Source organism: Pseudomonas danubii, from assembly GCF_042980055.1.
GTDB lineage: Bacteria > Pseudomonadota > Gammaproteobacteria > Pseudomonadales > Pseudomonadaceae > Aquipseudomonas > Aquipseudomonas danubii.
The window spans coordinates 5,300,484-5,358,154 of record NZ_CP116502.1 but is presented as its reverse complement, the minus strand read 5'-3'; the positions used below and the strand labels follow the sequence as shown (position 1 = coordinate 5,358,154).

The 57,671-nt window shown below is 64.0% G+C and carries 40 protein-coding genes and 2 riboswitches (2 of these 42 cut by a window edge); of the genes, 19 read left to right on the top strand and 21 right to left on the bottom strand.

From position 1 onward, the window contains the following. The 3 genes from PFZ56_RS24080 to PFZ56_RS24070 all read left to right on the top strand — a co-directional run. A protein-coding gene (locus PFZ56_RS24080; protein ID WP_170005090.1) for an ATP-binding protein crosses the window boundary here: on the top strand, positions 1-207 show its final stretch. It extends 1,512 nt beyond the left edge of the window; 207 of the gene's 1,719 nt are visible here — the last part of the coding sequence; the start codon falls outside the window, past its left edge; its stop codon occupies positions 205-207. Between the two features lie 110 nt (positions 208-317). Next, on the top strand, positions 318-2,984 hold the full coding sequence (locus PFZ56_RS24075) for an ATP-binding cassette domain-containing protein (RefSeq protein WP_394304483.1): 2,667 nt from the start codon (positions 318-320) through the stop codon (positions 2,982-2,984). Positions 2,985-3,119: 135 nt separating this feature from the next. Beyond that, the gene (locus PFZ56_RS24070) at positions 3,120-3,353 is read left to right on the top strand and encodes a DUF465 domain-containing protein (RefSeq protein ID WP_102881581.1); all 234 of its coding nucleotides are present in this window, start codon (positions 3,120-3,122) and stop codon (positions 3,351-3,353) included. A gap of 196 nt (positions 3,354-3,549) precedes the next feature. On the opposite strand, the gene PFZ56_RS24065 is transcribed toward PFZ56_RS24070, so the two are convergent. After that, positions 3,550-4,653 (bottom strand): SMP-30/gluconolactonase/LRE family protein, encoded by a 1,104-nt coding sequence (locus PFZ56_RS24065; RefSeq protein WP_170003533.1) that lies wholly within the window; start codon positions 4,651-4,653, stop codon positions 3,550-3,552. A 25-nt stretch (positions 4,654-4,678) separates the two neighbouring features. Then, a complete protein-coding gene (locus tag PFZ56_RS24060) occupies positions 4,679-5,854 on the bottom strand; it encodes an SRPBCC family protein (RefSeq protein WP_170003531.1) in 1,176 nt (391 codons plus the stop codon). Positions 5,855-6,222: 368 nt separating this feature from the next. On the opposite strand from PFZ56_RS24060, the gene PFZ56_RS24055 reads away from it, so the two are divergent. From PFZ56_RS24055 to PFZ56_RS24035, 5 genes are all read left to right on the top strand, one after another. Next, positions 6,223-17,289, top strand: coding sequence for a DUF637 domain-containing protein (locus tag PFZ56_RS24055; RefSeq protein WP_394304481.1), 11,067 nt, complete (start codon positions 6,223-6,225; stop codon positions 17,287-17,289). 14 nt (positions 17,290-17,303) lie between these two features. Beyond that, on the top strand, positions 17,304-17,654 hold the full coding sequence (locus tag PFZ56_RS24050) for a DUF3969 family protein (RefSeq protein ID WP_170003529.1): 351 nt from the start codon (positions 17,304-17,306) through the stop codon (positions 17,652-17,654). A gap of 93 nt (positions 17,655-17,747) precedes the next feature. Next, positions 17,748-17,870, top strand: a complete 123-nt coding sequence (locus PFZ56_RS24045) for a hypothetical protein (protein ID WP_258379770.1) — start codon at positions 17,748-17,750, stop codon at positions 17,868-17,870. Positions 17,871-18,316: 446 nt separating this feature from the next. Then, a complete protein-coding gene (locus PFZ56_RS24040) occupies positions 18,317-18,568 on the top strand; it encodes a fimbrial protein (protein ID WP_178128474.1) in 252 nt (83 codons plus the stop codon). Between the two features lie 151 nt (positions 18,569-18,719). After that, a complete protein-coding gene (locus PFZ56_RS24035) occupies positions 18,720-19,958 on the top strand; it encodes an EAL domain-containing protein (RefSeq protein ID WP_170003527.1) in 1,239 nt (412 codons plus the stop codon). Positions 19,959-19,980: 22 nt separating this feature from the next. Here PFZ56_RS24035 and PFZ56_RS24030 read toward each other — a convergent pair whose 3' ends face one another. Both PFZ56_RS24030 and PFZ56_RS24025 read right to left on the bottom strand, forming a co-directional pair. Continuing rightward, positions 19,981-20,607 carry a response regulator transcription factor gene (locus tag PFZ56_RS24030; RefSeq protein ID WP_102881568.1) on the bottom strand — a complete coding sequence of 209 codons (627 nt, stop codon included), beginning with the start codon at positions 20,605-20,607 and terminating at the stop codon, positions 19,981-19,983. Between the two features lie 379 nt (positions 20,608-20,986). Beyond that, positions 20,987-21,460: a hypothetical protein gene (locus tag PFZ56_RS24025; protein ID WP_102881567.1), complete on the bottom strand. Its 474-nt coding sequence runs from the start codon at positions 21,458-21,460 to the stop codon at positions 20,987-20,989. A gap of 194 nt (positions 21,461-21,654) precedes the next feature. Between PFZ56_RS24025 and PFZ56_RS24020 the strand changes: the two genes are divergently transcribed. After that, on the top strand, positions 21,655-22,560 hold the full coding sequence (locus tag PFZ56_RS24020) for a LysR family transcriptional regulator (protein ID WP_102881566.1): 906 nt from the start codon (positions 21,655-21,657) through the stop codon (positions 22,558-22,560). A 428-nt stretch (positions 22,561-22,988) separates the two neighbouring features. Here PFZ56_RS24020 and PFZ56_RS24015 read toward each other — a convergent pair whose 3' ends face one another. From PFZ56_RS24015 to PFZ56_RS23975, 9 genes are all read right to left on the bottom strand, one after another. Continuing rightward, complete coding sequence (locus tag PFZ56_RS24015) at positions 22,989-24,347, bottom strand: OprD family outer membrane porin (RefSeq protein ID WP_170003525.1); 1,359 nt, start codon at positions 24,345-24,347, stop codon at positions 22,989-22,991. 116 nt (positions 24,348-24,463) lie between these two features. Beyond that, complete coding sequence (locus PFZ56_RS24010; RefSeq protein WP_102881564.1) at positions 24,464-25,813, bottom strand: citrate-proton symporter; 1,350 nt, start codon at positions 25,811-25,813, stop codon at positions 24,464-24,466. An 87-nt stretch (positions 25,814-25,900) separates the two neighbouring features. After that, complete coding sequence (locus tag PFZ56_RS24005; protein WP_170003523.1) at positions 25,901-27,295, bottom strand: amidase; 1,395 nt, start codon at positions 27,293-27,295, stop codon at positions 25,901-25,903. A gap of 162 nt (positions 27,296-27,457) precedes the next feature. Next, positions 27,458-27,727 (bottom strand): hypothetical protein, encoded by a 270-nt coding sequence (locus PFZ56_RS24000; protein ID WP_102881562.1) that lies wholly within the window; start codon positions 27,725-27,727, stop codon positions 27,458-27,460. A gap of 389 nt (positions 27,728-28,116) precedes the next feature. Continuing rightward, positions 28,117-28,878, bottom strand: a complete 762-nt coding sequence (locus tag PFZ56_RS23995; protein WP_170003521.1) for a hypothetical protein — start codon at positions 28,876-28,878, stop codon at positions 28,117-28,119. A gap of 121 nt (positions 28,879-28,999) precedes the next feature. Further along, positions 29,000-29,890 carry an aminoglycoside phosphotransferase family protein gene (locus tag PFZ56_RS23990; protein WP_102881560.1) on the bottom strand — a complete coding sequence of 297 codons (891 nt, stop codon included), beginning with the start codon at positions 29,888-29,890 and terminating at the stop codon, positions 29,000-29,002. A gap of 106 nt (positions 29,891-29,996) precedes the next feature. Next, positions 29,997-31,715, bottom strand: coding sequence for a hydrogenase maturation protein (locus tag PFZ56_RS23985; protein WP_102881559.1), 1,719 nt, complete (start codon positions 31,713-31,715; stop codon positions 29,997-29,999). 258 nt (positions 31,716-31,973) lie between these two features. Then, the gene (locus tag PFZ56_RS23980; RefSeq protein ID WP_011061945.1) at positions 31,974-32,288 is read right to left on the bottom strand and encodes an SCP2 sterol-binding domain-containing protein; all 315 of its coding nucleotides are present in this window, start codon (positions 32,286-32,288) and stop codon (positions 31,974-31,976) included. Between the two features lie 50 nt (positions 32,289-32,338). Next, entirely contained in the window at positions 32,339-33,049 is a 711-nt protein-coding gene (locus PFZ56_RS23975; RefSeq protein ID WP_170003517.1) for a histidine phosphatase family protein, read from the bottom strand. Between the two features lie 203 nt (positions 33,050-33,252). On the opposite strand from PFZ56_RS23975, the gene sohB reads away from it, so the two are divergent. Beyond that, on the top strand, positions 33,253-34,278 hold the full coding sequence (gene sohB / locus PFZ56_RS23970; RefSeq protein ID WP_102864875.1) for a protease SohB: 1,026 nt from the start codon (positions 33,253-33,255) through the stop codon (positions 34,276-34,278). 109 nt (positions 34,279-34,387) lie between these two features. Here the strand turns inward: sohB and PFZ56_RS23965 are convergent, their stop codons facing one another. Then, entirely contained in the window at positions 34,388-34,882 is a 495-nt protein-coding gene (locus tag PFZ56_RS23965) for a DUF934 domain-containing protein (RefSeq protein WP_016966421.1), read from the bottom strand. After that, complete coding sequence (locus PFZ56_RS23960) at positions 34,866-36,524, bottom strand: nitrite/sulfite reductase (protein WP_102881556.1); 1,659 nt, start codon at positions 36,522-36,524, stop codon at positions 34,866-34,868. Before PFZ56_RS23960 ends, PFZ56_RS23965 begins: the two co-directional genes overlap by 17 nt. A gap of 596 nt (positions 36,525-37,120) precedes the next feature. Between PFZ56_RS23960 and PFZ56_RS23955 the strand changes: the two genes are divergently transcribed. After that, entirely contained in the window at positions 37,121-38,206 is a 1,086-nt protein-coding gene (locus PFZ56_RS23955; RefSeq protein ID WP_170003515.1) for an ABC transporter substrate-binding protein, read from the top strand. A gap of 7 nt (positions 38,207-38,213) precedes the next feature. On the opposite strand, the gene PFZ56_RS23950 is transcribed toward PFZ56_RS23955, so the two are convergent. Together PFZ56_RS23950 and metH are read right to left on the bottom strand one after the other, a co-directional pair. After that, the gene (locus tag PFZ56_RS23950; protein ID WP_102864877.1) at positions 38,214-38,435 is read right to left on the bottom strand and encodes a DUF2970 domain-containing protein; all 222 of its coding nucleotides are present in this window, start codon (positions 38,433-38,435) and stop codon (positions 38,214-38,216) included. 101 nt (positions 38,436-38,536) lie between these two features. Continuing rightward, positions 38,537-42,247, bottom strand: a complete 3,711-nt coding sequence (gene metH, locus PFZ56_RS23945) for a methionine synthase (RefSeq protein WP_102881554.1) — start codon at positions 42,245-42,247, stop codon at positions 38,537-38,539. A gap of 153 nt (positions 42,248-42,400) precedes the next feature. Here metH and PFZ56_RS23940 point away from each other — a divergent pair, with 153 nt between their 5' ends. Further along, on the top strand, positions 42,401-44,692 hold the full coding sequence (locus PFZ56_RS23940) for a fatty acid cis/trans isomerase (protein WP_170003513.1): 2,292 nt from the start codon (positions 42,401-42,403) through the stop codon (positions 44,690-44,692). Positions 44,693-44,835: 143 nt separating this feature from the next. Beyond that, entirely contained in the window at positions 44,836-45,420 is a 585-nt protein-coding gene (nfuA, locus tag PFZ56_RS23935; protein ID WP_102864880.1) for a Fe-S biogenesis protein NfuA, read from the top strand. Between the two features lie 173 nt (positions 45,421-45,593). Here nfuA and cobM read toward each other — a convergent pair whose 3' ends face one another. The 4 genes from cobM to PFZ56_RS23915 all read right to left on the bottom strand — a co-directional run bounded on the left by cobM (position 45,594) and on the right by PFZ56_RS23915 (position 47,733). Next, entirely contained in the window at positions 45,594-46,340 is a 747-nt protein-coding gene (gene cobM / locus PFZ56_RS23930) for a precorrin-4 C(11)-methyltransferase (protein ID WP_102864881.1), read from the bottom strand. Between the two features lie 81 nt (positions 46,341-46,421). Further along, complete coding sequence (locus PFZ56_RS23925) at positions 46,422-46,835, bottom strand: cobalamin biosynthesis protein (protein WP_102881552.1); 414 nt, start codon at positions 46,833-46,835, stop codon at positions 46,422-46,424. Then, positions 46,832-47,533: a CbtA family protein gene (locus tag PFZ56_RS23920; RefSeq protein ID WP_102881551.1), complete on the bottom strand. Its 702-nt coding sequence runs from the start codon at positions 47,531-47,533 to the stop codon at positions 46,832-46,834. Before PFZ56_RS23920 ends, PFZ56_RS23925 begins: the two co-directional genes overlap by 4 nt. A gap of 11 nt (positions 47,534-47,544) precedes the next feature. Further along, positions 47,545-47,733, bottom strand: coding sequence for a CbtB-domain containing protein (locus tag PFZ56_RS23915; RefSeq protein WP_060839964.1), 189 nt, complete (start codon positions 47,731-47,733; stop codon positions 47,545-47,547). Between the two features lie 96 nt (positions 47,734-47,829). After that, positions 47,830-48,056: riboswitch (cobalamin riboswitch) on the bottom strand. 73 nt (positions 48,057-48,129) lie between these two features. Then, positions 48,130-48,342: riboswitch (cobalamin riboswitch) on the top strand. A gap of 97 nt (positions 48,343-48,439) precedes the next feature. On the opposite strand from PFZ56_RS23915, the gene cobW reads away from it, so the two are divergent. The 6 genes from cobW to PFZ56_RS23885 all read left to right on the top strand — a co-directional run. Next, on the top strand, positions 48,440-49,510 hold the full coding sequence (gene cobW / locus PFZ56_RS23910) for a cobalamin biosynthesis protein CobW (protein ID WP_102881550.1): 1,071 nt from the start codon (positions 48,440-48,442) through the stop codon (positions 49,508-49,510). Between the two features lie 3 nt (positions 49,511-49,513). Further along, entirely contained in the window at positions 49,514-53,287 is a 3,774-nt protein-coding gene (gene cobN, locus PFZ56_RS23905) for a cobaltochelatase subunit CobN (protein WP_170003511.1), read from the top strand. 155 nt (positions 53,288-53,442) lie between these two features. After that, a complete protein-coding gene (locus PFZ56_RS23900) occupies positions 53,443-54,450 on the top strand; it encodes an ATP-binding protein (protein WP_170003509.1) in 1,008 nt (335 codons plus the stop codon). Positions 54,451-54,503: 53 nt separating this feature from the next. After that, positions 54,504-55,103, top strand: coding sequence for a VWA domain-containing protein (locus PFZ56_RS23895; RefSeq protein WP_110596696.1), 600 nt, complete (start codon positions 54,504-54,506; stop codon positions 55,101-55,103). A gap of 183 nt (positions 55,104-55,286) precedes the next feature. Then, a complete protein-coding gene (locus tag PFZ56_RS23890) occupies positions 55,287-56,933 on the top strand; it encodes a phospholipase D-like domain-containing protein (protein ID WP_170003507.1) in 1,647 nt (548 codons plus the stop codon). Positions 56,934-57,066: 133 nt separating this feature from the next. Then, positions 57,067-57,671: the start of a tyrosinase family protein gene (locus PFZ56_RS23885; protein ID WP_170003505.1), read on the top strand. Its footprint extends 970 nt past the window's final position; only the first 605 of its 1,575 coding nucleotides appear in the window; the start codon lies at positions 57,067-57,069; its stop codon lies beyond the right edge, outside the window.

Below are 57,671 nucleotides of genomic sequence, written 5' to 3'. Positions count from 1 at the left end.
GTGGTGATGCCCGGCCGGATCAAGAGCACCGATCTGGCCACCTGGGCCAGGACCCAGGCACCGCCGATTGCGGTGCTGTTCACCTCGGGGCACACCCGGGACATGATTTCGCGCAATCATCAGCTCAGCCCGGACACTCATCTGTTGAGCAAGCCTTACGGCCCCGAGGACCTGAGCGCCATGGTGCGCTCCTTGCTGGGGGCCTGAGTCCTTTCCGCGCCGCCGCTTCAGGGCTTGCCCCGGCACCTGCAGGTTGTGTGATGATCGCCGCTCGCGCCGTTTGCGACACTTCCCGAATTTCGACTCCAGGCAGGTCCATGACTTCTTCGCGCAACGCCCCCCGTGATCTCCTGACGAGCACGCTGCCCACCCACAGTTCCGGCTTTGTCCGGGTGCGTGGCGCCCGCGAACACAACCTGAAGAATGTCGACGTGGACATTCCCCGGGATGCCCTGGTGGTGTTCAGTGGGGTGTCCGGCTCGGGCAAGTCGTCCCTGGCCTTCTCGACCCTGTACGCCGAGGCCCAGCGCCGCTACTTCGAATCGGTGGCGCCCTATGCCCGACGGCTGATCGATCAGGTGGGGGTGCCGGATGTGGACCGGATCGACGGCCTGCCGCCGGCGGTGGCCCTGCAACAGCAGCGCGGTACGCCGAGCACGCGTTCTTCGGTGGGCAGCGTGACCACCTTGTCCAGCCTGGTGCGCATGCTCTATTCCCGGGCCGGCAGTTACCCGCCGGGGCAGGCGATGCTGTATGCCGAGGACTTCTCGCCGAACACACCCCAGGGTGCCTGCCCCGAGTGTCACGGCCTGGGCCGGGTGTATGAGGTCAACGAAGCGACCATGGTCCCGGACCCTTCGCTGACCATCCGCCAGCGCGCCGTGGCTTCCTGGCCCCTGGCCTGGCAGGGGCAGAACCTGCGGGACATCCTGGTGACCCTGGGCTACGACGTGGACATTCCCTGGCGCGACCTGCCGAAAAAGCAGCGCGACTGGATTCTCTTCACCGAGGAAACCCCCACGGTGCCGGTGTACGCCGGGCTGACCCCGGAGCAGACCCGTGAAGCTCTCAAGCGTAAACAGGAGCCCAGCTACATGGGCACCTTCAGTGGTGCCCGGCGCTACGTGTTGCACACCTTCACCCACACCCAGAGTGCGCTGATGAAAAAGCGCGTGTCGCAATTCATGCGCGGCAGCCCGTGCCCGCTGTGCGCAGGCAAGCGCCTCAAGCGCGAGGCGCTGGCGGTGACCTTTGCCGGGCTGGATATTGGCGAACTGTCGCGCCTGCCGTTGCTGCAACTGGCCGAGGTGCTCCGGCCTGTGGCGGCGGCCGACTACCTGGAGCAGGCGGCGGCCGGTGATGAGGTGCTGAGCCAGGCGCAGACCCGGGCTGCGCGCCAGCAGCGCCATGCCCAGGGTGCCCCGGAGCACCGTGGCGCGCCGGATGTGCGGCATACCCCCAACCTTTCGCTGGAGAAGCGCCTGGCCGCGCAACGCATCGCCCAGGATCTGCTGGAACGGGTCAGCACCCTGACTGACCTGGGGCTGGGTTACCTGGCCCTGGAGCGCAGCACCCCGACCCTGTCGTCCGGCGAGTTGCAGCGCCTGCGCCTGGCCACGCAGTTGGGGTCGCAGTTGTTCGGGGTGATCTATGTGCTGGATGAGCCTTCGGCGGGCCTGCACCCGGCGGACGCGCAGGCCCTGTTCGAGGCCTTGCAACGACTCAAGGCCGCGGGCAACTCAGTGTTTGTGGTGGAGCACGATGTGCAGACCATGCGCCGCGCCGACTGGCTGGTGGACGTTGGCCCGGCGGCGGGGGAGCGCGGCGGCCAGGTGCTGTACAGCGGGCCGCCAGCGGGGTTGGCAGCCGTCGAAGCCTCCCAGACCCGGGCCTATCTGTTTGCCGAACAGGCCCCGGCCCGGCGTACTCCGCGCCAGCCCCGGGACTGGCTGCGCCTGGAGGGCATCACCCGCAATAACCTCAAGAACCTGGACGCGGCGTTTCCCCTGGGCTGTTTCACCGCCGTGACCGGGGTTTCCGGTTCCGGTAAATCCAGCCTGGTGAGTCAGGCCCTGCTGGAACTGGTGGGGGCCCACCTGGGTAAGGTGGCCGGCGGCGAGGAGGCGCCGCAGCTGGACCTGGAAGACGATGAACCGCAGAGCAGCGGCGGCCGGGTCAGTGCCGGCCTGGAGCAGATCAAGCGCCTGGTGCAGGTGGACCAGAAACCCATCGGCCGTACCCCGCGCTCCAATCTGGCGACCTACACCGGGTTGTTCGATCAGGTGCGCAAGTTGTTTGCCGCCACCCCTGCCGCCCGGGAGCGCGGCTTTGACGCCGGGCAGTTTTCCTTCAACGTGGCCAAGGGCCGTTGCTCGGCCTGCGAGGGCGAAGGCTTTGTCAGCGTCGAGTTGCTGTTCATGCCCAGCGTCTTCGCCCCGTGCCCCACTTGCCATGGGGCCCGTTACCACCCCGAGACTCTTGCCGTGACCTGGCAGGGCCTGAACATCGCCCAGGTACTGCAACTGAGTGTCGAGCAGGCCTTGCCGGTGTTCGCGCAACAGCCCGGCATCCGTCGCGCTTTGCAAGTGCTGCGCGACATCGGCCTGGACTACCTGCGCCTGGGCCAGCCGGCCACCGAGCTTTCCGGCGGCGAGGCCCAGCGCATCAAGCTGGCCACCGAGCTGCAGCGCAATGCCCGGGGCGCCACCCTGTACGTGCTGGACGAACCCACCACCGGCCTGCACCCACGGGATGTGGACCGTCTGCTGGAACAGTTGGACAAACTGGTGGAGGCGGGCCACAGCGTGGTGGTGGTCGAGCATGACATGCGCCTGGTGGCCCAGGCCGACTGGGTCATGGACATCGGCCCGGGCGCGGGCGACCAGGGCGGCACCCTGGTTGCCTGCGGCACGCCGGCGCATGTGGCCACGCAGCGCAACAGCCGTACCGCGGCGTTTCTGGCCCAGGCCCTGGCCGGAAATTGATCCAGAACAGGGGCCCGTGACGAACGGTTACCGCTGGTCTGATTGGCGGTCGACAGACCCGGGGCGCCAAGCCCATTCTGATCACTGGCAGGGGCGTAATGAAGCCCTTGTTGCCATCAACCACGGAGGTGTTCCATGCCGGTGATCCACGACCTTTACCAGGACCTGAGCTGCAGCAAAGAGGACATTCAACAGCGTCGGGCCAGTGACCCCCACCTGAATGCGCTGTTCGACAAGTACGCCAGCATCGACAACCAGGTGCTCAAGGCCGAAGCAGCCGCCGCCGCAGACGACGAACTGAAGAAACTCAAGGAAAAGCGCCTGCTGATCAAGGATGAGATCTCCGAGAAACTCACCGCCCGTTCCTGACCTCCCAAACCGTTGCGAGGGAGCTTGCTCCCCCAGGGCGGCTTGCCGCCCTAACTTCTGCAGCGCGGCTTGTCGCCCTAACTTCTACAGCGCGGCTTGCCGCCTAAACTTCTAGCAGCCTGGCTTGTCGCCCTGATTTCTCCCAGCGCGGCTCGTCCGCCCTGACCCCCGCAGTGGCTCCCCGCAACTCTAACGCTCAAGGCGCCAGCGCCTCCTTCAATGGCAGCCGCGCCATATGGCTGGCACTCAAGGAGCCCAGGTACAAGTCGTCTCCATATTCGCGCACCGTGGTGATCGGCGAGTAGTTGCCGCTGCTGCCATCCTGCAGGTTGGCAATCACCCGGCCCTGGGTATCCAGTCCCAGGACAAAGCCGCGCTTTTCCACCGGCTTGGGCAGCACGGTCATGGCCCGTACCAGCATCTTGCGCACCAGGGGATAGGCCGCGGTGCCATCGAGCAGGGCATTGCGCGGTGCATACAGGGCCACCCAGAAGCGCTCCCGGCCATTGAAACTGAGGTTGTCCGGCAGCCCCGGCAGGTTGTCGATGAACAGGTCATGGCTGCCGGCCTTGTCGCCCTTGAGCCAGTAACGACTGATGCGGTAGGCCCCGGTTTCATTGACCAGGACAAACGCCTCGTCCGGTCCCAGGGCAATGCCGTTGGCAAATTCCAGGCCTTCCAGCAACACCTCGGTGGTGCCGCTCTGGAAGTCGTAGCGCAACAGGCGGCCGTCGCCGCCATGCTCGATCACCGCCTCGCCGTCGTGGCCATAACCCCAGCGGCTGCTGGCGTCGCTGAAATAGGCATAGCGCCCGGCGGCGTCCACCGCCACGTCGTCGGTGAAACCGAATTTCAGGCCATTGGCTTCGGTGCTCAGGGTCTGCAACTGGCCTTGCGGGTCCAGGGCCAGCAGGCCCTTGATGGCATCAGCGATGATCAGGCGTCCATCCGGATGCCGGGCCAGGCCCAGGGGCCGGCCGCCGGTGTTGACCAGCACCTTGAGGGCACTGCCGTCGAGGCTGGTTTGGATCACCCGACCGTCATGCAGGCCGGTGATCAGTTGGTCCTTCTCCAGAAGCAGGGCCTCGGGCCCGTCGATGTCCCGGGCGCCCACGGGCTGCACCGCCTTGAGCTTGTGGTTCTCGGCATAGGTGCCCTGGCTCAGTGAGGGGGCGGGGGCGGGGGTCCAGGCCACCGGCTGGACCCGGGTCGGTGCCAGTAGCAGGAACGCCAGGATCGCGACCACCAGCAGCAGGAGGAGGCGGCCGGGGGAAAAACGTCGGGGGGCAATCTGATTCATGCAAGGACTCCTGTCAGGGTCGGCTTCAGGATGGGCTGCTGGCCGGGGCGGTGGTTGTCAGCGGGATGGCCTGTTGGGCCGTCTCGCACAATGCCAGCAATGACGCGGCGGATTCTCGCTCTATCCGCCGTTTGAATAACAGCTGATTGCCCAGGCGCATCAGCAGGTTGTCGAAGCGGTATTCCAGGGTCCGCACAAAGCGCGTGCGTTCGCCCGTCAGCGCTTGGCACTCATAGGTCACTTGCAGCTCCAGGCCATGATCGCCCCGGGCGGTGGCACGCCAGCGGTGCCCCGGCAGGTACTCCCGGACCTGCCAGCTCAGGTGGCCGCTGCGTCCGCCGGCATGGATGTCTTCCTCGAAACCCTGCCCGGCGAACAGGGGGCCATCGTCACCCAACACTTTGAGAGAGGATGGATGCCATTGTGGCCAGCAGCATGGGCTGGCGGCGTAGGCCAGGGTGGCGGCGGCGCTGCGGGGGATCTCGATCTGATGCTGCATGCGGGTCATGGGCGTGGACTCGTCAGGAAAGGGAGTGGGGGCCGGTACTTCTTCCGGTTGCCAGTGCAAGGTGCCGAACAGCCAGTCCATCAGCGGCAGGACGATGTTGAAGTTGCGCTCCTGCATCAGTTCTCGGCGGTGATGCAGTTCGTGCAGGCGGCGCATCTGCCGCACCCAGGGTAGGCGCGCCAGGGGATGGCTGGCGGGCAAGTGCTCGCAGGCATGGAAAACTTCATAGGCCAGGTAGCCGACCAAGGTGCAACTGGCGAACAGCGCCGCGACGTTGCCGTTCCACAGGCGCAGCAGCGCCCACAGCGGCAGGGCGAACAGCAGGCTGTGGACCACGATCAGCCAGGCCGGAAACAGAATCACCCGCCAGTCTTTGCGGCCTTCATAGGTCATCAGTCCCGGGGTGAAGAAACTGTGGTGGTCGCCGGTATGCCGGGCATAGAACAGCCGGGCGAAAGGCTGCTTGTGATGCCCCAGCCAGCGATGCACCACGTAGATGCACAGGTTGAAGAACAGCAGCGACACCGGCACCGCCAGCCATTCCAGGGGCTGCACCCGCTCCAGGGTGCTGCACAGCACCGCAATGCACAGCACGCCGTAGGCGAGGACGAAGCCGCCATGCAGCCAGGGGTTGTAGCGCGGACTGACCGCGGCTCGATACTGCTCGCGAAAGTGTTGGGTGGTGGTTCGCACAGCGCTGTTTCCCGTTGTTGTTCTTGTGGGCAGCAGCGTAGCCGTCGACCCTTTATCCAGCCAATGGACAGTGGGATTGAGCGGTATTCATCAAGCCGAACCGGCGGTGAAAAGCGGCGCGGGAAAGGGGGGCGAGGCGGTAGCGGGGTGAATGAAAGATTGACGCCAGAATAGTGGCTATTTAGTATTTTGCCATCAAATTGATATCACTTTTGCTGATGTTCTGTTTCTTTTGACCCGCTTTTCTCTGCTGCGGATCGATGGATTACCAGTTCGATCTTGCCTCGCGAAATCAATTATCGCTCGCCGTGGGCCTTCGGGATGAAGGCCTTTGGGGTTTTTTGCTCCTGCATTGTTGAGAGACTGACATGGACGTTCGCCAACTCGCCTTTATGGCCCGCCAGCCTTCGGCTGCCCTGCAATCGCGTGACTCTTTCTGCGGCTTTTCCAAGCGCAGCCTGGCGTTCATTCTCGCCAACATGATGTTCTGGCAGCCGCTGGTGGTGATGGCCGACGGCATCGTGGTCAACGGCAGCGGCACCACACTGGGTCAGGCCGGCAATGGCGTGCCCATCGTCAACATTGCCGCGCCCAATGGCAGCGGTCTGTCCCATAACACGTTCAGCGATTACAACGTCGGCCAGCAGGGCGTGATCCTCAACAACGCCACCAACCGTACCCAGTCCACCCAATTGGGGGGGATCATCCTCGGCAACGCCAATTTGGGTGGCCGCGCGGCCAATGTGATCCTCAACGAGGTCAACGGCGGCAGCCCCAGCCAGCTCAAGGGCTACACCGAAGTGGCCGGGCAATCGGCCCATGTCATCGTTGCCAACCCTTACGGGGTGAGCTGCAACGGCTGCGGCTTCATCAACACCCCGAAAGCCACCCTGACCACCGGCAAACCGGTGATCGAGAACGGCCAGATCCAGCGTTACCAGGTGGATCAAGGCAGCGTCGCCATTGAAGGCGCGGGGCTCAACGCGAGCAACATCGACCAGTTCGAAATCATCACCCGCAGCGCGAAAATCAACGCCGAGATCCAGGCCCAGCACCTGGCGGTGATCGCCGGGGCCAACGACGTTGACGCCAAGACCTTGAACGCCACGGCGCGGACCGCCAACCCGGCGGGCGCACCGCAACTGGCCATCGACTCATCAGCCCTGGGCGGCATGTACGCCGGGGCCATCAAGCTGGTGGGCACCGAGGCTGGGGTCGGGGTCAAACTCGACGGCAAATTGATCGCCAGTGGCGGCGATATTCAGCTGGATGCCGACGGCCAGTTGCGCATGGCTGACGCCACCGCCGAAAAGGGCGCAGTGGCGATCAAGGCCGGCAGCCTCGATGCCCAGGGCGCGGTCTACGCCGGCAGCGAGCTCAAGGTGCAGACCCGGGGCGACCTGAGCAGCCAGAAAACCCTCGCCGCCCGGGACCGCATCAGCCTCGACAGCGGTGGCCAGTTGACCAACCAGGGCATCATCGAGGCCGGGGTCAATGCCGACAACAGCCGCAACCCCGACGCGGACATCACCCTTACTGCCCAGAATCTGGACAACCGCGGCAAGAGCATCGTCGCCAGCCGCGATCTGACGATCACTACCGCCCAGACCCTGGACAATCGGGGCGGTACCTTGAGCGGGCAACGTCAGGTGACGCTCGGTGCCGGCACCCTGGACAACCAGAATCAGGGCCGGGTGCTCAGTAGCGATGCGTTGGTGCTGCAAGCCGGGCAACTGCTGAATCACAACGCCTTGATCACCAGTGATGGCGAGCTCAAGGCCCATGTCGGCCACCTGGGCAATGACCAGGGTGAGCTGAGCAGCCTGACCCAACTCACCCTGCAAGTGACCTCGCTGGACAACGTCGCCGGGCTGGTGATGGCGGGCAACACCCTGGACATCAGCGCCAGCGGGAAGATCAGCAACCAGGGCGGGGCCCTGGGGGCGGAGCACCTGCTGAAGGTACGTGCCGCGGCCCTTGACAACAGCAAGGCCGGCAATCTGCGCAGCGAGGGGCGCCTCAGTGCCGAGGTCGCCGGGCGTCTCGACAATCAGGACAAGGGACTGATCCAGGCCACCGGAGTCGTTGAGGTACAGGCCGGGCATCTGGATAACCGCAAGGGCAGGATTTCCGCCGGCGACACCTTGCAGGTCAGTGGCGAGACGGCGGACAACCGCGGCGGGGTGATGCGGGCGGACCAGGCCCTGAACCTGCTGAGCCGCGAGCTGGACAACCGGGACAAGGGCCGCCTGGAAAGCCAGGCCGCGGTGACGGTAGAAGGTCGCCGGCTGGACAACAGCGGCGGCCTGCTCAGTGCCACCTCCGGCCTTGCGCTCAAGACCCGGGAAGTGCTCAACAACGGCGGCCGGATCGCCAGCAAGAGCGACCTGCAGGCCCAGGTCGACAGCCTGCGCCAGCAGGGCGGCGAACTGGTGGCCGAAGGTGACCTGCACCTTACAGGCCAGCACCTGGACAACCGCGACAAAGGCCTGGTGGCGTCCCTCAAGTCCCTGACCCTGGACGTCGCTGAGGTGGACAACCGTGGCGGTGCGCTGTCGGGCCGGGGCGAGCTGCAGATCAACGGCCAGGGGCTGAACAACAGCGACGGCGGCAAGGTCCTGGCCGATGATCGCCTGCTGCTCAAGGTGGCCCGGGTGATCAACCAGAACCAGGGGCTGCTGTTCAGCAAGCAGGGGCTGAATCTCAGCGGCAGTAGCCTGGACAACAGCGGCGGCCAGCTGGTGAGTCAGCAGCCCTTGCTGCTGACCCTGAGCGCAGCCCTGGACAACCAGCGTGGCCTGATCAGCGGCGAAGACCTGCTGACCCTCAAGGTGGGCAGCCTGGACAACCGGGGCGGCCGCCTGACCGGCGCCCAGGCCCTGAGCATCGACAGCAGCGGGGCGCTGCTCAACCAGGCTGGCGCCATCGTCGCCGAGCAAGGCCTGGCCCTGGACAGCACCAGCCTGAACAACAGCGCCAAGGGTGTGATCAGCGCCAAGGCCGACGCGCGCCTGAGCACCGGGGACTTCGACAACAGCCAGGGCGGCAGCTTCACCAGCGCCGGGCAGTTGCGCCTGATCACCGCACAACTGACGAACCACCAGGGTCGGATCGGCAGCGATCAGGCACTGAGCGCCAGTGTCAGCGGTCTGGATCAGCAGGGCGGCGAGCTGTTCAGCAACGCCGACCTGACCCTGGACCTCAACCACGGACAGTTGAACAACCAGGGCGGCAATCTTCACACCCCCGGGCAACTGCTGTTGCGCAACCTCGATCAGGTGGACAACCGCGGTGGCGAGATATCCGGGGCCAAGGCCTTCAACCTGAACGCGCGGCAACTGGACAACAGTGGCGGCAAGGTCCTGAGCAACCAGGCGCTGACCCTGCGCATCGAACAGGCCCTGGTCAACGTCAAGGGCCTGATGGCGGCAGCGGCGCTGGACAGCCGCAGCACCCGCCTGGACAACCGCGAGGGTGAGCTGCACAGCCGTGGCGACCTGCAGTTGCAGGTCACCGAGGCGGCCGACAACCAGGGCGGAGTGATCCTGGCCGACACCCAACTGACTCTCAAGGCCGGCACCCTGGATAACCGCCAGGACGGCCTGCTGGGGGCGACCCGGCAGCTTGACCTGAACATCGGGCAACTGGACAACCGTGGCGGTGAGCTGTCCAGCCAGCAGATCGGCCTGGTCGGCGAGCGCCTGGACAACAGTGCTGCCGGGCGGGTACTGGCCAGCGGCGACCTGACGCTGACCGTGGCCCAGGTCATCAACCAGAGCCTGGGGCTGATTAGCGCGGACCAGGGCCTGAGCCTCAACGGCACGAGCCTGGACAACCAGGGCGGGGATCTGGTGGGGCTGCAGCGCCTGGACCTGGCGCTTGCCGGCGACCTCGACAACCATCAAGGCCGCATCAGCAGCGAAGGCGGCCTGGGCATCCAGGTGCGCAACCTCGGCAATCGCCAGGGCAGTCTGTCCAGCGCGGGCGCCCTGCAGATCAGCGCCCGGGAGGCCCTGGACAACCGCGGCGGCAAGCTGCTGAGCGACGCCGCGCTGACCCTGTCCAGCGCGCGCCTGGACAACCAGCAACAGGGCGTTATCAGCAGCAAGGCCAAGCTGGCACTGGACACTGGCGAACTGGACAACAGCCAGGGCGGCAACCTCAACAGCGGTGATGCACTGAACCTGACCGCGACCCAGGTCAACAACGACCAGGGCAGCATCGGCAGCGCCAAGGCCTTGCAGGCCTCGGTCAGTGGCCTGCAGCAGCAAGGCGGCAAGCTGTTCAGCAAGACCGCCCTGAGCCTGGACCTCAATCACGGCACGCTGAACAACCAGGGCGGCTTCATCAACGCCCCCGGTCCACTGGTGCTGAGCAACCTGGGCACGGTGAACAACCGCCAGGGTGAAATCTCCAGCGAGCAGGCCTTCGAGCTGGCGGCGCAAAGCCTGGACAACAGCGCCGGGCAACTGCTCAGCCATCAGGCGCTGACCCTGCGTATCGACGGCGCGCTGACCGCGCTCAAGGGCAAGATTGCCGCTGCCGCCCTGCAGATCGATGCCGGCAGCCTGGACAACAGCGGCTCGCTACTCAGCGACCACGACCTGGGCCTGAGGGTCGCCGGTCCGCTGCACAACCAAGGGCTGATCCAGTCCGCCGGGCACTTGCAACTCAGCGCCAAGGGCCTGGGCAATCAGGGCGGCAAGCTGTTGGGTGGCACGGGATTGAGCATCGACCTCGGACCACAGACCTCGGACCTGGACAACCGCCAGGGCCTGATCAACACCCAGGGCGTGCTGAGCATCGCCCACCTGCGGGACCTGCAGAACCGCGAAGGTGAAATCTCCAGCGCCCAGGGCTTCAACCTGGCCGGGCGCAATCTGGACAACAGCGCCGGCACGCTGATCAGCCAGCAGCAGCTAGGGGTCGAGGCTGCGCAGTTGACCAACCAGCAGGGCCTGGTCTCCGGCTGGCAGGGGCTCAACCTCAGCGGTGGCAGCCTGGACAACCGCCAGCAAGGCACCCTGTCGAGCCTGCTGGGGGAGCTGAATATCGACCTCAGCGGCGCCTTGCTCAACAGTGCGCAAGGCGGGCTGGCCAGCCAGGGTCGGCTGACCCTCACGGCCGCCAGCCTGGACAACAGCGACAAGGGCATCGTCACCAGCAAGGGCGAGCAGCAACTGATCCTTGGCAGTGGCGGTTTGAACAACGCCCGGGGCGGGCTGATTGAAAGCAGCGCCAGCCTCGACATCGCCGCCGGCGACCTGGACAACCAGGGCGGCCGCCTCAGCGCCGCGGGTGCCCTGAGCTTCACCGGCAACAGCCTGAACAACCAGGGTGGCAACCTGCGCAGCGAAGGCGCGGTGACCCTCGACCTGCTGGGCGCCCTGGTCAATGCCCAGGGCCAGTTGGCCGCCAGTGGTCCGCTGCTGCTCAAGCGTTCGAGCCGGATCGACAATCAGGGCGGGCAACTGATCAGCCAGAACCTGATGACCCTGTTCAGCGCCAGCCTGGACAACAGCAATCGCGGCACCCTGGCCGCCAACGGTGCGCTGCAAGTCACCACCACTGGCCAATTGAGCAACCAGGGTGATGGCCTGATCTATAGCCGCGATGCCGGTTTGAGTCTCAATGCCGGCAGCCTGAACAATGCCCAGGGAGCGATCCAGAGCGCCAAGGCCCAGAGCTTGACCATGACCGGGGACATCGACAACCAGGGTGGCAAGCTGATCGCCGAAGACGGCGACCTGCGTATCCAGGGCGCCAACCTGGACAGCCGCGGCGGGGTGCTGTCGAGCCTCAAGGGGCTGTTTGAGGCACGTGTCAGGGGGCAACTGAACAACCATGGCGGCCAGGTCGAGGCCCGGAGCCTGGACCTGCAGGCCCTGGCCGGGATCGATAACGGTGGCGGGCGCATGGCGGCCAAGGGCGGCGACCTGCTGCTCGATACCGGTGGCGCGGGGGTGGATAACAGCAACGGCGGGCTGTACGCCAGCGGGCGAGTCAAGGCCAGCGGCCACTCGTTGAACAACGGTGTGGGGCAGATCAACGGCCAGCACATCGACCTGGACTTCAAGGGGCCAGTGAACAACCGTGGCGGCCTGATTGAAAGCCGCGAGAGCCTGGCCCTGCGAGGCGCCAGCCTCGACAACCAGGGCGGCAAGCTGCGGGCCCTGGCGACCGGGGGCAAGACCGAACTGCAGATCGGTGGCCAGTTCGACAACCGCAACGGCCTCCTGGAAACCGCCAACACCGACCTGACCCTGGCGGCGTCGGACTTCCTCAATCAGGGCGGCAGCCTGCTGCACCTGGGCGAAGGTAACTTCGATATCGCCACCGGCAATGTGATCAATGCCGGCGGCAGCCTGATCACCCGTGGCGGCCTGACCCTCACTGCCGACAGCTGGACCAACAGCAGCGTGATCCAGGCCGGACGCCTGAACCTCAACGTCAACCAATTCGCCCAGACCGCCAGCGGCCAACTGTTGGCCAGCCAGCACTTGCAGGCCCGGGGCGGCAACTGGAGCAACGACGGGTTGCTGGCCAGCGATGGCAGCCTGGACCTGCAGATCGGCGGCACCTATTCCGGCAATGGCCGGGTGTCCAGCCTGGGCGACATGACCTTCGCTGCTGCCCAGGTGAACCTGGGCAGTACCGGCAGCATCGCCGGCGGCGCTGATACCCGGGTCAACATCGGCGGGCAACTGAACAACGCCGGGCGCCTGACTTCCAACGCCACACTCACGGTAAATGCCGGCGGCGTGCTCAACACCGGCACCCTGGGCGGCGCCCAGGGCCTGAGCCTGACCACCCCGACCCTGGTCAACGACCATGGATTTGTCTTCAGCGGCCAGAACGCCAGCCTCAACGTCAACACCCTGACCAACAGCTATGGCGAGTTCTACAGCCTGGGCGGCCTGACCGTGGCCGGCATGGCGGCCGGCACCTCGGCCCAAAGCCTGAAGAACATCTCCGGCAACATCCAGAGCGGTGGCGATATCAATATTGCTGCCCTGGATCTGGTCAACGATCGTGAAAAATACGAGGCCAGCCAGCAGATCACCGATGGCCGCATGACCATCCGCTGCGCCCAGCACTGTGGCGGCGGCGCCAGTTGGGTCCGGGGGCCGGTGTTTATCTACCGGACGGTGGAAGGCGTGGTGAGCAGCGACTCGCCGCAGTCGACCCTGAATGCGGGGGGCAACCTGACGGTCAACAGCAGCAGTTTCCTCAACCGCTACAGCACCGTCTCGGCAGGTAATGACCTGACCATCACCAGCGGCGCTATCACCAACCAGGCCTCCTTGGTGGCGTCCGGTTCTTCCGGCTATGAAGTCGGTGCTGGGGTCAAGATCAAGCGCGGGCTGTTCTTCCAGCTGGCCCGTGACGTGCAGGCCTATGATCGGGCGCACCCCCAGGGCAGTGCCTTCAACCAGCAGGATTTCGCGGCCCTAGTGGCCAAGTTCAACCCGGGGATCTTCTATGGCATCGACCGGCCGGTAGAGACCTCGACCCTGAGTTCATCCTCCGCGCCGGCCATCATCCAGGCCGGCGGCAAGGCCCGGCTCACGGCGGCCAACGACATCAGCAACATCAGCGTGATCAAGAGCGCCATTGCCGTGGGCGATCGCGCCCGGGACACCGGCGTGGGGGCGGCGAGCAAGCCGCTGATGGTGGTGCTCAACTCCCAGCTGCCGCCGGACCTGGCGCAGCAGCAGGTCAATCCCCTGAGCCTGCCGAACTTCAGCCTGCCTTCGGGGCAGAACGGGCTGTTTCGCTTGAGTGGCCAGGGGGGCACCGCGCAGCCTGCGGGCCCGGCGCAAAGCTGGAACATGGGCGGTGCCAGCCTGGAACTGACCTCGCGTCAGGCCGGGCCGGAGCCGATCCGCCCTCGGGACCTGAGCAGTCAACCGCTGCCGCAGGTGGCCCTGGGCGCCCGTGAGCTGAATCTGCAGGATCACCAGGCCACCGGCGTCGATGGCCGCACCGCAGCGGTCCAGGTCAGCGCGACGGCGGCGGACTCGCCGCTGGGCGTGCTGCCCGTGGGCGGCACCGGCAACCAGAGCGTCAGCCGGGTCCAGGGCCTGCCGGACAGCAGCGTGCGCAGCAATCCCCACAAATACCTGATCGAAACCAACCCGCTGCTCACCGACCTCAAGCAGTTCATGAGCTCCGATTATCTGCTGTCGAACCTCGGGTATGACCCGGACCAGAGTGCCAAGCGCCTGGGTGACGGCTTCTATGAGCAGCGGCTGATCCAGCAGGCAGTGACGGCGCGCACCGGCCAGCGGTTCCTCGATGGCCAGAACAGCGACGAAGGCATGTTCAAGTACCTGATGAACAACGCCATCGCCAGCAAGGACTCGCTCAACCTGGCGGTGGGCGTGACCCTGACCTCCCAGCAAGTGGCGGCCCTGACCCACGACATCGTCTGGCTCGAAGAGCAGGAGGTGAACGGCGAGAAGGTGCTGGTGCCGGTGCTGTACCTGGCCAACGCCAACAACCGCCTGGCGGCCAACGGCGCGCTGGTCCAGGGCCGGGACGTGACCCTGATTGCCGGCAAGGACCTGGTCAACTCCGGGACTTTGCGTGCCAGTGAGAACCTGAGTGCGACCACCGGCAACAACCTGGTCAATGGTGGCCTGATCGAGGCCGGCGAGCGCCTCAACCTGCTGGCCGGGGACAATCTGGTCAACCGCGCGGGCGGCATCATTGCCGGGCGCGATGTGACGGTCCGCGCCCTGGGCGGGGACGTGATCAACGAGCGCAGCATCAGCACGTTCCAGAGCAACCCTGGGAGCACCACCCAGCGCCTGGACTACGCCAACAACGCGGCGCGGATCGAGGCCGGCAATAACCTGAGTGTGCAGGCAGGCCGCGATATCAATAACGTCGGCGGGGTGCTCAGCAGTGGTGCCGACATCGCCCTGGTGGCGGGGCGCGACGTCAACCTGACGTCGGCCCGGGAGCACGACAAAATCACCCGCGATCGTTACCTGAACGAAAGCGTCACTCAGCATGGTTCCAGCGTCAGTGCCGGGCGTGACATCGCAGTCAGCGCCGGACGCGACCTGACGGCAGTCGCCAGCCAGATCGAGGCCAAGCGGACCATCGCCATGGATGCTGTGGGGGACATGACCCTGGCCTCGGCCGCGGATGAGCAGCACAGCTACTCCAAGACCAAGAAGGTCACCCGCCAGGAAGATCATGAGCGTCAGGTCGGCACTTCTCTCACTGCCGGGGCCGATGTGGTGCTCAGTGCGGGCAAGGACCTGAGCCTGATCTCCAGTCGCATCAGCGCCGGCAACGAAGCCTACCTGGTGGCCGGTGACGACCTGGAACTGCTGGCCGCCCAGGACAGCGACTACTCGCTGTACGACATGAAGAAGAAGGGCAGTTGGGGGCGCAAGAAAGCGCGCCACGACGAGGTGACCCAGGTCACCCACGTTGGCAGCCAGATCAGCACTGGCGGCGACCTGACCCTCAAGAGCGGCGGCGACCAGAAGTACCAGGTGGCCAAGCTGGAAAGCGCCAAGGACCTGACCCTGGACAGTGGCGGCGCGATCACCTTCGAGGGGGTCAAGGACCTGCATGACGAGACCCATACCAAGAGCAAGAGCGATCTCTCCTGGTACTCGATGAAGGGCAAGGGCCGCACCGATGAAACCCTGCGCCAGAGCACCCTGGTGGCCCAGGGCAATCTGCTGATCAAGGCGGCCGATGGCATGCGCATCGATATCCGCCAGGTCGACCAGCAGACGGTCAGCCAGACCATCGATGCCATGGTTCAGGCCGATCCGGGCCTGGCGTGGATGAAGGACGCCCAGGCGCGTGGGGATATCGACTGGCGCCAGGTCAAGGAAATCCACGAAAGCTTCAAATACGACTCCTCGGGCCTCGGCGCGGGGGCCAAGCTGGTGGTCGCGATTCTGATGTCCCTGGCCATGGGCCCGGCAGGCCTTGGCCTGGCAGCGCCCCAGGCAGCGGTGGCCGGCAGCCTGGCCACCACCGGGGTCAGCAGCACCATCAGCAACAAGGGCAACCTGGGCTTGGCTCTCAAGGAAACCTTCAGCGCCGACAGCCTGAAAAACGCCGCCATTGCCGGGTTCACCGCCGGTGCCTTCGAGTACGCCGATGCCAATTGGTTCGGCGGTGCGGACAGCGCCGGAGCGGGTACCGCAGTCCCGGGCACCGAGGGCAGCACGGCCTCGACCTTGCAGAATGCCAACCCGTCCAAGGACATCTTCCGCTGGAGCACGGCGGCCGACACCGTGACCCGCACCACGGGCCGGGCGCTGATCTCCAGCGGCATCTCCACGGCGATCGGGGGCGGCAGTTTTGGCGACAACTTTGGTGCGGCCTTGCTCGGCGAGGCGGGCAACGTGGCCATGGCGACAGGGTTCAACTGGGTCGGCGACAACGTCCGCTTCCCCAATGGCGGTCTCGAGAAGATCGTCGCCCATGCCCTGATGGGCGGTCTGCTGGCGGAAGCCACGGGCGGCGATTTCAAGACCGGCGCCGCGGCAGCCGGTTTGAACGAGGCTCTGATCAACCAACTGGCGAGCGTGGCCGACGGCAACAAGGACCTGCAGTTGGCGCTGTCACAATTGACCGGTCTGGTGGCAGCTGCGGCAGTGGGCAAGGACCTGGACAAAGGGGCGCAGATTGCCCAGATGGCCACGGCCTACAACTATCTGTTCCACGAGGAAATACTCGAGAAAGACCGCAAGCTGAGTGCTTGTACGACGAAAACCGAATGCGATGGCATTCGCGACTACTACCGCAATCTGGATGAGACCCGGAACAAGGAGTTTCCGCAGCTTTGCCAGCAGAACCCGACACTGTGCCAGGCGGTATTCGAGCGCCTCAGGTCCGAGGAAGGGACCAATCAGCAATGGATGAGCGACCTGCGCAAATCGGACCGGCCCGACCTGTTTGCTCAGTTGACCGATCTGTATCTTGTCATGGGCAACAATCAGGTCGCGCTCAATCGCTACATTGCCAACGCTCAGCGGGACAAGTATGGAACCCTGGGGGTGGTGGCTGCCGACTACATCCTCGAGGCCGCGGACCCCAGGTCAAAACTCTTCACCCCGGGCGGTGGCGCCAAGGGGCTGGCGGATGGGATCAAGCGCGGTATCGTTGGCGGCGGGGCCGGCCAGAACGGCGGCATCAAGCATGTCTATGATTCGCTGCGCAAAGCGCCGGAGTACCCCGTGGGCTTCAAGGAGCGCGCCGGAGGAACCACCCGCAATGCGGTCAAGAACGTGGAGGCGCTGGCTGACTTGCGCAAGGTGGAGCCCGGCAAGTGGAGCAAGGTGTACAAGGATGGTTTCGATAACGCGGGTGCACGTGTCTCGGTGCACTATTTCCAGAGTGAAAGTGGCAAGGTCTTCAACGTGAAGACCAAGAACGGTTGGAGTAATACCCGGTGAAGGAAATATCGTTGATGGTTGAAGCTCTGGGCTCTGAACAGGCCACCCGGCTGGTGTGCACGCTGGCGATTGGCTTGTTGACGTCGTTGCGCACCGAGGCCATCTCCCTGGAGGAGGCCGAGTGGATCCTGTTCACGCCGCGTACCGCAAGCATTTTGCAGAACAAGGGGCTATCGCCCGAGCTCTGTAGTCTGATCATGGAGGCATGCGAACTGGAGGATGTGCAGAGCTTGAGGCCGGATCGCCTGGAGGCCAATGTGCAAGAACTGACCGAACGTTTTGCATCGATCCTGCAAAGCGATCCCGGTTATGCCCGGAGAGCCAGTGAAAAGATCCGTCGGGAAGACTTGTATGTCATCCGTTAGCCCTCGGCCTGCTGAACTTCGTGTTGCTGCTTGCTCATCTGATCAGCAATCCGCGCTTGCTTGGCGAAGTCAGGAGAAGGGGAGCTGCTGCTGATGCCCGTGTTGGCGCCGCTAGTGACGCTGTTGCTGATCTTCCTGGCCGCCGCCATGACCTGCTGGCTGACCGCGCGTTTGTTCCTGCCGCAGCAGGATCCGGATCCCGCCCTGGCCAAGTGATTCACGTGCCCCCGGTTGCCGTTACTGACAGCCTGGGGGGCGCCACGAAGTATCCAGCGCTCGGATCGCCGCTGGAGATTGTCCTGGGCGCGGCCAAGGTCCGGCGTCTCAACCTGATCTGGCATCGCCAGTAACAGCTGGCGTCGGGGGGCAGTGGTTGCACGGAAATATCAACGCGATTGCCCCTGCGACGCGGGTATGAAGAGCACAGGCTCGGCCCCGAAAAAAGCCACTGGCGCGGCTTCTTTCTTAGTTGTTGCAGGCCACTCGGGCCAAGGCTTTCGGGGGGCTCGAGGCCGAACGTCTTGATGGGCCTGCGGTTTGCAATCAAGAGCCTTCTCGGTAGCGCCCGAGAGTCGTCCTATCTCATTTACAAGCTAACGTTTGTAGGCTTTCCCGGCCTTGAGGAACAAGGCAAACGTCAAACTCGAGATAGGTAAAAACCAATGCAATTGATCAAGTCCGCCCTGACTGTCGCTCTGTGCTGTATCGCTGCCCAGGCCATGGCGGCAGACGGCGAAATCAACTTCACCGGCTCGATCACCGCCAGCACCTGTTCGGTGAGTGTCGGCGATCTCAATGGCGCTGCTGGCACGAATGTGTCCTTGGGCAATGCGCCGTCCCTGTCGCTGAAAATTGGCGCAGCAGCGCCCAATGCTCCCTCTCTCCTTATTGGGCAAGGCAAGTGTCCGTGCTGATTTAATATTCAATTACCGCTAACCCCTGCGATTGCCCGCTTTTAGCAAGTAACTGGTCACCATCGGAAATATCCAATCTAAATTTAAGAAGTGTCCTGAGTTCAGTTGAAGCTGTTTTGGATAGGATGCTTTTTTCTCCGGAGCCGCTTTGATGTCGACGCTGAGCGTACTGCTGCTGTGTTCGAACGCTTTTCGCGTTCGACGGTTTTCCAGAATATTGGCAGCTTCGGGCTTTGCCCGGGTGCAGGTAGTCAGCCAGGAAAATGACTGGACCCAATTCCCACCGGAACTGGGTGAACTGGACCTGGTGATCTGCGATTCGCTGCATTCCGTGACGGCCATTTATTACCTGCGCCGGCTCTGCGAACACTACGGTTTCTTCTCGATGATCGAGTGCGAAGCCCTGGAAGCGCCCATTCGCTGGGGGCTGGCGAACTTTCGCGTGCGTTCCGGCAAGTATTGCGTCGGCAGCTACAGCGATCTGGACACGGTGCAGATCAGTGGCTTGTTGCTCAAGGCGCTGACCGTCAAGCGCACGGTAAAAAATCACTCGCGCAGCAGGCTGGCGGCCGATCGGCGCGCCCCTGCCAGCAATGACTGGAGGGCGCAGCTGGATGTTGCCCAGGCGCTGGAACAGCAACAGATCGTTGCCTATTTCCAGCCCCAGGTGTGCCTGAAGACCCGGCGTATCACCGGCGCCGAGGTCCTGGTCCGTTGGCAGCATCCGCACAGGGGCGTGCTGGGACCGCAGTCGTTCCTCGATCTGGTCGACAGCCCGGAGCGCCATCGACAGCTGTTCGACTGCCTGTTGCAACAGGGCCTGATGCTGCAGCGGCAACTGCAGGCCCACACCCAGGGTGATGCCCTGGTGTTCTCCTACAACATTGAGGCCAGCCAGCTGACTGATCCCGAGTTTGCCGCCCAGATGCTGCTGCAGGTCGAGGAGGCGGGTGTGCCCAAGAAGCAGGTCACCCTGGAAATCACCGAGCGCCAGGCTCTGGTTCTGGACATGCAGAGCATCGAAAACATCAGCGTTCTGGTCAAAGGCGGTGTGCGCCTGTCCCTTGACGATTTCGGTACCGGTCACTCGTCGATCATGCGCCTGGCGGGTATTCCCTTCGGCCAGATCAAGCTCGACTCGGGTTTTGTCGCCAACGCCCTGGGGCTCAAGGAAACCCGGATCATCGAGGCGGTGGTGGGGCTGGCGCGTTCGCTCAATCTGGAACTGGTGGCTGAGGGCGTCGAGACGGAGAAACAACGCGCGCATTTACAGCGCCTGGGGGTCGATGCGGCCCAGGGCTATCTGTTCCACAAGCCGATGCGGGGTCAGGCGCTGCTCCAGGTATTGAACGCGAGCCACGCGCCGCTGCGGCTGATTCGTCAGGGCTAGCTGCGCAGCGGGCCGGCGCTCCTCATATCAGGTTCAATTGCCTGGCGATGGTGGCCAGCTCGATGGTGGTCCGCACCCCAAGCTTTTTCAGCACATTGATCTTGTGACCGCTGATGGTCTTGTTGCTCAGGTTGAGCTTGGTGGCGATCTCCAGGTTGGTGTGGCCGTTGGCAAGCAACTGCAGGACCACCAACTCCTTGTTGGTCAGGTTGCTCAGCGCATCGCTCGGGTCGTGGCCGGTTCCCCGGTACATCTCCAGCACTTCCTTGGGAAAGTACAAGTAGCCGTCGGCCAGGGCATCGAGGCCCTTGACCAGTTCCTTCAGTCCGGCGCTCTTGTTGATGAAGCCCATGGCCCCGGCTTGCATGCAGCGCACGCCATAGGTACTGGCGCGGCTGGCGGTGAATACCAGGGTCTTGACCTCCAGTTGGTCCACTGCAATGCGTTGCAGGACCGACAGCCCATCCAGGTTGTCCAGGGAAATGTCCAGCAGCATGTAGTCCGGGCGCAGCTTGTGAATCTTGTCCAGTGCGTCGAAGCCGTCGGAGGATTCACCAATGGGCTTGTAGCCGTTCTCTTCAAGCAGCTCGCTGACCGCGGCGCAGATGATGGGATGGTCGTCGACGATAAGCACGCGTCTTTTTTTCATGGGGTCCTCGGAAGAAACCCTGGTCAGAGCTGTTAGGGCTCGTTGCGTAAAATGGGTCACTCGGCAGTCACTGCTTTTATTGTGGAAGTCATAGGCCCAATGACTCTTTTGCATGGGGTCAACGATGTTTTGCAGGGTCGCGAAGAGCGCGGCATAACCCCAAGAGAGTGAAGGCTTGGTAAACAGCGCAAGCATGTTAGTTCAGAAAAACGGGCAAAAGATTGGCGCAAGAAGCGACTGGTAAATATCCAAGACGCTTCTTGCCAGGGCGCGCGCGCAGTCTATGAGGGCTGTACTCAAGTGGGAAGTTTGCGCAGTGTCCTCAGCCGCTCGGGGCTGAGGATGGCGGGGCGACAGGTCCTGGGCGCCGTTCAGGCTATTACGGCGCCTTGAGCATCACATAGGCTTCACCACCACGGCGATCGTGCATGATGATGAACGTCTGGCCCTCGAGGGTGATCCGCGCCGGCACGCTCTGCGCCACCGGTGTGCTGGAAAACTTGCCGACGCTGCTCAAGAACTGCTGGGTCAGCGAGCTGTCGTTCTGGCTCGGGGTGGTGATCGCACATTCCTTGTTGGCCTGGACCTGGACCCCCAGGGTTTGATCCTGGTCCATGCCCATCTTGGCGAAACCGGCGTCGGTAAGCTCAACGATGCCATAGGACCGGGCGGCGGTTTCAGCACCGGCGAAAGACGGAGCGGACTTCAGGCAGATATCGCGAAAGGCCAGGATGCCGGCGGAGGTGATGGTGGGTTCAGGGTCGATCTTGCGGGTGACACTGGAGCAGGCGCTCAGCAGCGTCAGGGCTGCGAGCAGCAGGGCTAGCGGTGCAGTGTGGGGCAGCGTAGTCATGGAAAATCCTTGGCAACAGGTCGGCAGGGGCGCCGGAAGTGGTTCGTGTGCCATTGCGCAATCGGCTGTTTAGCAGGGTAGGCATGGCGGGCGCGCAGATCAATATTTTGTAGGCGGGCGCCGGGGCATTCCAAGTGCTCTGGCGCAGTAATTGCGTGTTTCAGGGATCTGTTCAGCGATGGGGGCGAGCGACCATGCAGTTACGAGCGTTGCGTTATTTTCACGAGGTGGCCCGTTGTGCCTCCCTGCGCCAGGCGGCGGAGCGGCTGTACGTGACCCCCACCGCCGTGAGCCGGCAGATCGAGCAGTTGGAGCACTTCTTCGGCACCGCGCTGATTGAGCGCGGCCCTCGGGGCATCCGCCTGACGGTGGAAGGCGAGTGCCTGGCCGAGCAGGTCAGTTCCACCTTGCGCGGCTTCGATCAGGTGCGCGACGTGATCGCCAGCCGGCAGAGCCAGGTAGCGGGTAACGTCAGCATCCATGTGTCGGAAAGTATCGTTTCCAGCGTGTTGGCGCCGGTACTGGCGGCGTTCAACCGGGCCCACCCCAAAGTCACCTTCAACATTGTCATCGCCAGTGCCGGCGCCACCCTGGATGCCCTGTGCAGCGGCGAGGCCGATCTGGGCCTGGCCTTCTATCTGCAAGAGCGCGCCGAGGTCGAAGTGACCGCCCATTGCCAACTGTGGCACCGGGTACTGGTGAGTGCCGAGCACCCGTTTGCCCAGTGCCCGAGCATTCGCCTGGAGGACCTGCAGGGCCAGCCCCTGGCCATTCCCGATTCGGCCTACGGCGTGCGCCAGGCCCTGGAGGGTGCGGCGAAGAAGCGTGGGGTGAATATCCTGCCGGTGTTTACCACCAGTTCCCTGGAGGTACAGAAAAGCCTGGCTCGCCAGCGCGCGGCGGTGCTGATCCTGCCCCAGGTGGATGCCGAGGCCCGGGACCTGGGGGATGGCTTGGTGGCTGTGCCGATCGATGACGAACACCTGGAGCGGATCCGCGTGGATCTGTGCGTGGTGCGCAACCGGCCCTTGTCGGTGGCCACCCTGAAATGCCAGGAAATGCTTGCCCGGGCGATGCAGCACTACGCCCTGGTCGATTGACGGCCTGGAGGAGGGGCCGCGTTGCCTGGGGGCCGCCTGTCGGCTGCCGCTGGCGGCCTTGAAATCGCCGCGTCTGCTGCGCAGCCGTACGCAGCCTGCGGCAGCGGCTACAGGGTCGCAGGGGTTTGTTGTAGCCGCTGCCGAGCCTGTGGCGAGGCTGCGCAAAGGCCCGCAGGGCCTTGCTTGGCGATCTCCCGTCAATGATCTCTGGCGGCCTTGAAATCGCCGCGTCTGCTGCGCAGCCGTACGCAGCCTGCGGCAGCGGCTACAGGGTTGCCAGGGGTTGTTGTAGCCGCTGCCGAGCCTGTGGCGAGGCTGCGCAAAGGCCCGCAGGGCCTTGCTTGGCGATCTCCCGTCAATGACCTCTGGCGGCCTTGAGAACGCCGTGTCCGCGGCAGCGGCCACGAGGGCTCGCGCTGCAGCGTGTTTCAGAACAGGTTGAACGGGAAATTCCCCACCAGGCGGAATTCGTCGTAGCTGCCGTCGATCTGCCCGCCGCTGGCGCGATGGTTGTAGACGATGGTGCGCAGCACTGCGTCCTTGAGTCGCCCGGACTGCACCACATACGCCAGCATCAGGCCGTTTTCGTTGTGCTTGGCGCCGTCCAGGCCGCGCACGTTGTAGCCGCGGTTGCGGCCATCGCGATCACCATCATAGTGCGTGCCGTCGATGCCCCAGCCCTTGGCGTGCCACAGGCTGGCGCTCAGCCCCGGCACGCCATAGGCGGCAAAATCCAGGTCGTAGCGCAGCTGCCAGGATTTTTCATTGGGGCCGTTGTAGTCCGAGTACAGGGAGTTGGCCATGTAGTTGCCGGTGGACTCCCAGACATAGTCGAAGTACTCGTTGCCGAACACTTGCTGCCAGGCCAGGGTCAGGCTGTGGGCCTGATGGCTGCCGGTCAGCGCCAGGCTCAAGGCGTCGTTGTCGATGTAGCCCAGGCGCTGCTGGCCCTGGTCCCGGGTGTGGTAGTAGTTGAACGCGGTCTTCAGCGCCAGCTGACTTTTGTCTCCGGCGCGGTGGGTCAGGCCCAGGTAGTACTGGTCCCACATGTTCTCGAAGCGCGAGGCGTAGAGGCTGCCTTCCAGGCCAAGGCCGGGTTTGACGGTCGCCCCCAGGTAGCTGATGCGCTCACCGCTGTAGGCGCGGTTGCCGAAGGTGGTGGTCAGGTGCTCGCTGCCGGTGCCGGTGCGCGGGATGGCCCGGTCGAAACTGCCGGCCTGCACCGACAACCAGTCGGTTTCATTGCTGTACAGGCCCACGCCCTGAAAGCTTGAGGGCAGGGCGCGGTTGTCCTTGTAGCGCAGCACCGGGTTGTCGGTCATCAGGCGCCCGGCCTTGAGCTCGGTGTTGGACAGGCGCAGGCGCACATCGCCGATGCCCAGGCGGCTCCAGGTGGGCAGGGCATCGCCGTCACTGTCCACCAGCACTCGGTCGCCGCCGTTGGCCACCCGGCCATGACCACGCTCAAGATTGACTGCGCTGAACAGCCCGGCGTCGACGCCAAAACCCACCAGCCCCTGGGTGTAGCCGGAGCTGTACTTGAGCATGCCGGTCTGTACCCAGGTTTCCCGCACCCGGGTGCGCTCGATGCCGTCGGCCTTCTTGATCGACAGGTAGGTGTCGCGCTGGGTGTGCTGGTTGGAATAGTAGTGACGCAGGTTGAGGTCCAGGTGGCTGCCCTGGATAAACCCCGGCGCCTGATCCTGCTGGCTCGCGCGCGGGTTGTCCTGGGCCAGCAGTGTGCCGCTGGCGCTCATGGCCAGGACGCAAAGTACGAGCTGTTTCATATTGCTTCCCCACAAATCAAAGGCGTCAAGCCACCGCCCGACCGCGGCTGTGCGCGGCCGGCAGGGTAGAGAAAAACGCGGTGGCGCAAAAGAGTGCTGGGCAGTGCCAAGCGGGATCAGCGGGCGCGGGCTTCTGCGAGCCGTTGGCCGGGGTGGCTGCGCCCGGGTGTTTGTGGGCGGGTTTCCTTGGCGAACCAGGCCGCGGTCAGGCACACCAGGTTGGCCACCAGCAGGTAGCCCACCGGTGACATCGGGTTGCCGGTGGTGCCGATCAGCCAGGTGATGATGATCTGCGCGGTGCCGCCGAAGGCCGCCACGCCAAAGGCGTAGACGATGGAGAAACCGGTGGAGCGCACCGCCTTGGGAAAACTCTCCACCAGCAGCACGATCAGCGCCGCGCCGCTCATGCCGTGCAAGCCGGAGAGCACCGCCAGGGTCAGCAGGAACGTCGCCGGGCTGGGATGCTCGGTCATCAATTGCAAGGCCGGGAACAGCACCAGCAACAGCACCACTCTTGGCGCCATGAGGATGGTGCGGCGGCCGAAGCGGTCGCAGAGCATGCCGCCGGCAATCGCGCACACCGCCATCGCCGCGCCGGCCACCAGGGTCGAGAGCATGGAGATGCTGGTGGGCAGTTTCAGTTCGGTGAGGGCGAAGGTGGTCATGTAGTTGATGAAGTACTGGGTGATGGTGCTGCCCGACAGAATCAGCAGCCCCAGCACCAGGGCCCGGCGATGCTCGCCGAACACCTGGCGCACCAGGCTGCCGGTGCTGGCCTCTTCGCCCTGGCCGTGGAAGGTTTCCGCCAGGTTGCGGCGAATGTAGATGCCGATTGGCAGCACCAGCAGGCCGAACACGAAGGGCACGCGCCAGCCCCAGGTGTTGAGGTCCTCGGGGGACAGCACCTGGGTCAGGGTGTAGCCCACGGTGCCGGCGGCCATGGCGGCCACGCCCTGGGCCACCACCTGCCAGCAGGCATAGGTGCCGCGCTTGTGCGGAGGTGCGGCTTCAAGGATGTAGGTGGTGGCGGGGCCGGCCTCGCCGCCCCAGGCCAGGCCCTGGATCAGCCGGGTGATTACCAGCAGGATCGGCGCGGCGATGCCAATGCTCTCGTAGCTGGGCAGGATGGCGATGCTGCCGGTGCCCACGGCCATCATCACCAGGGTCAGGAGCATCGCCGGCTTGCGCCCGACGCGGTCGGCGTAGGCGCCGATCAGCACGGCCCCCAGGGGCCGCACGATAAACCCAACACCGAAGGCGGTGACCGACAGCATCAGGCTGACAAAGGCGCTGTCGGAGGGAAAGAAGGTGTGGCCGATCATCACCGCAAAGGTGGCGTAGACCCCGAAATCGAAGAACTCCACGGCGTTGCCGAGGATCACCGCGAACACGCTGCGCTTGCCCCCCGCCGCGTTGGGCGTTTCGGGCTCGGGTGTGGCGGATGGATTGGACGCTTGGCTGTGCATACTGGCCCCTCGAATTTTTATTCATAGGTTGCCCAGGCCCCGGGCGGCGGGGCCCGGGGCTGGGGTGAAGGTGGCAGTTTCGGTGTGTCAGTGGGACGGCGGATTCGGCCAGCTGTGGATTGCTCCGCGCCAGCTCTCATAGGTCTTGGCCACTTGCAGCAGCCATTGATCGGCAAAGCGCGGGGCGATCATCTGCAGGCCGATGGGCAGGCCATCGGCGGCGAAACCGCAGTTGATCGACAGCGCCGGTTGTTCGCCCATGTTCCAGGGCAGGGTGAAGACGATGTGCTCGAACGGCTGTTGCGGGTCGTTGCTCGGCGACGGCCACTCGGCGGGAAAACGGTTGACCTGGTTGGTCGGCGACAGCACCAGGTCGAACTCGCTGAACACCTGGGCGGCGCGGCGGCGCATCTCGAAGGTCTGGTTGAAACCCAGCACCGCCTCGACCCCGGACAGGTCGGCCCCCGGCGCTGCCCAGTCGCGGATATAGGGCAGCACCTTGGCGAACTGCTCGGCACCCAGGGCCGAGAGTTCAGCCCATTGCCGGGCACGCCAGAAACGGTCCAGGCCGTCCAGTTGGGCGCGATCCATGATCGGCGCCAGGCTGCGGACCTGGGCGCCGTGGCTCTCGAACAACCGCGCGGCCTGTTCCACTGCTGCGCAGACAAAGCCTTCCGGTTGCAGCCCCGCGCCGGGTTCCAGCATCAGGCCGATCTTCAAACCGTTGACCGACACCGGCGCATCGCTCCAGTCGCCGGTCAAGGGCGGCAGGCTGGTGGCGTCCCGGGCATCGGGCTTGGCCAGGTAGCGCATCATCAGCACCGCGTCTTCGACGCTGCGGGTCATGGGGCCTGCGCAACGCCCGGTGTAATACGGGTCGATGGGAATCCGCCCCAGGGTCGGCTTGAACCCCACCAGCCCGCACCAGGCGGCCGGCAGGCGCACCGAGCCGCCGATGTCGGTGCCAATGTGCAGCGGTCCATAACCGGCGGCCGCAGCGGCCGCGGCTCCGGAACTGGAGCCGCCGGTATTGCAGGCGGTGTTCCAGGGGTTGCGGGTAATGCCGTGGAAGCTCGACAGCCCCGAGGACAACATGCCGAAGTCCGGCACCGTGGTCTTGGCCAGGATGATCGCTCCGGCTTCACGCATCCGCGCGGCCGGTGGCGCGTCCTGCAGGGCTGGTTTCAATGTGGTGGCCGCGCTGCCCAGGGGAATCGGCGTGCCTTGGGTGGCGATCAGCTCCTTGATTGTCACCGGAATCCCGTCCAGCGGACCGTTGGGGGTGCCCTTGTTCCAGCGCTCGGTGGCGGCCCGGGCCTGCTGGCGTACCTGCTCCGGATCGAAGGCGTAGAGCGCACGGATATGCGGCTCCCAGCGCCCGATATGGGCCAGCAGGTGCTCGTAATAGTCCAGTGGCGAGAGGGTGCGGCTGGCGAATTGCGCCAGCAGCTGGGTGGTGGATAGATCGTGCAAATCAGTCATCGAACGCATCCTTGTGTCGGGCGTCAGTCGGGTTGCTGATGACCCGACTGTAGCGCTTGCACCTTAGCCCAACCATCACAAAGGACGCAGTGTGGTGTTGCGTTTTTGTGAGCACTGGGGCGGCGTGTTTCCTTGCCTCTTCGCCGGCAAGCCGGCGCGGGGTCAAGGGCGCTGTGCTTGCAACTGGCGGCCCAGCACATCCAGTACATCGCAGCCATCGCGCAGCGGAATGGCGCAAACCAATGCCAGCTCTTGCAGCACCACGGCATCGCCGGGGATGTCGGGGCGTGCGGCGAAGTTTTCCAGCAGTTGAGTGACGGCGCGGATGCGATAGGCGGCCGCTTCGTACAGCACATCGGCAGGGGCCTGGGTATCGATCAGCAGGGAAGGGATGGTGCAGTCGTGGCCGGTGATCGGCATGTAGCGATTCATGAGTCCAACTCCATTCAGGGGTGAGCGCCGCTACTCATTCGTCGCCAAACAAAAGGGTGGCAGCTGTACGCGGGTTGGCGAGCCGGGAATGGATGAACCGACAGACCCTAAGGTCTCCCACGCACAGCCGCCATCAAGCGGTCATGCGCTAACAAAGTCCCTGACTCATCTGTCAGAACCTTGCTTCGTTCCATTCACCGGGTCGCCAAACCCGTTCGTCATCAGGACGACCCGGGACTATAGGCATGCGCTCCAGAACGGGACAAGGCACTGGCAGGACAGGACTTTCTGAGTTTGCTGTAGGACTCAGGAGCGCGAGTGTGGATCAAGCGCGCCACAGGTTCAATGCGGGGCCTCAGTCGAAGCCGAGGCTTGCGCTGTGGCGGGTTTCAGTTCCCTGGCTGCGCCTTCAGTTTTTCCGCGACATCGGACACCACCCAATTCAGCGTGGCGATCGGAACCGTGATCGCCTTGCCATCGGCGTAGAGCGCACAGAAGGATGCCGAGCACTGCATGACCCGGTAAGTGCCCTTATGCCCATCCGGGTCGTTGACGGTCACTTGGGGTGAGTCTTTGAAGCCGTTTTTCAGATCCTCGGCCGCGGTTTCCTTTCCGAGCAAGACAAAGGGCTTGAGGGTGGTTATCAAGATCACCGAAATGATCAGCATGATTAAAAGCAGGCCATAGGATGGAATGAATACGTACAGCGCAGATCTTTCTAACTCTTTGAGAAATGAAAGTGCTTGGGTGTTCGGCTGCCGTTGGGGACTGTGCGAGCTTTTTTCGTCGATCTTGTGCCCGAGCCACTTGATCAGGTAGTTGAATGCAGCCAGGGTCAGGATGAGGCCCAGGCCAATGAGTAAGGTCCGCTGCCAATGTTGTCCTATGATCCCGAGGATACTCCCCAGGCCGTTGTTCATGGCGTAAAGCCAGGCCATCACGGCTGTTACGAAGGTGGCGGAGGTGTCCAGAGGAAACATTGAGGGTGCCAGCTTGAAGTAGCTGAGATAACCGTCGTGAAAGGCCTTGCCGTTCAAATAAAAGAACGGTGTGCTGATTGCCAGGATGAGCGAGCTGTTAAGCCCCCAGGTAATCCGGCGTTTATCGGTGCTTTCAAGTTTTTTTTCTGTTTCTTTAACCTTGGCGTTCACAGTCTTTCCTTAGATTTTTTAGCAGTGTCTTCTAGTCCACAACTCTGCTTCGGGCGGCACGGCAATCGTTGCAGCACGCAATGGCGCGCGTGGGGAATTGCAGCACGAGCTGCGTCGCCTATCAGCAATACCAATGAGGCACATCCCGGGAAAAACCGGCGAAGTCTTCCCAGACCTTTTGTGTGCGTTGCAGGCTGGCGTGGATTTCCTGCTCGCCGAAGGCCATGGCCCAGAGCACGCTGAAGAAGCTGTCAAACGCGGCGTAGAAGGCCATGCGGGTGAGAAAAACCGGCTCGGGATGGCCTGCACAGTAGCCGTCGATCTGGCCGCGGGCGAAGTCGCTGCTGAGGTTGCAGGAAAACAGCGCCAGCCGATTGAAGTCCCGCGCCGGATCTCCGAAACGGCAGCGGTTGAAGTCGATGATCGACAACTGGTCATCGGCGCCCACGATCATGTTGTTCAGGTGATAGTCACCGTGGAGAAACACCAGCGGCGTGTCCGCCAGCAGATGAAAGTGCTGTTCGAGAAACTGCAGGAAGTCTTGCTCATGGGCCACCTTGTGGCCACAGCTCCGGTACTGTTCGAGCTTTTTACGGTAGATGGCTCGCATCTGCTGTTCGGCGTTTTCAGTGCCCTCAGGCGCAGCAACGCTGTGGATCTGCTGGAGTATTTGACCGGCTTGCAGGCCAAGCTCATAACAGGCGGCGGCAGGCTGCTCGGCAACCCATTGCGCGCCATCCTTGCCTTCGATCCACGACAACAACGAGTAAACCTGGCGTCCTGAATCAAACAGACCGAAGTCCAAGGGTTGGGACATGGCGATGCCCTTTGCCGCCAGATGCTGGGTCCACTGGAACTCGTCGCGTTTGTTGACGTATTGGGATGAATCGTTGGTGCGCAACAGCAGGTGTTGGCCTTGTTCGTCGACGATATGAAAGATTCGATCGCTGGACCAGCCCTGGGTTTGTGCTTCGATGCTGCGCCACGTGGCGTGGCCTGGAATGTCTTGCATGCTCGCCTCCTTGCAAACGATTGCCGCCCCTGGGGGGCGGCAACAAAAGGCGGCGAATGGTACGTGGCCTGGCGGTGCTTTGAAAGCCTGCCGCTCAGGCGGTGAATCAGCCCACCAGGGCGATGTCCTGGGGCTTGGCCCAGGCCTCGATCAGTCGCTCTGGTGTGCAGCAGGTCTTGCGCTTGTAGACGAAGTTGCTGCACTTCTCGGCGAAGCCCTTGCGGTTTTGCACCATGTCCATGTGCATCTCTTCCAGCTCGGCGTTGCGGCAGTGCTGCATCAACTGTGGGTCGGCATCCAGCTTGCGCTGGCGCAGGTGCTGGTAGCGCGGGTCGGTGAGGACACCATTGGCCCGTTGCAGCAGCCACAGGCCGAACTCGTCCGGGCAGCGCGGGCCGATCTCCTGGACCATGCCCATCTGCAGGGCCTGGAGGGCGCTGATGGGCAGGCAGGCTTCGGTCAGTTGCTTGGCCATGGCCTGGCCGACGGCGCGGGGCAGGCTGTAGGTCCAGTACTCGGAGCCGTACAGGCCCATGCTCTTGTAGTGCGGGTTGTACACGGTGTCGGCGCGGGCCAGGACCACGTCCGCCGCCAGGGCCAGCATCAGGCCGCCAGCGCCGGCATTGCCGGTCAGGCCGCTGACCACCAGTTGGCGGGCGGTGAGCAGTTCCAGGCAGACATCGTCGATGGCCTGGATATTGGCCCAGGCTTCCAGGCCCGGCACTTCGGCGGCCTGGATCACGTTCAGGTGCACGCCGTTGCTGAAGGCGCCGCGGCCGCCGCGTACCAGCAGCACCTGGGTGTCCCGGGCCTTGGCCCAACGCAGGGCGCTGACCAGGCGCTGGCATTGCTCAGTGCTCATGGCGCCGTTGTAGAACTCGAAGGTCAGCTCACCGACTCGGCCGGACTCGCGGTAGCGGATCGGTTGGTAGGCTTCGGTGCTGAACGGGCTGCTGGATACCGACCAGTCCAGCACCGGTACATCGGCCAGGCGTTCGCCGAGTACGTGGCGCGCCGGGCGCTTGAAGGTTTCCTCGCCGGGCTGGGGCTTGAGGCGCAGGGAGCCGATCCACAGGCTGTGATCACCGCAGGCCACCAGCACCGCATCGTCGTGCACCGCCAGCAGTTGCCCGGGCATGCCGGTGCGTGAATCCAGGTGGGCGTCGTAGACGTAGTACTGGCCGCCGGCGAGGCTGGCCAGGACGCCGGGCTGGCCATCAGCGGCGTCGATGCTGCGCTTGATGAACTGCGCGCTGTCGTGCCAGCTGAAGGTGCGGTCGCACTGCTTCATGTTCGGTTGCAGGCGGCCAAGCACCGCGGGGTTGTCGTAGTCCAGGGGCTCAGGACGGAAGCCGTTGCGGAATTTTTCCACCACGTCGCGGATGCAATGGATGGCGGCGTCGCTGACCAGGCCGTTGTACAGCTCGGATTTGCGCAGTCCGCTGGGCAGGTTGAATTCATGGGTCGACCAGATTGGCCCGGCGTCCATTTCTTCCACCGCCTGCAACGCGGTGACGCCCCAGCGCTTGAGCTCCTTGCTGATGGCCCAGTCCAGGGCGCTGGCACCACGGTCGCCGACGATGCCTGGGTGGATGATCACCACCGGACGCTTGGCGTTGCTCCACAGCTGCTGCGGTACCCGGTCCTTGAGGAACGGGCAGATCACCAGGTCGGCCTCGGCTTCTTCGATCTGCCGGCAGACCTCTTCTTCACCGGTGAACAGCACCACGCTGGGGCGGTGCCCGGCCTGGCGCAGGTCGAGCCAGGCCCGTTGGGTCAGACCGTTGAAGGCGGTGGACAGCAGGATGATCTTCAGTGATCGCATAAGCAGACTCTTCCGTGAGTGATAGCGGTGTGGCAAAGGGCTCCGGCTGTGCCGTCCCTGGCCGCAATGGAGGCGCAAGAGTAGAGGGGGGGTGCGAGGCACAAACTGACCGAGATCAATCAAGCGTGCGGCCGGAAGACTGAGCCGCCCAGTGGTATTGATCCAGGGCAAAGCGGCGGGCTAGAGGCGTTGCGTGATGCAGAAACGACAAATCCCGCCTCAGGGGCGGGATTTGTCTACAGCCGGACCTTGCGGGTCTTAGGCTGGGAACAGCTCGCTCAGTTTCATGGCCAGCATCATGTCGCCTTCGGCGCGCAGTTTGCCGCCCATGAAGGCTTGCATGCCGTCGGTTTCGCCGCTGACGATACCGTCCAGGGTTTCACCGTCCATCACCAGGGTGACTTGTGCGTCTGGGTTCTCGCCTTCCTTGAGTTCACAGGTGCTGTCCTTGACGACCAGCGAGAAATGCTTGGAATCATCGATGCGGAAACCGAAAACCAGGTCCAGGCCGGCAGCGGCAGCTGGGTTGAACTTGGCTTGCATGGCTTGTACGGCGTCAGCTACGGAGGTCATGGTTCGATCCTTTTATGGGTGGTTACAGCAAGGGTCACAGTAAGCCGGGCTCAACGGAAAGTGATGAGCTCCGGAGCCTTCAACAGTTGCAGATGGGCATGACCGTTGAAGGAAGCCAAAGACACCTCGCGCCCGCGGAACTTCAGCTGGTTGAGCGAGGTGTTGACGATTTGCCAATTCAGTTCGAACGCCTGCTGGGCAGGTATCCGGGTGATCAGGTGCAGCAGGGCAGTGATGGTGCCGCCGGAGGTGAACACGGCAATCTTGTGCTGGTTGTCCGCTGCTTCGAGAATCCGCTGCAGACCGCCCTGGACGCGCTCGACGAATCCCAGCCAGCTTTCCAGCCCGGGCGGATCGTAGGTGCCGGCCAGCCAGCGCTGGATGATCAGGGCGAAGATGCGTTGGAACTCGGCGCGGTTCTGCGCGGCGTTACGCAGGATGTTCAGGGCTTCGGGTTCCTGGGGCAACAGGTCTGGGAGCAGGGCGCGGATGATGGCATCGGCGTCGAACTCGTTGAAGGCTGAATCGATTTCCAATGGCGGGTGGTCAAGCCCGGCGGCGCTCATCTGTTCCATCGCGGCCTGCGCGGTGTGCTGCTGGCGCCGCAGGTCGCCGGACAGGCAGCGATCAAAGCTGATGCCCAGCGCCGCCAGATGCTCGCCGAGCACGGCAGCCTGGCGCACGCCGGTGGCAGACAGCACGTCGTAGTCGTCTGCACCGAAAGAGGCTTGGCCATGTCGAATCAAATAGATGCTGCCCACGTCCGTGTCGTCCCGGTACGTTGAAAGTTTTGCGAGGTTATGAGGATGCCAGTGAGCTGTCAATGAAAAAACATACGCTTGTTTGAAATGCTTGTTGGAGCCTCGTAACACGAGGTTTCGCGACTGGTGGCCGACCGGTCGCGCCGGTATGCTTGAGCCCATTGCGCTGCTGGTTGGCAGCGGTTCATGTTTGAGGAGTCCCTGTGGAGTTTTTCGCCGAATACGCCAGTTTTCTGGCCAAGACCGTGACCCTGGTGGTCGCCATCCTGGTGGTGCTGATCACTGCCGCTGCGCTGCGCAGCAAGGGCCGCCGCAAAGGCACCGGGCAGTTGCAGGTCAGCAAGCTGAATGATTTCTACAAGGACCTGCGCGAGCGCCTGGAGCAGAGCCTGCTGGACAAGGATCAGCTCAAGGCCTTGCGCAAGGCCCAGGGCAAGACCGAGAAGAAACAGAAGAAACAACCGGCCGAGGCCAAGCCCCGGGTGTTCGTGCTGGACTTCAATGGCGATATCAAGGCTTCGGCGACCGAAGGCCTGCGCCATGAGATCACCGCCTTGCTGAGCCTGGCCACGCCCAAGGATGAAGTGGTGCTGCGTCTGGAAAGCGGTGGCGGCATGGTGCACAGCTATGGCCTGGCCTCGTCGCAACTGGCGCGTATTCGCCAGGCCGGGGTGCCTTTGACCGTGTGCATCGACAAGGTGGCGGCCAGCGGCGGCTACATGATGGCGTGCATCGGCGAGAAGATTATCAGTGCGCCGTTCGCCATCCTCGGTTCCATCGGCGTGGTGGCCCAGTTGCCCAACGTCAACCGCCTGCTGAAGAAACACGACATCGATTTTGAAGTGCTCACCGCCGGCGAGTACAAGCGCACCCTGACGGTGTTTGGCGAAAACACCGAGAAGGGCCGGGAGAAGTTCCAGGAAGACCTGGATGTGACCCATCAGTTGTTCAAGAACTTCGTGTCCCGCTATCGCCCGCAATTGGCCATTGATGAAGTGGCCACCGGTGAAGTCTGGTTGGGCGTGGCGGCGCAGGAGAAGCTGCTGGTGGACGAGCTGAAAACCAGCGATGAGTACCTGGCGGACAAAGCCAAGAATGCCGAGGTGTTCCACCTGCACTATGCCGAGCGCAAGAGCTTGCAGGAGCGTGTCGGGCTGGCGGCCAGCGGTTCCATCGACCGCGTGCTGCTGACCTGGTGGAGCCGCCTGACCCAGCAGCGGTTCTGGTAAGCCTCACTTGCAGAAGCCGGCAAGCGGGCTTTTGCGCCAGGGTCGGAAGCAGGTACAAAAAAGCCCTGAACCGGGAAACCGGTTCAGGGCTTTTTGTTGGCGCCAGGGCTTAGCGGCGACGGAACAGCGGCAGCGGTTCGTCGGTAGCGGCCTGGTAGGTCACCGAGAAGTCCTTGAGACTTTCCAGGGCTTCGTAGGGGTCCTTGTCGGCCCGCAGCGCGTAGGCGTCGAAGCCGCAGCGGTGCAGGTAAAACAGCTGGTCGCGCAACACGTCGCCAATCGCTCGCAGTTCGCCTTTGTAGCCATAACGGTCACGCAGCAGGCGGGCGTTAGAGTAGTTGCGGCCATCGGTAAAGGCCGGGAAGTTCAGGGCAATCACCTGGAAATGCTCGACGTCGTCACCGATCTCCTCGGCTTCTTCGTCCGCATCCAGCCACACGCCCAGGCCGCCATCGCGAGCCTTGAGGGCATGGGCGTGATCGCGCCACAGGGCCAGCGGCACGATCAGGTCGTCGCAGTTGGAGATGCCGTCGAGGGTCGCGTCCTTGGGCAGCAGGTGCCAGGTTTCGTCGATGACCTCGTTGTTCTTAATGATTCGCTGCATAGACGCGCTCCTTGAAGAGGTCGATGCCAATACGTTGATAGGTGTCGATGAAGCGTTCGTCTTCGGTACGTTGTTCCACGTACACGTCGATCAGCTTCGAGATCACGTCGGGCATGTCGTCCTGGGCGAAGGACGGGCCGAGGATCTTGCCCAGGCTGGCGTCGCGGCTGGCGCTGCCGCCCAGGGACACCTGGTAGAACTCCTCGCCTTTCTTGTCCACACCGAGGATGCCGATGTGGCCCACGTGGTGGTGACCACAGGCGTTCATGCAGCCGGAGATGTTCAGGTCCAGCTCGCCGATGTCGAACAGGTAGTCCAGGTCGTCGAAGCGGCGCTGGATGGATTCGGCGATCGGGATCGACTTGGCGTTGGCCAGGGAGCAGAAGTCGCCGCCCGGGCAGCAGATGATGTCGGTCAAAAGGCCGATGTTCGGCGTGGCAAAGCCGTTTTCACGCAGCTCGCCCCACAGGGTGAACAGTTGGCTTTGCTCGACGTCCGCCAGAATCACGTTTTGCTCGTGGGACGTGCGCAGTTGGCCGAAGCTGTAGCGGTCGGCCAGATCGGCGATGGCGTCGAACTGCTTGTCGGTGACATCCCCAGGCGCTACGCCGGTGGGTTTGAGCGACAGGGTGACGGCGACATAACCCGGCTTCTTATGGGCCAGGGTATTGCGTGCGCGCCAGCGGGCGAAACCTGGGTGCTGCTGATCCAGGGCAGCCAGTTCGCTGTCCTGGTTGCTCAGGGTCTTGTAGTCAGGGTCGACGAAGTGCTTGGCCACACGGTGCACTTCGGCTTCGGTCAGGGTGGTCTGGCCGCCGCGCAGGTGGACCATTTCCGCCTCGACCTTCTCGGCGAACACTTCCGGCGTCAGGGCCTTGACCAGGATCTTGATCCGCGCCTTGTACTTATTGTCACGACGGCCATAGCGGTTGTAGACCCGCAGGATGGCGTCGAGGTAGCTCAACAGGTCCTGCCAGGGCAGGAACTCGTTGATGAAGGCGCCGACCACCGGGGTACGGCCCAGACCGCCACCGACCAGCACGCGGAAACCCAGCTCGCCGGCAGCGTTGTACACCGGCTCCAGGCCAATGTCGTGGACCTCGATGGCTGCGCGGTCGGAAGTCGAGCCGTTGATGGCGATCTTGAACTTGCGCGGCAGATAGGCGAATTCGGGGTGGAAGGTGGTCCATTGACGGACGATCTCGCACCAGGGGCGCGGGTCGATCAACTCGTCGGCGGCGACACCGGCAAACTGGTCGGTGGTGACGTTACGCAGGCAGTTGCCGCTGGTCTGGATGGCGTGCATCTGCACGGTGGCCAGCTCGGCCAGGATGTCCGGCACGTCTTCCAGGGCTGGCCAGTTGAACTGCACGTTTTGCCGGGTGCTGATGTGCGCATAGCCCTTGTCGTAGTCGCGGGCGATCTTGGCCATCATCCGCGCCTGGCGCGAGGTCAATTGGCCGTAAGGCACGGCTACCCGCAGCATTGGGGCAAAACGTTGGATATAAAGGCCATTCTGCAGGCGCAGGGGACGGAATTCCTCTTCGCTCAGCTCGCCTGCCAGATAGCGTCGGGTCTGATCACGGAACTGCTTGACGCGGTCCTCGATGATCCGCTGATCGTACTCGTCGTATACGTACATATAGGTCCAGTTCTCAGGCTACAGGTGGCGCCAAAGCGCACTTGGCAAATACTGCGGTGAACGGCTTCGGTACGTTGCTTCGACTGGCGTCGACCGGGGCTTGTCGCCGGTTTCACCTCGTCCTGCCTTCGTTCTCGCTCAACCCCACCCATGTAAGCAAATCTGCGCGCACGGCCGCGCACTCCGGTCGGAGCCGCCGAACGATACCAGTTTGTGGTTATGCGCAAAAGTGATGTTTGAGTATATGCAAAGAACCAAAACGACTAACGGTAGGGGTATATGAGTATCCACATTTGAGGTGGGGACAATCCTGGTCTTAACTGTGGTCGTGTCTTTGAGCAGTCACCGACAAAATCTACTAGAGGCGATGCTATGAGCCATCCAACCAAAGTAAGGAAAAGTGACAGTAGCGTTGATGCTTGGGCCATTCTCTTTCTGATCATACTGGTCGTTGGTACGGCCGTGTTTTGGGTCAGCCACCAGTAGTCGAGGGTAAAAGAAGAGCCCGAATTGTCGGACAATCAGGACAATTTGCCGCCGTTGGCCAGCAATTTGCCAGTTATACTGCCTGGGATAATCCAGGGGCTCTTTTCACAATGTTCAAGGTTCTGTGCAAGTGGGTGATATGTCTGAGTTTGCCGTTCTGGGCGGTGGCTCAAGCAACGTCGGTGGTGTTTCTCAACCCCGGTAATTCAACGGAAACCTTCTGGGTCAGTTATTCGCGGTTCATGCAGGCAGCCGCCCGGGATCTGGGCATGGACCTGCAAATTCTCTATGGCGAACGCAATCCCCAGAACTCTCTCGATCAGGCTCGGGAGCTGTTTCAGCGAGCGCAAAAGCCCGATTACCTGATATTGGTCAACGAACAGTATGTCGCTCCGCAGATCCTGCGCATGTCTCAGGGTTCCGGGGTCAAGCTGTTTATCGTCAACAGCCCACTGACCGAGGATCAGCGGGCGTTGATTCGCCAAAGCCGCAGCAGTTACTCCGATTGGATCGGCAGCATGATGAGCAACGATGAAGAGGCCGGTTATCGGATGCTCAAGGAGTTGTTGCGCCAGCATGGCCCTTTGCCTGCCGGGCAAACAATCGATTTGCTGGCCTTTTCCGGGGTGAAAGTCACACCGGCGGCGCAGTTGCGCGAGCAAGGGCTGCACCGGGCCCTGGCGGAAAATCCTCAGGTGCGTCTGCGCCAGCTCGTGTATGGCGAATGGAACCGGCAGCGGGCGCACGAACAAGCACAACAGCTGTTGCAGCGCTATCCACAGACGCAACTGATCTGGTCGGCTAACGACGAAATGGCTCTGGGGGCCATGCAGGCTGCCCGGGAGTTGGGCCGCAAGCCGGGGCGCGATCTGCTGTTCAGTGGACTCAACAGTTCGCCCGAAGCCTTGCAGGCATTGATCGACGGGGAGTTGTCGGTGCTGATGGCCGGACATTTCACCAGCGGCGGCTGGGCCCTGGTGGCCCTGCATGATGATGCGCTGGGGCTCGATGCCCGACGTCTGGGAGGGCCGGACTGGCATTTGTCGCTGTTCCAGTCATTGACCCGTGACCAGGCCCGGCAACTAATGCGCCTGGGCGATCAGGTCGGTGCCCGGGTCGATTTTCGCGGGCTGTCCGCCCAAGGCAAGCCGGACAGCTACCGCTATCCCTTCAGTTTGCAGCTGCTGCTGCACTGACGCCGTTTCAGACTCCCGCCAGGTGCATCGCCAGGTTGGCGATACCCAGCAGCACCAGCACGAACAGGGTGGTAAAGAGAATGCCCAGCACGATGAAGTGACTGGGTTTGCCGTGACTGAAGTCCCGGGCGCGATTTTTCCCGCTTTGTACGCCGAAGGCGGCCGCCAGCACGCTTTGCAGCATCTGCAGGAAGGTTGGGGGCTGATTGTCGCTGCTTGGATCGTCCATAAATCCCTCGACACGGTTGGGTGTCAACAGAGCATAGACAATGTCGCCTGTGATGGCGGGCTGGTGTAGGAGCCGGCGGGCCGGCTCCTACAGAGTCTGGTTCAGTTGTCGTAGCCCAGGTTCGGCGCCAGCCAGCGTTCGCTTACGGCCAGGTCCTGGCCCTTGCGCTCGGTGTAGCTCTGCACCTGGTCCTTGTCGACCTTGCCCACCGCAAAGTACTGCGCCTGCGGGTGGGCGAAGTACCAGCCGCTGACTGCAGCCGCCGGGAACATGGCGAAGTGTTCGGTGAGGAACACGCCACTGCGGCCGGCGCGGCCTTCGCTGGCCTCGGGGTCGAGCAGGGCGAACAGGGTGCTCTTCTCGGTGTGATCCGGGCAGGCCGGATAACCCGGGGCAGGGCGGATGCCACTGTACTGCTCCTTGATCAGCGCCTCGTTGTCCAGCTGCTCATCCTGGGCATAGCCCCAGTAGTCTTTACGCACCTGCTGGTGCAGCCACTCGGCGCAGGCTTCGGCCAGGCGATCGGCCAGGGCCTTGACCATGATCGAGTTGTAGTCGTCGCCGGCATCCTGGTAGGCCTTGGCCACTTCCTCGGCGCCGATCCCGGCGGTGGTAATGAAGCCGCCGACATAGTCAGTGATGCCGCTGTCCTTGGGCGCGACGAAGTCCGCCAGGGAGAAGTTCGGCTTGCCGTCAGTCTTGATGATCTGCTGGCGCAGGTGATGCAGGCGGGCCAGGGGCTGGCCGTCGTCGCCGTAGACTTCCAGGTCGTCGTCCTGCACCTGGTTGGCCGGCCAGAAGCCGAATACCGCCCGGGCGCTGATCAGTTTTTCATTGATCAGCTTGTCGAGCATCTCCCGGGCGTCCTTATACAGGGCGGTGGCGGCTTCACCGACCACTTCGTCTTCGAGGATGCGCGGGTACTTGCCGGCCAGGTCCCAGGAGATGAAGAACGGCGTCCAGTCGATGTACTCGGCCAGCACCTTGAGGTCGATGTTGTCCAGCACCCGGGCGCCGGTGAAGGTTGGCTTGACCGGCTGGTAGTTGGCCCAGTCGAACTGTGGCTTCTTGGCGATGGCTGCGGCGTAGCTCAGGCGCTCGGTACGGGCGCTGCGGTTGGCGGTACGCTCGCGCACCTCCACGTACTCCTCCCGGGTCTTCTCGACGAAGCCAGCCTTGAGCTCCTTGGACAGCAACTGGGTGGCCACGCCCACGGCGCGGGAGGCGTCGGTGACGTAGACCACCGCGTCATTGCTGTACTTGGGCTCGATCTTCACCGCGGTGTGGGCCTTGGAGGTGGTGGCGCCACCGATCATCAGCGGCAGGTGGAAATCCTGGCGCTGCATCTCGCGGGCGACGTGGACCATCTCGTCCAGGGACGGAGTGATCAGCCCGGACAGGCCGATGATGTCGCACTTCTGCTCCTTGGCCACCTGGAGGATCTTCTCCGCCGGCACCATCACCCCGAGGTCGACGATGTCGTAGCCGTTGCAGCCCAGAACTACGCCGACGATGTTCTTGCCGATGTCGTGCACATCGCCTTTTACCGTGGCCATGAGGATCTTGCCCTTGGCCTCCGGCTTGTCGCCTTTCTCCAGTTCGATGAACGGAATCAGGTGGGCTACTGCCTGTTTCATCACCCGGGCGGACTTCACCACCTGGGGCAGGAACATCTTGCCGGCGCCGAACAGGTCGCCGACCACGTTCATGCCGGACATCAGCGGGCCTTCGATCACTTCGATCGGGCGGCTGAAACTCAGGCGCGACTCTTCGGTGTCTTCGACGATATGGCTGGTGATGCCCTTGACCAGGGCGTGCTCCAGGCGCTTGTTGACGTCCCAGTTGCGCCATTCCTCGGTTTCCGCTTCCTTGACGCTGCCATCGCCCTTGAACTGGTCGGCGATGGCCAGCAGCGCGTCGGTACCGTTTGGCGTGCGGTTGAGCACCACGTCTTCCACGGCATCGCGCAGCTGCTGTGGGATCTGGTCGTAGATCTCCAACTGGCCGGCGTTGACGATGCCCATGGTCAGGCCGTTGCGGATCGCGTACAGCAGGAACACCGAGTGGATCGCCTCACGCACCGGGTTGTTGCCGCGGAACGAGAACGACACGTTGGACACGCCGCCGGAGCTCAGGGCATAGGGCAGCTCGTCGCGGATGTAGGCGCAGGCGTTGATGAAGTCCACTGCGTAGTTGTTGTGTTCCTCGATGCCGGTGGCCACGGCGAAGATGTTCGGGTCGAAGATGATGTCTTCCGGCGGGAAGCCCACTTCATTGACCAGAATGTCGTAGGAGCGCTTGCAGATTTCCTTCTTGCGCGCCTCGGTGTCGGCCTGGCCGACCTCGTCGAAGGCCATCACCACAACGGCGGCGCCGTAGCGCTTGCACAACTTGGCGTGGTGAATGAACTGCTCGACGCCTTCTTTCATGCTGATGGAGTTGACGATGCCCTTGCCCTGGATGCACTTGAGGCCGGCTTCGATCACTTCCCACTTGGAGGAGTCGATCATGATCGGTACGCGGGAGATGTCCGGCTCGCCGGCGATCAGATTGAGGAAGGTGACCATGGCCTTCTTCGAATCCAGCATCCCTTCGTCCATGTTGATGTCGATCACCTGGGCGCCGGCTTCCACCTGCTGCAGGGCGACTTCCAGGGCCTCGGTGTAGTTGTCCTCGCGGATCAGCCGGGCGAACTTGGCCGAACCGGTGATGTTGGTGCGTTCACCAACGTTCACGAACAGCGAGTTGCGATCGATGGTGAAGGGCTCCAGGCCCGACAGGCGGCAGGCCTTGGGAATGTCCGGGATCTGTCGCGGGGCATAACCGGCCACGGCTTTGGCGATGGCGGCAATGTGCCCCGGAGTGGTGCCGCAGCAGCCGCCGACGATATTCAGGAAGCCGCTCTGGGCGAATTCCTCGATGACCTTGGCGGTTTGCTCCGGCAGTTCGTCGTATTCGCCGAATTCGTTGGGCAGGCCGGCGTTGGGGTGCGCCGAGACGTGGGTGCTGGCCTTGTTCGACAGCTCTTCCAGGTAGGGGCGCAGTTCGCTGGCGCCCAGGGCGCAGTTCAGGCCCACCGAGATCGGCTTGGCGTGGGCCACGGAGTTCCAGAAGGCCTCGGTGGTCTGGCCCGACAGGGTACGGCCGGAGGCATCGGTGATGGTCCCGGAAATCATGATCGGCAGCTCGACGCCCAACTCTTCGAACACGCCCTGTACGGCGAAGATCGCCGCCTTGGCGTTCAAGGTGTCGAAGATGGTCTCGATCAGGATCAGGTCGGCGCCGCCTTCGATAAGGCCCTTGGTGGACTCGGTGTAGTTCTCCACCAGTTCATCGAAGGTGACGTTGCGGTAGCCGGGGTTGTTGACGTCGGGCGACAGCGAGCAGGTACGGCTGGTCGGGCCCAGGACGCCGGCGACGAAGCGCGGCTTGTCCGGGTTCTCCTGGGTCTTGGCGTCGGCCACCTTGCGGGCCAGGCGTGCGCCCTCTACGTTTAATTCGTAGGCCAGTTCTTCCATGCCGTAATCGGCCATGGAAATGCGCGTGGCGTTGAAGGTGTTGGTTTCCAGGATGTCGGCGCCGGCATCCAGATAGGCTTTTTCGATGCCACCGATCACGTCCGGACGGGTGATCACCAGCAGGTCGTTGTTGCCCTTGACGTCGCTGGGCCAGTCGGCGAAACGCTTGCCACGGTAGTCCTGTTCTTCGAGCTTGTAGCTCTGGATCATGGTGCCCATGCCGCCATCGAGAATCAGAATGCGCTCTTTGAGGGCTTGCTGGAGAGCGTGGAGGCGAGCACTGCGATCAGACATGAGAACTACCTGGTAGGGCCATAACGAAGGGCGTGGATCATAGCAAACCTGCATGGATTTGCGGCATGTACGGGTTTTACATGAATATCGCTCACGTTGGTCGTGGGGCGAGATCGGTAGAATTGCGGCGTTTTTTCTTTCGGGACCAGGGACATGCCGTTTCGTTTTATCGTCAGCAGCGCGCTGCTGCTTCTCAGTTCAGTGTGCATGGCCCAAGGTCCGGCTCCGGCGATTTCCTACACCCGCGACATCCAGCCGATCTTCACCGAGAAGTGCGTGGCCTGTCATGCCTGCTACGACTCCGCCTGTCAGCTCAACCTGGGCAGCGGCGAAGGGGCCGGTCGCGGTGCCTCGAAGATTCCGGTGTACGACGGCGAGCGGAGTCAGGCGCAGGCGCCTACCCGGCTGTTCTATGACGCCAGCGGCAAGTCGGCCTGGCAGCGCCATGGGTTTTTTTCGGTGCTCGACGCCCAGGGCAGCCAGGCCGCACTGATGGCGCGCATGCTCGAGCTCGGTCATCGCACCCCGCTGCAGCCTAATGCCAAGTTGCCCAGCGAGATCGTCCTGGGCCTGAGCCGGGAGAACATGTGCCCGCAGCCGGCGGAGTTCGACGCCTATGCCGGTGCGCACCCGAAAGAGGGCATGCCCCTGGCGGTCACCGGTCTCACCGAGCAGCAATACCAGACCCTGCAACGCTGGTTGGCCTCCGGTGCGCCCATCGACGAGCAGGGCCTGGCCCCTAGTGCCCGGGAAAGCCTGCAAGTGGCCCAGTGGGAGAACCTGCTCAACGCCCCCGGCGCTCGGGAAAGCCTGGTGGCGCGCTGGCTCTACGAACACTGGTTCCTGGCCCATGTCTATTTCGAAGGCGGCGAGCCGGGGCACTTCTTCCAGTGGGTGCGCTCGCGGACCCCCAGCGGCCAGCCCATTGACCTGATCAATACCCGTCGCCCCAACGACGACCCGGGCACCCAGGTGTATTACCGCCTGTGGCCGGTGCAAGGGGTGATCGTGCACAAGACCCACATCACCTACCCGCTGAGCGCGGCGAAGATGGCCCGGGTCAAGACCCTGTTCTACAGCGGCGACTGGCAGGTCACCGCCTTGCCGGGCTACGGGCCGGGGCGCCGGGCCAATCCGTTCGAGACCTTCGAGGCGATTCCGGCCAAGGCCCGCTACCAGTTCATGCTCGATAACGCCGAATACTTCGTGCGCACCTTCATTCGTGGTCCGGTGTGCCGCGGGCAGATCGCCACCGATGTGATCCGCGACAACTTCTGGGCGCTGTTCCAGGCCCCGGAACACGATCTGTACATCACCGATCCGGCCTATCGCGGCCAAGCCACGCCGCTGTTGGCCATGCCCGGGCAAAACGACGATGTCGGCAGCGTGCTCAGCCTGTGGCTGTCCTATCGCGACAAGCGCAACGAGTACGAAGCCCTGCGCCGCGACTTCTATGCCGATTCTCCGGCCCCCAGCTGGTCGACCCTGTGGGCCGGCAACGACAACGCGCTGCTGAGCATCTTCCGCCACTTCGACAGTGCTTCGGTGAGCAAGGGCCTGATCGGCGAGGTGCCGCAGACGATGTGGCTGTTCGATTACCCGCTGCTGGAGCGCACCTATTATCAGCTGGCGGTGAATTTCGATGTGTTCGGCAACGTCTCCCACCAGGCCCAGACCCGGTTGTACTTCGACCTGATCCGCAACGGTGCCGAGCAGAACTTCCTGCGCCTGATGCCCGCTGGCAGCCGTGAGGATTTCCTCGACGATTGGTACCAGAACAGCGGCAAGTTCAAGATGTGGCTGGATTACGAGTCCATCGACGACGACAAGCGCAGCGCCCTGAAACTGGACCCCAAGGACCCGAAGAAAGACTTCGCCCATCAGTTGCTGGCCCGCTATGGCGAGCTCAACGCCAAGCCGGACCCAATCAATCGCTGTGACAGTGCCTATTGCTCGCGGCCCAATATCGACCCGGCGTTGCAGGATGCCGATCAGGCCCTGAGCCGCCTGGCGTCGCGTCCGGCAGCGGGACTCAAGGTCATCGAGCAGTTGCCGGAAGCCACCTTGCTGCGGGTCCAGGCCCCGAGCGGCAAGCGCGAGTTCTACAGCATGCTGCGCAATCGCGCCCACAGTAACGTGGCCTTCATGCTGGGCGAGTCGCTACGCTACCAGCCGGGCCTGGACACCCTGACCATTTTTCCGGGCATTCTCAGCAGTTATCCGAACTTCATGTTCAACGTTCCAAGCGAGCAGGTGCCGGCATTTGTCCAGGCCATGCAAGCCGCCAGGGACGCCGCCGGCTTCGAGAAGATCGTCGATCGCTGGGGGATTCGTCGCAGTCATCCGCAGTTCTGGCAGTACTTCCACGACCAGACCCGTTATCTGCAGGAAGTCGACCCGGTCGAGGCCGGAGTCATGGACATGAACCGTTACGAAAACCTCTGATACAGGGCCGCTATCTGTCCTCGGGACGCCCGCTGGCGGGCCCCGGGGAAGCCCTATACCAAGGTCTATCCCGACAAAAATACTAGGACTTTGTCAGCGGCGTCGATTGGCGTAAACTGCGCCCACGTCTGCGAGGAACCACCATGAGCGCCATAACCATTACCGACGCCGCCCACGATTATCTGGCTGATCTGCTATCCAAGCAGAACACCCCGGGGATTGGCATCCGCATCTTCATTACCCAGCCAGGGACTCAGTACGCCGAGACCTGCATCGCCTATTGCAAGCCGGGCGAAGAGAAACCCGAAGACAAGGCCCTTGGCCTGAAGAGCTTCACCGCCTACATCGACGCCTTCAGCGAAGGTTTCCTCGATGACGCGGTGGTCGACTACGCCACCGACCGCATGGGCGGCCAGCTGACCATCAAGGCGCCCAACGCCAAGGTGCCGATGGTCAATGCCGACAGTCCGGTCAACGAACGCATCAACTACTACCTGCAAACCGAGATCAACCCGGGGCTGGCCAGCCACGGCGGCCAGGTCAGCCTGATCGACGTCGTTGACGATGGCATCGCCGTGCTGCAATTCGGTGGCGGTTGCCAGGGTTGCGGCCAGGCCGACGTGACCTTGAAGGAAGGTATCGAGCGCACCCTGCTCGAGCGCATCCCCGAGCTTAAGGGCGTGCGCGACGTCACTGACCACACGCAGAAAGAAAACGCCTACTACTAAGGCGTTCGCTGCGAACAGAAAACGGCGCCCCGTGAGCGCCGTTTTTTTATGCCCGCAAACCAGCTCCCCGCAAAAAAGCCTCCGTAGGAGCCGGCTTGCCGGCGAAAGGGCCCTTGAGCCTTGCGCCAATGCCGAGATTGCCTCCACTGGCAAGCCAGTTCCCGCAAAGGGGGTCAGGGGCGATAGAGGTGCGCGTGCCCGGCGCGGTACAGCGATGATTCGCTGAACGCGTCCGTGGCCAGCACCCGGCCCACCAGGATCAGCGCCGTGCGCCGGAAGCCCTTGGCCGCGACTTTATCGGCAATGTCCGCCAGGGTGCCCAGGACCCAGTCCTGGTCCGGCCAGGTGGCTCGGTGTACCACGGCAATCGGGCAGTCGGCGCCGTAGTGCGGCAGCAGCTCTGTGACTATCTTCTCCAGGTGGTTGACCCCCAGGTGAATCGCCATGGTGGCGCCGTGGGCCGCGAGGCTAGCGAATTCTTCACCGGCCGGCATGGCGGTCTTGTCCGCATAGCGGGTCAGGATCACGCTCTGGGATACATCCGGCAGGGTCAATTCGGCTCCCAGCAGGGCGGCACAGGCGGCGGTGGCGGTGACGCCAGGGATGATCTCGAAGGGAATACCCAGCTCCCGCAGGCAGCGAATCTGCTCGCCAATGGCGCCATACAGGCTCGGATCGCCGGAATGTACCCGGGCTACATCCTGACCCTGGTCGTGCGCGTGCTTGATCGCCTCGATGATCTGTTCCAGATGCAGCTCGGCGCTGTTGATCACTCGTATCGCGCTGTGGCCTTCGAGGACAGCCTCGGGAACCAGCGAGCCGGCGTAGATGATCACCGGGCAGCGATGGATCAGGCGCTGGCCCTTGACCGTGATCAGTTCCGGATCGCCGGGACCGGCACCGATGAAATAGACAGTCATGGCTGTGTCCTGTGAAAAAGGGGCTGGAGCCAGCTTCAAATGAAGATTGCTCATGATCAAGGCGGGGGATTATCGAGGATTTTACCGGCAAGCGGCCATTGCCAGGGTGGCCTGGGCGAATTTCTGACGAGGGATCAGCAGTTTGGCCGGGCCGGGATGCAGCTGTTCAGCCATGGCCAGGGCCGCACTTTCGGCAACGCCGTAGCAGCCGGTGCGTTCAAAGGCGATCTGTGAACGGTGGCTCAGGCGCAAAGCATAAGGCGCCAACTGCGTGCTGCTGAAACAGGTCAGCGGCAATGCCAGTTGTTCGGCCAACTCCAGCAGTCCGGGCTCGGCCCGTTTCAGGTCGATGCTCGCCAGGGCGAAAACCTGCTGCGTATCGATGCGATGGGCTTCCAGCACCTGATCCAGCAGCGCGCGCAGCGTGGTCGCCGGGCAGCCTTTCTGGCAGCCCAGGCCGACCACCAGGGTCGACGCTGCGCGCACCTCGATCATGCCGAGTACGGATCCGTGTTCTTGCGCCGGAACAGCCAGGCGCTGATCAGCCCGAGGGCCAGCCAGAAGGCGGCGTTGGTCAACTGTGAAGCGATTTTGAACTGGGTCTCCAGTGCTTGCGGGGCCAGCATCGAATGCACTTCCGGTTGTGGTGCGCCGATCACGTGAGGCACGGCGATGATGGCGGCGCCCAGCAGTTTCAGCAGCCAGTTGCCAGCGAACACGATCAGGGCAAGGCCCACGGCGGTGGAAGCGGCAGCGCCGATCCACCAGACCTGACGCTGCACCAGATCGGCGGCAGCGGTGCCCGGCAACTCCGGCGGCAGGCCCAGGGTCGGCGCCAGGCAGAAGGTCGCATAACCGGCCAGGCCCCAGAGCAGGCCCTGGGAAGTGCGGCTGGGTGCCCGCAGGGTGTAGAGCCCTGCCAGCATCAGGGCGAAGCCGACGGCCACCACCAGGTTGCCACCGGTGGTGGACAGCACTCGCTGCCAGCCATCTTCCGGTTCCCAGGCTTCGGCGTCGTGGCTGTGGCCGGCCATGGCGCCTGCGGCGTGTTCATGAGCCTCCACGGCCGGGGCCTGTTCATAGGTTTCCGCCTGCAGAATCAGCGGGGCCACCCAGAAGCTCTGCAGCAGGGTCAGCAGCAAGGCCGCCAGCAACCCGCTGAAGCCTGCGGTTTGTGCAATACGCTTGATCATGTCGGCAGGTCTCAGTGGCAAGGGAAAGCAGCGCTGTGACGAGTATCGTGGGCAGCGTTGTGCACCGCTTCGATATGGGAGAAACCGGCGAAATACACCAGGCAGGCGCCCAGCAGCGAAGCGCCGATGGCGGCCACCAGGCGCTGGCTCAGGGTGGAGGTGCTGCTGGCGGAGTGGCTGGTGCTGCTGATGATCGACATGGCGCTTCCCTTTGGAGTGTCGGCGGGGGAGGAGCGCAGGAAAACCCCGCGTGAGGAGCACGCAGGGTTTGCAACAGCGCCCGCCCACCGCGGGTTTGTTATGTGTGTGTTGCGGGCCGGTCTCCGGGCTTGCGAGGGGCAGGGCTGTGTCATGCCGTGCCGACAAGTGTCGCCTTCCCATGCCTTGGCACAGTGGATCTGACACTTCGCTCGCTTACCGTTGCGGGGGCAGCACCGGACTGGTCACGACTTTTTAGTAAAGCACGTGATTCACCGGTTTCCCGTTTCACCCTGTGAAGGGCACCCGTAACAAGGCGCGTAGCAAATCATGGGCGGGGTAACGTCGTCAATTGCGGATGCCGGTGTATTGCCGATTGACCGTCCCCCGCGCTCTGCGTAGCCTTGCGCCTTCGAGGTTCTTCGGCCAGCGGTCGAAGCTAAGAAGGGAACGCGGTCGATGCCGCGGCTGCCCCCGCAACTGTGAAGGGTTTCATTTCTGCAAGGCCACTGCATTGGCGTTCGTAACGCCTGCGGGAAGGCGCAGAAACCGCCAGTCCAATGACTGGCAAGCCCCCAGCCAGGAGACCTGCCTCGATCCCAGATTCTCACTACAACCGGGCGGGGTGATCCGGTGGCGAAATCTCCGCGCGCCTCTGCGCTGCGGCTCTCGTCCCGTATGCCCGCCACCTTTGCCAAGGGGCATCCGATGAAAACACTGGCCAAACTTCCCGTCACCATCGTCACCGGCTTCCTTGGCTCGGGTAAGACCACCTTGCTCCGGCACATGCTGGACAACGCCCAGGGCCGGCGCATCGCGGTGATCGTCAACGAGTTCGGCGAGCTGGGCATCGATGGCGAGATCCTCAAGCAATGCTCCATCGGCTGCACCGAGGAAGAGGCCAGCGGCCGGGTCTACGAGCTGGCCAACGGCTGCCTGTGCTGCACCGTGCAGGAAGAGTTCTTCCCGGTGATGCGCGAACTGGTGGCGCGCCGTGGCGACCTGGACCACATCCTTATCGAAACCTCCGGCCTGGCCTTGCCCAAGCCCCTGGTCCAGGCCTTCCAGTGGCCGGAAATCCGCAGCGCCTGCACCGTCGACGCGGTGATCACCGTGGTCGACAGCCCGGCCGTGGCCGCTGGCACCTTTGCCGCGTTCCCCGATCAAGTGGACGCCCAGCGCAAGCTCGACCCCAACCTGGACCACGAATCGCCGCTGCACGAGCTGTTCGCCGACCAGCTGTCCAGCGCCGACCTGGTGATCCTCAACAAGACCGACCTGATCAACCCCGAAGACCTGGCCAAGGTGCGCCTGGAAGTGGCCGAAGAGCTGCCGCCGGCGGTCAAGGTCATCGAAGCCAGCAGCGGCCGCCTGCCCCTGGACGTATTGCTGGGCCTGGGTGCCGGCTCCGAGGAACACATCGACGGTCGCCACAGCCACCACGATCACCACCACGACGGTGACGACGACCACGACGATCACGATCACGACGCCTTCGACTCCATCTCCATCGAACTGCCCCAGGCCGACGAAAGCCTGCTGCTGGACGCCCTGACCCAGCTGGTGGTCAAGCACGGCATCCTGCGGGTCAAGGGCTTTGCCGCGATCCCCAACAAGCCGATGCGTTTGCTGATCCAGGGCGTGGGCACGCGCTTCGACAAGCACTTCGACCGCAAGTGGGGCGCTGACGAAGCCCGGACCACGCGCCTGGTGCTGATCGGCCAGGAACTGGACGCCGCCCAACTCGAGGCGCAACTGCGCGCCGCCCTCAGCGTGTAAGCCATGCACCTGCTCAGGACCCAGCCCGGCGGTTTCGTGTCGGATGACAACATTGCCGACCTTGGACAAACCCCCGCCGAGCTGGTGATCCTGTGCAGCGGCGACTCCAGCCTGGCGCTGCTGGCAGATGCCGCCGAGCAGCTGCCCGAGGATTACCCCAGCTTTCGCCTGGCCAACCCGATGCAGGTGCAGAACCACGCTTCGGTGGATCTGTATGTGGACCAGGTGCTGCGCCACGCCAAGGTGATCCTGATTTCCCTGCACGGCGGCATCGGCTACTGGCGTTACGGCGTCGAGCGGCTGGTGGAGCTGTCCCAGCGCGGGGTGCAACTGATTCTGGTGCCGGGGGACGACCGCCCCGACCCGGAGCTCAGCGACCTGAGCACCGTGGGCCCCGTCGAGCGCGATCGCCTGTGGCAGTTCCTGCGCCAGGGCGGGCGCGACAACGCGCTGAATTTCTACCGCTGCCTGGCCAGCGGCCTGCTGGGGCGCGACTACCCCTGGAGCGAGCCGCAGACCCTGCCACGCACGGCGATCTACCACCCGCACAAGAGCCAGGCCACTCTCAGCGACTGGCAGGTTGATTGGCAGCCCGATCAAGCGGTGGCGGCGCTGCTGTTCTACCGCTCCCACCTGCAGGCGGCCAACACCGGCTTTATCGACCTGTTCTGCCAGCGCTTGCAGGCGGCGGGGCTCAACCCCTTGCCGATCGCCGTGGCCAGCCTCAAGGAGCCCGGCTGCCTGAGCCAGGTGGAAGAGTGGCTGGAGGCAACCGCGGCCGGGGTGATCCTCAACACCACCGGCTTTGCCCAATCCAGCCCCGAAGCCCCGCACCTGCGGCCGTTCCGCCGCAACATTCCGGTGATCCAGGCCATCTGCGCCCAGGACAACGAGCCCGGCTGGCGCGACAGCGAGCAAGGCCTGGGCCCGCGGGACCTGGCCATGCACATCGCCTTGCCGGAACTGGACGGGCGCATCATCAGCCGGCCCATCAGCTTCAAGGACCTGGCCTGGCGCAGCGAGCGCAGCCAGTCGGACGTGGTCTGCTATCGCGGCCAGCCCGAGCGCATGGACTTTGTCGCCGAACTGGCCCGGCGCTGGGTCGAGCTGGGGCGCCTGGACAACGGCCACAAGCGCATCGCCCTGGTGCTGGCCAACTACCCGACCCGCGACGGGCGCATCGGCAACGGCGTCGGCCTGGACACTCCGGCTGCGGCGCTGAACATCCTCAAGGCCCTGCACGCCGAAGGCTACCCGCTGCCGGCCGAGTTGCCCGCCAGCGGCAGCGAGCTGATCCGGCAACTGCTGGGCGGGGTCAGCAATGACCTGGACAGCCTCGACCGGCGCCCGTGTCAGCAAAGCCTGGCCCTGGACGACTACGCGCTGATGTTCCAGGCCCTGCCCGCCGCCAACCGCGAGGCGGTGCTGCAGCGCTGGGGCGCACCGCAGCAAGACCCGATGTTCCGCGACGGGCGGATGATGATCGCCGGCCTGCGTTTTGGCCTGACCTTCGTCGGCATCCAGCCGGCCCGGGGTTATCAGGTGGACCCCAGCGCGGTCTACCACGACCCGGACCTGGTGCCGCCCCATGGCTACCTGGCGTTCTACTTCTGGCTGCGCCAGACCTACGGCGCCCATGCGCTGATCCACGTCGGCAAGCACGGCAACCTGGAATGGCTGCCGGGCAAGGGTGTCGGCCTCTCGGAGAACTGCTGGCCGGATGCGTTGCTGGGGCCGCTGCCGAATATCTACCCGTTCATCGTCAACGACCCGGGGGAGGGCGCCCAGGCCAAGCGCCGCACCCAGGCAGTGATCATCGACCACCTGATGCCGCCCCTGACCCGTGCCGAAACCTACGGCCCGCTGCGTAACCTGGAGCTGCTGGCGGACGAGTACTACGAAGCCCAGCTGCTGGACCCACGTCGCGCTCGGGAGCTGCAACGGGACATCCTGCAACTGGTGCGCGAGACCCACATCGACCGTGAGTTGCAACTGGGCGAACAGCTGGACAGCGACGCCGACGCGGCGATCTGGCTGCCGCGCCTGGACACTTACCTGTGCGACCTCAAGGAGTCGCAGATCCGCGATGGCCTGCACGTGTTCGGCGAATCCCCCGACGGCCGACTGCGCATCGATACCCTGCTGGCCCTGCTGCGCATTCCCCGGGGCGATGGCAAGGGCGCCCATGCCAGTCTGCTGCGGGCCTTGGCCAAGGCCTTCGACCTGGGCTTCGATCCGCTGGACTGCGCCCTGGCCGAACCCTGGACCGGGCGTCGCCCGCAGCCGTTGCGACAGCTCAGCGATGCCTTGTGGCGCACGGCGGGCGATGTGCGCGAACGCCTGGAACTGTACGCCGCAGCATTGATCGAAGCCGCGCTCCAGGGCCCGGTGGCGCAGTTGGATGAGCCGGGCTGGGAGCCGGTACGGGTCATCATCGACGCCTTGCGCGAAGTGGTCGCGCCGCGCCTGGACGCATGCGGCCCGGCGGAAATGCGTGGCCTGCTGGACGCCTTGAACGGCCGTTTCGTCCCCGCAGGGCCCAGCGGTGCACCCAGCCGCGGGCGTCTGGACGTGCTGCCCACCGGACGCAACTTCTATTCGGTGGACGTGCGCAACCTGCCCACCACCACCGCCTGGCGCATCGGTTTCCAGTCGGCGAACCTGATTCTCGAACGCCACCTGCAGGACCACGGCGATCACTTGTTGCAACTGGGCCTGTCGGTCTGGGGCACCGCCACCATGCGCACCGGCGGTGACGACATTGCCCAGGCCATGGCCCTGATGGGCGTGCGCCCGGTGTGGGCCACCGGCAGCCAGCGGGTGGACGATTTCGAGATCCTGCCCCTGAGCCTGCTGGACCGGCCGCGGGTCGACGTGACCCTGCGGGTGTCCGGGTTCTTCCGCGACGCCTTCGCCAACCTGATCCGCCTGTTCGACGCAGCGGTGCAAGCGGTGGCGGCCCTCGATGAGCCTGAGGACATGAACCCCCTGGCGGCCAGGGTTCGCGCCGAGCGCGAGGCCTTGATCGCCTCCGGCCTGGAGCAGGACGCGGCCGCGCGTCAGGCCGGCTGGCGGATCTTCGGCGCCAAGCCCGGGGCCTATGGCGCCGGGGTCCAGGGTGCCATCGACGGTCGCCTGTGGCAGAGCCGCGAGGACCTGGCCGAGGTCTACCTGAACTGGGGCGGCTATGCCTATGGCGGCAGCGACGAAGGCACCGCCGCCCGCGAGCAGTTCGCCACCCGCCTGAGCCAGGTGCAGGCGGTGTTGCAGAACCAGGACAACCGCGAGCACGACCTGCTGGATTCCAACGACTACTACCAGTTCCAGGGTGGCATGTTGGCCGCGGTGGAAAGCCTCAGCGGGGCCAAGGCTGCCAGCTACCACGGCGACCACAGCCAGCCGGACCTGCCGAAGATCCGCACCCTCAAGGAAGAACTGAACCGGGTGATCCGCTCCCGGGCGGCCAATCCGAAGTGGATCGAAGGGGTCAAGCGCCATGGCTACAAGGGCGCCTTTGAAATGGCCGCGACCCTGGACAACCTGTTCGCCTTCGACGCCACCACCGAGCTGATCGACGATCACCAGTACGCCTTGCTGGCAGACGCCTACCTGCTGGACGACTCGACCCGCGAGTTCGTCCGCCAGCATAATCCCCACGCCCTGCGCGACATGACCGAGCGCCTGCTGGAAGCCCAGCAGCGCGGCCTGTGGCAAGAGCCCGGCGATTATCGTGAAGCCCTGGAGCACCTGTTGCTGGATATTGAAGAAGACAGCTGAGCCTGTAGCCGCTGCCGCAGGCTGCGAACGCCGACGACGTCGACGTCACCTGCTACCGCCCCGAACCTCTTCGCAGACGGCTCTGCGGTGCCGATCGCAACCTGTAGCAGCGGCCACCCCCTGATGTTTGCACAACCCTTGAGCGAGACCCCGACATGAGCGACACCCCCCATTTTCCGCTGTCCGCCGTGGTCGGCGCCGAAAGCCTGAAACTGGCCCTGTGCCTGACCGCCATCGACCCGAAGATCGGCGGTGTGCTGATCGAAGGTCCGCGGGGCATGGCCAAGTCGACCCTGGCGCGGGGCCTGGCCGATCTCTTGGCCAGCGGCCAGTTCGTCACCTTGCCCCTGGGCGCCACCGAAGAGCGCCTGGTGGGCACCCTGGATTTGGACGCCGCCCTGGGCGAAGGCCGGGCGCAGTTCTCGCCGGGGGTTCTGGCCAAGGCCGACGGTGGTGTGCTCTATGTCGATGAAGTCAACCTGCTGCCTGATCACCTGGTGGACCTGCTACTGGACGTGGCCGCCAGCGGTACCAACCTGATCGAGCGCGACGGTATTTCCCATCGCCATTCGGCGAAGTTCGTACTGATCGGCACCATGAACCCGGAAGAGGGCGAACTGCGTCCGCAACTGCTGGACCGCTTCGGCCTCAACGTCGCCTTGAGCGGCCAGCCCGCGCCGCAGGAGCGCGGGCAGATCATCCGCCGGCGCCTGGATTTCGACAGCGATCCCCAGGGCTTCTGCGGCCAATGGGCCGAGGCGCAAACGGCGTTGCGCGAGCGTTGCCAACAGGCCCGAGCACTGCTGCCGGCCATCGCCCTCGATGACCTGTCCCTGGAGCTGATCACCGAGCGTTGCTTCGCTGCAGGCGTCGACGGCCTGCGCGCCGACCTGGTGTGGTTGCGAGCCGCCCGGGCCCACGCCGCCTGGCGCGGTGCCAGCGCCATCACCGAGCAAGACATCGACGCGGTCGCCGAGTTTGCCTTGCGCCACCGCCGCCGAGAGACGGCGCCCAGTGCGCCGCAATCGGAGTCCAGCCCCCAGACGCCGGCGTCAGCCAACGCCAACCCCAGTGAAGGCCAGGGCCAATGGGGCGAAATGCCGGCCCAGGCGTTGCCCACCGGCGCCCGGCGTGAAGTGCCCAGCTGGCCAAAAAAGCCCTAGGCATTCGTCCCCGCACTGATCGGGGGGCGGATGCCAAGCCCCGGGCGGGGCACCTGGATCATGGCCGGCAAGGCAAAGGCCGCGAGGCCCGCGCCGGTTCCATCAACTGGCCCGGCACCTTGCTCAAGGGCCGGCCGCGCTTGCGCCAAGACCTGCTGTTTCGCCTGCGCAGCCGCGCGCCCCATGAACTGTGGCTGGTGATCGTCGACGCCTCGGCCTCGACCCGCCGCCACAGCGCCCTGAGCGACGCCAAGGGTTTGCTGGCACAACTGTTCGACGACGCCTACCGCCAGCGTGCGCGCCTGGCCCTGCTTACCGCCAGTGGCCGCGCACCGAGCTGGCAGGTCCAGGGCCTGAAAGCCTCCAAGGACCTGCGGCACTGGCTCGATGGCCTCGGTGCTGCTGGCGGCACGCCCTTGCCACAAGCCCTGAGCGAAGCGGCCCAGTGGCTGGAACAGCGCCAGCGGCGCCTGCCGGCGGAACAGCAGCGCGTACTGCTGATCACCGACGGCCGCCTGAAAACCCTGCCGCTGTTGCAGCCCCTGAACTGCCCGACCTTATTGCTCGACATTGAACGCGGCCCGATCCGCCTGGGCCGCGCCCGCGAACTGGCGACACGCCTCAACGCCGCCTACCACCACCTCGATCTGTAGCCTCTAACCCCGTAACCCCGTAACCGCTGCTGAGCCTGCGAAGCTGCGACCGCCGACGCAGTCGGCGCAAAGGCCCCCAATCCTTCCCAGAAACAACGCGGAGCCTGCCCCTGCGAGCCCTTCGGGCCCGTTCGCAGCCTGCGGCAGCGGCTACACTGCCAGCGCCAACACAGGAGTGAAGCGATGCGGGTACTGGTGCGTAACGATAAGGACGATTTCCGGGTCAAGGCCTATGCCGGGACCAATGGGGTGTTGCTGGCCATGGATCTGGATGCGTCACGGCGCAAGGGGCTGCTGGGCTTCGCCATCGAGAAGCAGGTCGGCAGCAAGCCCTGGCTGTTTCTGTTCAATAGCCTGACCTTCCCCGGCAAGACCCATACCTTCCCCCAATACAACGCCACCCCCAGCGATCAGGCGCCGCTGCAGAAGTTTCGCTGGGCCGACTACGCGGTCCGCCCCGGCACCACCCTCAACTATCGGGTGCATCTGGCCTACGGCAGCCCCGATGCGCCGCAACTGGGGGAGGCCCTGGAACTGAGCATCACCGCCGACAACGGCCAACCGCCGGGGCAGCAGGTGATCTTCAACCGTGCCGTGGCCGCCAGCCAGGCCTTCTCGCGCAAGTTTCCGGAACTGGATGCGTTGCTCAGCAACAACAAGAAACTGCCTATCGAGTCCTGGCCCGACGCCCCGCGGCAATGGCTGGAAAACGGTCTGCTGGAGGCGCTTCTGGGGTTTATCCAGCGCGCCACGGATGCCAGCTGGAGCCTGGACATCGCCATCTACGAGTACCAGTTGCAGGCCGTCGTTGACGCGGTCAACGCCGCCTTCGACCGTGGCGTGCAAGTGCGGGTGCTGTACCACGCCGGCCCCGGGGACGACGACACCACGCAGAACCAGGCCAGCCTGCAGCACCTGCCCGAGCACAGCAAACGTGGGCGGGTGACCCACGGGATCTTCCATGACAAGTTCATCGTCCTCAGCCGCCTCGACGCCGCCGGCCAGCGTCAGCCCGAAGCGGTGCTCTGCGGCAGCACCAACTTCACCGCCAACGGGGTCTACCGCCAGGCCAATGTGCTGCACAGCCTCGATCACCCGGACATTGCCGGGCGCTATCTACAGGTGTTCGAGCAGATCTGGCAGGCGCCGACGGACGTGGGCGCCACCCGCAAATGGCTGACCCAGGACAATCCCATGCAGCCGGATGCGCCGCTGTTCGCCGGTTTTTCCCCGCGCAGGGGGCAGGGCGATCTCAGTGAGTTCGTCGACATCATCAACGGCGCCCGCCGCGACCTGCTGTTCGTCACCGCCTTTGCCTTGCCCGACAGGATTCTCGACGCCTTGCTCGGCCAGCCCCACGACGATGTGCTGCGTTATGGCCTGCAAAACACGGCCAGTCGCATCACCGGCTTCCACGCCGATCGCACCGCCGAGTTTGCCGCCACCGCCTTGCTCAACAAGGGCCTGGAAGGCTGGCTCAAGGAGGGACTGAAGGGCCAGAGGGGCAACCTGCTGGTGCACACCAAGGCACTGGTGACCGACTTCACCAGCGAGGCTCCGGTGATCATCAGCGGCAGCCACAACCTCAGCGTCGGCGCCAGCCAGAGCAATGACGAGAACTACCTGATCATCCGTGGCGACACCGATCTGGCGGATCGCTACGGCCTGGAACTGCTGCGCTTCTATGAGCATTACCGGTTTCGCTACTTCGCCAGGCAGTTGGCCCTCAAGCAGGTCCGGCCCCTGGCGGTGGACGACCGCTGGAGCGATGACTATTACCTGGAAGGCGACTTGCGCCAGCTGTCGCGCCTGCGTTTTTCCGGGCGCTGAACCGAGCCGCCGAACGGCCTGCCATCGGTCCGCTTTTACCGGGGCCGGGCAGGCAGATTGATATCACCTGATCTAGCGTTGCCAGCGGAGCGAGCGCTCCCTCCGCAACGGAGCCTTTTCAGGGAGATAAATCATGGTTTATGTACGGCGTGATGTAGGGAAATTGAGCGGCGATTGGGACCCGACCCTGTTGTGGTATGCCAGGGCGGTGGGCGTCCTGCTCCAGCGCCCGATCACCGATCGCACCAGTTGGCGATTCCTCGCGGCGATTCACGGATTCTCCGAGTCGTGGTGGAGGATGGACGGCTACCTCAAGGCCGGTGAGGCACTGCCCAACGAAGCGGAACAGCTGCTGTACTGGGACCAGTGCCAGCATGGCAACTGGTTCTTCCTGCCCTGGCACCGCGGTTACCTGGCGTCCTTCGAACAGATCGTCCGCGATGTGGTCGTCCAGCTGGGTGGTCCCAAGGATTGGGCGCTGCCTTACTGGAATTACAACGAGGGGCAGCAGTCCCTGCACCTGCCCGCGTGCTTTGCCGCCAAGACCCTGCCAAACAATGAGGGGCCCAACCCGCTGTATGTTGAAAAGCGCTTTGGCCTTTTGGGCGACGGCAACGTCGTGCTCGATGGCAGTCTGATCGGTCTCGGCTGTCTGGACGACCCGAGGTACGAGGGCGGCAGCGAAGGCAGCCCGCCCGGCTTTGGCGGTACCCCGAAAACCCTGCTTAGAAGCGGTGT

Coding starts and splice junctions, on each gene's coding strand:
- PFZ56_RS23920 (WP_102881551.1), bottom strand. CDS start 47,533: ATGATCAAGCGTATTGCACAAACCGCAGGCTTCAGCGGGTTGCTGGCG.
- PFZ56_RS24020 (WP_102881566.1), top strand. CDS start 21,655: ATGCAGTTACGAGCGTTGCGTTATTTTCACGAGGTGGCCCGTTGTGCC.
- PFZ56_RS23950 (WP_102864877.1), bottom strand. CDS start 38,435: ATGGACGATCCAAGCAGCGACAATCAGCCCCCAACCTTCCTGCAGATG.
- PFZ56_RS23900 (WP_170003509.1), top strand. CDS start 53,443: ATGAGCGACACCCCCCATTTTCCGCTGTCCGCCGTGGTCGGCGCCGAA.
- PFZ56_RS24065 (WP_170003533.1), bottom strand. CDS start 4,653: ATGAATCAGATTGCCCCCCGACGTTTTTCCCCCGGCCGCCTCCTCCTG.
- nfuA (WP_102864880.1), top strand. CDS start 44,836: ATGAGCGCCATAACCATTACCGACGCCGCCCACGATTATCTGGCTGAT.
- PFZ56_RS24040 (WP_178128474.1), top strand. CDS start 18,317: ATGCAATTGATCAAGTCCGCCCTGACTGTCGCTCTGTGCTGTATCGCT.
- PFZ56_RS23965 (WP_016966421.1), bottom strand. CDS start 34,882: ATGCAGCGAATCATTAAGAACAACGAGGTCATCGACGAAACCTGGCAC.
- cobM (WP_102864881.1), bottom strand. CDS start 46,340: ATGACTGTCTATTTCATCGGTGCCGGTCCCGGCGATCCGGAACTGATC.
- PFZ56_RS23925 (WP_102881552.1), bottom strand. CDS start 46,835: ATGATCGAGGTGCGCGCAGCGTCGACCCTGGTGGTCGGCCTGGGCTGC.
- PFZ56_RS23940 (WP_170003513.1), top strand. CDS start 42,401: ATGCCGTTTCGTTTTATCGTCAGCAGCGCGCTGCTGCTTCTCAGTTCA.
- PFZ56_RS23890 (WP_170003507.1), top strand. CDS start 55,287: ATGCGGGTACTGGTGCGTAACGATAAGGACGATTTCCGGGTCAAGGCC.
- PFZ56_RS24000 (WP_102881562.1), bottom strand. CDS start 27,727: ATGAATCGCTACATGCCGATCACCGGCCACGACTGCACCATCCCTTCC.
- PFZ56_RS24045 (WP_258379770.1), top strand. CDS start 17,748: ATGCCCGTGTTGGCGCCGCTAGTGACGCTGTTGCTGATCTTCCTGGCC.
- PFZ56_RS23985 (WP_102881559.1), bottom strand. CDS start 31,715: ATGCGATCACTGAAGATCATCCTGCTGTCCACCGCCTTCAACGGTCTG.
- PFZ56_RS23980 (WP_011061945.1), bottom strand. CDS start 32,288: ATGACCTCCGTAGCTGACGCCGTACAAGCCATGCAAGCCAAGTTCAAC.
- PFZ56_RS24050 (WP_170003529.1), top strand. CDS start 17,304: ATGGTTGAAGCTCTGGGCTCTGAACAGGCCACCCGGCTGGTGTGCACG.
- PFZ56_RS23955 (WP_170003515.1), top strand. CDS start 37,121: ATGTTCAAGGTTCTGTGCAAGTGGGTGATATGTCTGAGTTTGCCGTTC.
- metH (WP_102881554.1), bottom strand. CDS start 42,247: ATGTCTGATCGCAGTGCTCGCCTCCACGCTCTCCAGCAAGCCCTCAAA.
- PFZ56_RS24010 (WP_102881564.1), bottom strand. CDS start 25,813: ATGCACAGCCAAGCGTCCAATCCATCCGCCACACCCGAGCCCGAAACG.
- PFZ56_RS24015 (WP_170003525.1), bottom strand. CDS start 24,347: ATGAAACAGCTCGTACTTTGCGTCCTGGCCATGAGCGCCAGCGGCACA.
- PFZ56_RS23915 (WP_060839964.1), bottom strand. CDS start 47,733: ATGTCGATCATCAGCAGCACCAGCCACTCCGCCAGCAGCACCTCCACC.
- PFZ56_RS24070 (WP_102881581.1), top strand. CDS start 3,120: ATGCCGGTGATCCACGACCTTTACCAGGACCTGAGCTGCAGCAAAGAG.
- PFZ56_RS24005 (WP_170003523.1), bottom strand. CDS start 27,295: ATGACTGATTTGCACGATCTATCCACCACCCAGCTGCTGGCGCAATTC.
- PFZ56_RS24075 (WP_394304483.1), top strand. CDS start 318: ATGACTTCTTCGCGCAACGCCCCCCGTGATCTCCTGACGAGCACGCTG.
- cobW (WP_102881550.1), top strand. CDS start 48,440: ATGAAAACACTGGCCAAACTTCCCGTCACCATCGTCACCGGCTTCCTT.
- PFZ56_RS24030 (WP_102881568.1), bottom strand. CDS start 20,607: ATGAAAAAAAGACGCGTGCTTATCGTCGACGACCATCCCATCATCTGC.
- cobN (WP_170003511.1), top strand. CDS start 49,514: ATGCACCTGCTCAGGACCCAGCCCGGCGGTTTCGTGTCGGATGACAAC.
- PFZ56_RS23960 (WP_102881556.1), bottom strand. CDS start 36,524: ATGTACGTATACGACGAGTACGATCAGCGGATCATCGAGGACCGCGTC.
- PFZ56_RS24055 (WP_394304481.1), top strand. CDS start 6,223: ATGGACGTTCGCCAACTCGCCTTTATGGCCCGCCAGCCTTCGGCTGCC.
- PFZ56_RS24025 (WP_102881567.1), bottom strand. CDS start 21,460: ATGACTACGCTGCCCCACACTGCACCGCTAGCCCTGCTGCTCGCAGCC.
- PFZ56_RS24035 (WP_170003527.1), top strand. CDS start 18,720: ATGTCGACGCTGAGCGTACTGCTGCTGTGTTCGAACGCTTTTCGCGTT.
- PFZ56_RS23990 (WP_102881560.1), bottom strand. CDS start 29,890: ATGCAAGACATTCCAGGCCACGCCACGTGGCGCAGCATCGAAGCACAA.